We start from the raw sequence: 57,671 nt of genomic DNA, 5'->3' as shown, positions 1-57,671 counted from the left end.
AGAACAACACTTCTCCCGCATTGAACTGATAGACCGGTTGCTGCCGGTGTATATGCAGATCATTGGTAAACTGTATGATGCCGGCGCACGGACCATCCAGCTGGACGAGCCCTGCCTTTCCCTCAATCTGGCAGAAAAAGAAAGACAGGTGTTCAGCAGTGCCTATCACAACATAAAAGCGGCTTTCCCCGACCTGCATATCATATTGGCAAGCTATTTTGAATGTTATGGTGATAATCTTCCTACAGTCCTTCAACTGCCTGTTGACATCCTGCACCTGGACCTGGTGAGATGTCCGAGCCAACTGGGGGATATCCTTGCGTCCCCGTTACTGTCCGATACGATGCAGCTGTCACTGGGACTGGTAGACGGAAGGAATATCTGGATCAATGATTACCGTCATTCCCTATCACTGATATCGCAAGCCAGCAGTAAACTCGGGGCCGACAGGATATGGATCGCCCCTTCCTGTTCCCTGCTGCACTCCCCTTGTGACCTCAGCCTGGAGAGCCAGGAAAACACGCTGACGCCTGAAGTCAAACAATGGCTGGCCTTCGCCAAACAGAAAATCGAGGAAGTGGTAACATTACAGCAATTGGCCTCCGCATCACCGGCAGCAGCCGCAAAAGCCGGGCTGGAAGCAAATATCAGGGCTATAGAAAGCAGGAAAACATCTCCCCTGGTCCACGACCACAACGTAAAACAACGCACCGCTAAAATAACAGATGCCGATGCCCGCCGGCAGCACATCTTTGCAGAACGCAGGATACAGCAGCGGGCTGCGTTAAAACTGCCGCTGTTTCCCACCACCACTATCGGCTCTTTCCCACAGACCAAAGAAATACGCACCTGGCGGGCCGCACTAAAAAAACAGGAAATCACCCCGGAGCAGTACGATGCCCTGCTGAAAACAGAGACCGAGAAAGCTATCCGCTGGCAGGAAGAAATTGGCATCGATGTGCTGGTACATGGTGAATTTGAGCGCAACGATATGGTGGAATACTTCGGAGAGCAGCTGTCTGGCTTCGTTTTCACAGAGAACGGCTGGGTGCAGAGTTATGGCTCCCGCTGTGTGAAACCACCGATCATTTATGGTGACGTGCACCGCGAAACACCCATGACCGTGTACTGGTCCAGCTACGCCCAGTCACTGACCCACAAACTGGTGAAAGGCATGCTGACCGGCCCGGTGACCATTCTTCAATGGAGCTTTGTCCGCAATGACCAGCCCCGCAGTGAAACCTGCACACAGATTGCCTTAGCGATCAGGGATGAGGTGACAGACCTGGAAAAAGCCGGCATCAGGGTGATACAGATCGATGAACCGGCCATCCGCGAAGGACTGCCGTTGAGAAAAGAAAACTGGCAGGAGTATCTACAGTGGGCCGTGCGCGCGTTTCGTATAGCCGCCAGCGGTGTAAAAGACGAAACACAGGTGCATACGCATATGTGTTATTCAGAGTTCAACGATATCATTCAACATATTGCCGATATGGATGCCGACGTGATCACCATCGAGTGTTCCCGTTCGCAGATGGAGCTGCTGGACGCATTTGCCGCCTTCCGCTATCCAAACGAGATCGGGCCCGGCGTATATGACATCCACTCACCGCGGGTGCCCGCTGTAGATGAAATGACCGCGCTCATGGAAAAAGCCAGGGCTGTTATCCCGGCAGACCAGCTGTGGGTAAACCCCGACTGCGGACTAAAGACGCGTCACTGGGACGAAACGCGAAAAGCGCTGATTGCCATGGTGGCCACGGCGCACGAGCTGCGCAAAACAGTAACAGCAGCAGTGTAACTTATGTTTTCATTTACTACCAGCTAACAACAAAGGACCGCTTTAGAGTGGTCCTTTTGTTTGCGCTACACCGGACTCAGCATTCATGCAACCAGTCGGAAACAACCCGAAAAAGGTCGCAAAATACCACCCTTATGGATAACCTGATGGGCTATCTTTGAAGCTCGTTCAACAAAAAACATTTACCTTAAATCCATTAGTTATGAAACCAAAAAAAATCTGGGCCAACTTTGGCGTTCAGGATTTAGACCGTACCACAGCCTTCTATAAAGAACTTGGCTTTAAACACAATGGCGCATCAGATCAACTGACCAGCTTCTTCTTCGGCGATGACAATTTTGTGATCCATTTCTTTTTGAAGGATGTACTGGAACCTGCCATGAAGGGACCGATCATTGACACCAAAGCAGGGAATGAAATTATATTCACCATTTCCGCTGGTAGCAGAGACGAGGTAGACAGCTGGGAAAAAGAAATACGGCAGGCCGGCGGCACCATTGTCTCCCCGCCGGAAGCATTTGGCCAGGGTTATTACGGTTTCGTGTTTGCCGACCCTGATGGTCATAAATTCAATGTGTTCCTCATGTAGGCGGCTATGCTACAGTGTTTCTCCCGGATTCTTTACCCGGGAGAAACAGGATTAATTTCCTGATCGCGTAAATTATTTTTCCTGATCCGACATCAACCGGCGGCCGGCAGTTCCCAATTTTGTGAAAAATTACAAAAGTATGGAACGCCGCTATGGCATTATATCTACGATAGTCACACAAGGATTGCTGTTATTATTTGTATTGCATGCATCTGCCCATGACCCGGAAACAGAAAAGACAGGCGGAATACGCGGTAAAGTACTCACTTCCGACGCACGCCCTGCAGCGGAAGTAATGATCGTGCTGGCAGAAGCCAATATCACCACCACTACCCAGACAGACGGTTCTTTTGTATTCCGCCACGTAACACCCGGCAGCTATCACCTGCTGGTATCCGTGGCCGGCTACAGTACCATTACCAGGGAGGTGACGGTAGAACAAGGCAGGACCGCCACTGTTTCCCTTACACTGGAAGCCTCCAGCAAGGCTTTGCAGGAAGTAGTCGTTACCGGCAGTCACCATAAACTATCCCGTAGCAGCACCTACGATGTCGCTAAAATACCGCTTAAAAATATAGAGAACCCGCAGGTATATACCACTATCACGAAGGACCTGTTACAACAACAGCAGGTATTTTCCGTAGATGATGCCATGCAAAACGCCACCGGCGTTACCAAGATGTGGGACGCCACCGGCCGCGGCGGCGATGGCGGCGGTTATTACAGCATGCGTGGTTTTGTGGTACAGAGTCAGCTGCGCAACGGTATAGCCGGCAACGTTACCTCCCGCATTGACGCCTCCAACCTGGAAAGAATTGAAGTCATCAAAGGGCCTTCGGCTACCCTGTTTGGCAGCACGCTGACCAGCTATGGCGGATTGATCAACCGCGTCACTAAAAAGCCGTATGACCATTTTGGCGGAGAAGTGGGCTTTGCGGCAGGCAGCTTCGGCTTCAACCGCTTCAGCGCCGATATCAATACACCCCTCGATAAAAACCGGGACGTGCTGATGCGCGTAAACGCCGCCTATAACTACGAAGGCTCTTTCCAGGATTACGGCTTCAGCAGAAACGTGGCCATAGCCCCCAGCCTTAGTTACCGCGTGAATGACCGCCTCTCCTTCAACTTCGACGCCGAATATATGGCCGGCCAGAACACCGGCCTCAGTGCGTTCTTTTTTTCTTCCGGACAACCCATCGCCAAACTGGGCACCAACCGGGCCGACGAGCTGAACATCGACTACAAACGCGCCTATGCGATGAATGACCTGTACCAGACATCCCGCAACACCAATTTATTCGGACAGATGACTTACCGCCTCTCTTCACAATGGAGCATGCAAACGAACATTACGTCTACCAGCAGCTATTCTGACGGGCCTTCGCCCTATTTTTACCTGCTCACAGACGCAGAAGTGAAGAACGACCCCAACGCCACAGGCAACGGTTACATCTCCCGTAACGACCAGTTTACCAACAACAGCCACGATAACGTGATAGAAATACAACACAACTTCAACGGCGACTTTAACATCGGCAGCCTGAGAAACCGTTTCGTGGGCGGGATTGACTTCTTCCATCATAACTCCAACCAGTTCTTCGGCGGCAATACCTACGATACCATCTATGCAAAAGGCGATATCCCCACCTACCGGGATTTCAACCGCAGGAACCTGGACAAAGTATACGATACCAAAGGACTGGCGTTCACTTTCCCTTCACATTATATCGTGAACACTTACAGCGCCTACGTTTCCGACGTGCTGAACATTACCGACAACCTGCTGGTACAAGCCGGCCTGCGGATAGACTACTTCGACAACAAAGGAAATTACAACGACGTCAGTGGAAAATACGAGAACGGCTATACGCAAACGGCACTGTCTCCTAAGTTTGGTATCGTATATCAACCGGTAAAAGACAAGGTATCTCTCTTTGCCAACTATCAGAACGGGTTCACCAATAAGCCCACTTCCAACCCTTCCGGCAAACCATTCAAACCGGAACAGGCCAACCAGCTGGAAGGCGGCGTGAAGGTATCTCTGCTCAACGATATGATCACCGGTACCATCAGCTATTATGATATCCGGGTGAAAGACATTATCCGTCCCAGCAATGTCCCCAACGTATCTATCCAGGACGGGACACAGTACAGCAAAGGCGTGGAATTGGAAGTCATTGCACATCCCGCACGCGGACTGGACGTGGTGGCAGGTTATGCCTATAATGACGCCAAATACGAAAAGACGGAGAAAAACCTGGAGGGACTGCGTCCGGCAACTGCCGGCTCTCCTACTGTGGCCAACCTGTGGGTGAGCTACCGCATTCAGCAGGGCGCTGTAAAAGGTCTGGGCTTCGGTGTAGGCGGCAACTACGCCAGCGATAACAAAGTGGTGAACGACAGGGCACTGGGATATTTTTACCTGCCGGCATATACGGTCCTCAATGGCAGTATCTTCTACGAGAATGACCGTTTCCGCTTTGGCGTCAAATTAAATAACATCACCAACAAAGAATACTGGATCGGTTACTCTACCGTGAACCCGCAGAAGACGCGGAACTTCAGCGGCAGCATAGCTTTCAAATTCTGATGCCAGCCATTTGACCTGTATTGCCTTCAGCCGCGTTTAGCAGCTGAAGGCAAATTTATTTTCAGGCAAAAGATAAAGAACTGCCCGGATGAACGTGGGTGGCCTTCACCCCGGGGAAATGTTGTTTCATCCAGTCGGCCATAAAAATGGAACCCGGCTCTTCGCTGGCGATATGCCCCATCAGCACCAGTGACAACTTATCCCCTTTGGCGCGGGCGTCGCGCACGTATTCCGCCGTTTCCCATTCCGAGATTTCACCGCAGCAGACCACGTCAGGTTTGTATTTGCCGATAGCTTCTATCTGCGTTTTACCGCCGTAGGCTCCCGGCAGCACCAGTATTTTCTGGCAACGCTGTTGCAGGTCGCCCACATAACGGATGGCCGGCACGTTCAGCTTCTTTTTAAAGAACGCTATCAGGCTTCCCAGCGACTGCGGGGCGGACAGGTGGTACACAGGTTCCCCTTTTACGGCCAGCTGCTGCCAGCCTAAAGCATCTTCGAGCCCTTTGCTGACCCCATCGGGGCGTATGGAATGTACATAATCATGATTGCGCCATACCGCAATCCCGTGTTTGTCCAACAGGTCTTTTTTATATTGATAGACATCATCCTGTTGCAGCCAGCTGACGTCATCGAGGTGATTATAAAAGGTAGGTTCATGGGCGATGATGAAATTGGCTTTCAGATCGATTGCTTTCCTGATGACCTCGATGGTAGCGAACATGGTGGTGACTACGCCCGTCACCTTTGCATCGCGGGAGCCGGCTTTCAACGTATCCACCGTATTGGGAATAGCGCCGGAAGGTATTTGTGCAATAAAGGCATCGATGATCTGTCCTACGGTAGGAGGTTCCACTGCAAAAGTCCAGCCTTTGAGGGGACTGGCCGCCAGTACGGCTGATCCTGCGAAGACGGCGCCGGATGAAAGGAACATTCTCCGGCTGATTCCAGTTGATTTCATAACGCTGTCGTTTGGACTTAAAATAGCCAAAAAATGCCGCCCAACAAAGCTCCCCGGTGAGAATGCCCAGCCACAAGATAAAAAGGGGCGGATAAATTTTTCCCGGCAGATTATTCTTTTTTATACTAACTTGATCCCCGGTTAATTCTCCAAAAGCCAGGAAGCACCGAAAAATCACCAGAATCGCAGTAAACGTTTTGATTTTTTTATTGATCCTTAATATTCCGGTAATAAATAGTTCTGATTTTTGTAACTCATATTGTCATGAGTCAACTTGGAGTGGAATGTATATCTAAAATAAAAGATGGGGATGCTATTGCGTTTCAGGAGCTGTTCTATGCCTACAAGGACGCTCTTTTCGGATATGCCTGTAAGTTATGCCGCTCGCCCGAAATGGCCGAAGAGGCAGTACAGGAGGTATTCATGAAAGTATGGATCAACCGGCAACAGCTCGACCCGTCCCTTTCTATCCGGGCCTATCTGCATACGGCCGTCAGGCACTGTATTTTCAATATTCTGAAGAAAGCTGCGCTGGATGCAAATCTCCGTCAGTCGGTATTCCATCACCAGCCCCTTGCCGCCAATACCACCGAAGACGCCGTGTATGCCGCAGACCTTCAGCGGGTAAAAAGCAGGGTGTTGGACATGCTGCCCCCACAACGTAAGCTCATCTTCTGCCTCAGCCGGATAGAAGGCCTGTCCCACGAGGAAATAGCCCTCCGGCTGGGCATCTCCAAAAACACGGTCAAAGACCAGATTGTAAAAGCCAGCCGTTTTCTGCGCCAGCAGATAGAGCATTTGGCTATCTTTTTATTTGTTTATTTTTTTATTTGATTGACGGATTTTCAGATTTCCTGATGTTAGCGTTTCAGAAGAGGGAGCATCCAATAGCCAAATAAAAAAATAAAAAAAATTTCCCTGTCGGATCGTCCCTTCCTTTTTTTCAATTGTATCATATAATAAAGCATACCGAATGTACCCGGACCCGGCATATATAAAAGCGTTGTTTATTAAGCATGCGAATGGTTCTATTACTCCCCAGGAAACGGCCGAGCTGATCGCGTTTCTTCAGCAGGAAGATAATGAAGACCTGTTACCGCTGCCTGATGAGATAACAGATATACCGGCCCCTGCTATGGACAACGCAGCTACCGCGCGGGTGTTGCAGCAGCTTGCTGCCGTAACAGCTCCCGCAGCACAGCCGGCACGACGCCGCAACTTATTGCGAAGGGTCATTACCGTTAGCGCCGCCGCAGCTGCCGTGGCCGCGGCAGTAGTGCTGTTGTACCGTCCCGGTGGACAAAAACCTGCGCTGGCGACCGTGGCCACCGGTTACGGCAGTATGAAAAAAGTAACGCTGCCCGATGGCACGACCGTCACCCTGAACGCCAACTCCACGTTGCAATACGACAGTACCGGATGGCAACCAGGCTCCCGGGAAGTATGGATAAACGGCCAGGCTTTCTTTGAAGTAGCGCCCGATGCAGCCGGAAAATTTATGGTGCATGCAGGCGATAAACTGGCCATACAGGTACTGGGTACCCGCTTTAATGTGGCCGCCCGGACCAAAGGCGTACAGGTGGTGCTGAACAGCGGCAAAGTAAAAGTAGGCCTGCCTGATAACAACAACGAACACGCGCTGGTGCTGCAGCCGGGAGAAATGGCATATTACAATGCCGGTGACGGCCAACTGTCACGGCAACACGCAGATACCCTGCAGCTGACTTCCTGGAAAGACAATCAGAAAGTCTTCCGGGACGCCACACTGGCTGATATAGCCGCCTTTATTGAAGAACAATTTGGCGCAAAGGTCACCTTTGCCGCACCACAACTGTCGCATTTACAATTTACCGGCACCACGCCCGCCAACGATTTGGACGTGCTGCTGAATATTCTTACCAAATCACTTGATATCAGGATCGATAAACACAACAACCAGGTAACGATGATGCTGGCCAGATGATCGTTACCGCCTAAACGAACCCGGGACTTTTATTAAAACGCATTGTTATGCAACGAAAACTACTTATACATCATAAGGTAGTAGGGATCTTATTGTGCCTGATGCCCGCTGTGCCATTTACCACGCAAGCACAGGACGTCGCGGCAAAAGGAACCGTCAGACTCGCACGCGAAACCTATCTGTTGTCTGAGGTATTCCCTGTACTGGAAAATACACATAAAGTCAAATTCAGCTACAACAGCGCTATCCTCGCCGGTAAATCCGTCAGCGCGCAACAGTTCCGGAAAATGGAACAGGCGGACGTCGCCACCGGCCTGCCTGTCCTGTTGCGCCCTTACGGCCTTACCTGTGAGCCGATACAAGGCAATTACTACGCGGTAAAACCACTGCCATTTAACGGTTACGCCCAAACGCAGGTGACCGTAAAAGGTGTGGTCACCGATGCCAAAGACAACAGCCCGCTGCCCGGCGCTGTCATCTCCATAAAAGGAAAAACAAAGGGGGCCAACACCAACGCGACAGGCCACTACACCCTCGCCGGTGTGGAAGAAGGCGATATACTGCGCTTTTCCCTGGTAGGTTACAAACCACAGGAAATACCGGTGAACGGCCGCACGCAGATCGATATCGCCCTGCAACAGGACGTAGCCGGACTGAGTGAAGTGGTAGTGACCGCCCTCGGCATCCAGAAAGAAAAGAAATCGCTGGGCTATGCGGTACAAAGCGTCAAAGGCGACAACATGACAAAAGCCCGGGAACCCAACCTGATAGGCTCTCTTACCGGTCGTGTAGCCGGTCTCGTGATACGCAACTCCACCGATATGTTCCGCGATGCCAGCATACAACTGCGCGGCCAGAAACCGCTGATCGTGATCGACGGTATCCCGGACCAGACAGCCGATATGTGGAAAGTGAACCCTGATGACGTAGAAAGCATCAACGTGCTCAAAGGCACTTCCGCCTCCGCCTTGTACGGTTCCATCGGCCAGTTCGGCGCACTGATGATCACCACCAAAAGAGGCAAAGGAAAAGAACTGTCAGTTGATGTGAACTCCTCTACCATGTTCCAGCCTTCTTTTATCCGTATCCCTGACGTGCAGACCACCTATGGCAACGGCGCCAAAGGCAAATACGCCTACGTGGACGGCTCCGGTGGCGGCACCGAAGGCTCCGGCTGGATATGGGGCCCCAAGCTGGACCAGAAAGATCCTTCCACGCCAAGCGGCTACTGGGAAACACCACAGTATAACAGCCCCGTAGACCCGGCCACCGGTAAACTGGTGCCCCTCCCCTTCGTCTCCCGCGGACGCAACAACGTACACAATTTCTTTCGGACAGGTGTTATCTCCACCAATAGCCTGAGCATCACCCAATCCAGCGACAAAGGCAATTTCAGGGCTTCCGCCTCGCACATCTATCAGCTGGGCGTAGTACCCAATACACAACTCAATAACAGTTCCTTCAGCATCGCCGGTAACTACAACCTCACCGACAGGCTGAATGTAGACGCCCGTATCACCTATAACCGCCAGTACTCCGACAACTATCCGACTGTCGGTTACGGCCCTACGAACTACCTGTACAACCTCGTACTGTGGACCGGCTCCGACGTGGATATCCGCGACCTGCGCAATTACTGGGAACCGGGAAAGGAAAAACTGCAACAACGCAACTACAACACCTCCTGGTACAACAACCCCTATTTCCAGGCGTATGAACTGCTGACAGGCTATTATAAAAACAACACCTTCGGTTCCATGACGCTGGATTACAAGATCAACCGCGATTTCAGCGTAAAACTGCGGTCCGGCGTCAACGCCTTCGGACTGGTAGAGGATACAAAGGAACCGGCCAGCTACATCGGCTACAGCAGCAAGTCCCGCGGCAACTACGTGTCCCGCGCCCAAAACTACTTCGATATCGTGACAGACCTGATCGGCCGCTATGAACATTCCTTCAGCAAAAACTTTGCTGTACATGCCGAAGTGGGCGGTTCCAATTACTACCGCAACGATAAATATCAACGCAGCACCACCGACGGCCTTACCATCCCGGGCTTTTATAACCTGTCCAATTCCGCCAATCCCATCCTGGGCACCAACTTCATCGAAGAAAGAAGGACCAGCAGCATCTATGGTTTTGTGGACCTGGAGTTTATGCATGCTTTTTATCTGTCGCTTACCGGTCGCAATGACAAGATCTCTACCCTGCCTATCAACAACAATTCCTTCTTCTATCCTTCCGTATCAGGATCGGTGGTATTGTCTGAGCTGATGAAAATGCCGAAATGGGTCTCCTACCTGAAAGCCAGAGGATCTTGGTCGCAGGTGTCCAGTGGCGTGCTCGCCACTGTGGCAAACGATTATACCTACTCGCACCTGTCTACCTACGACAAGGGCATCAAATGGAATGGCGTGCCTTCGCTGAATTTCAGCGATATGCTGCGTAATCCCAATATACACCCGCAAACCACCAGCGCCTGGGAAACCGGCGTGGAGACCAAATTGTTTGATAATCGTTTAGGCCTGGATGTTACCTACTACCGCGCCCGTGACTATAACAATATCGTGAAACTGCCGGTAGCCATCAGCAGTGGTTATGGTTCCTACCTGGTGAACGGCAACCAGTTCCTTCGTACCGGCTGGGAGTTCATGCTTACCGGAACGCCTGTACGTAATACCGATTTCCGTTGGGACGTGATGGTGAACTTCAGCAAATACAAAAGAGTGTTAAAGGAGATCTATGGCGGCGCTGCCGAACTGGATAAAATCAGGGTTGGCGAACGCATGGACCGTATATTCGACAACGTGTATGAGCATGACCCGTCAGGCAATATCGTATATGAAAGCAACGGTTTCCCTAAGAGCGACCCCTACAAACGTTATATCGGCAATTCCGATCCGGACTGGACTTACGGCATGGAAAACACGTTCCGCTACAAGCAGTTTACGCTGCGCTTCCTGGTGGACGGCCGTATCGGCGGGCTGATATACTCCACTACCAATGCCAAAATGTGGTGGGGCGGCACGCATCCGGGTACCGTCAATTCCTTCCGGGATGATGCCAATGCCGGTAAAAACACCTACGTAGGCCCCGGCGTGATTGTTACCTCCGGAGACATCCAGTACGACGCGGACGGCAATATCATCTCCGACAGCCGCAAGTTCGCCCCCAATAGCAAAGCAGTGAACTATATCGACTATATGATCAACACCAGCAACAATGCCAACACCAACAACAACTACTACTCCCAGACTTTCCTGAAGCTACGTGAAGTGAACTTCACCTGGCAGCTGCCCGGAAAATGGATGAGCAGGACGTTTATCAGGGACGCCTCTGTATCGCTTGTTGGCCGCAACCTGTTGTTGTTCTCCAAATTACCCAACGTTGATCCTGACACCGGGAAAGATGATTTACAGACACCATCATCCCGCAGCATGGGCTTCAACCTGAATTTAAAGTTCTAATCACAGAATCATGCGTACATCATCAATTATCATATTTTGTTTACTGGCAACAGCTTTCAGCAGTTGCAAGAAGTTTGAGTACTTCCAGACAGACCCGAACAAACCCACGCAGGCCACACCTGAACTGCTGCTGACCAATATAGAAACCGCCGCCTTTAATGACATCAGCACCTCGGGCGCATTCGCTTCCCGTTACCTGGTGAACACCGACGGAATAGACTCGTACCAGTATTACAACTGGCAACGGTCCGGCTTTGGTGAGTTTGGCAGCCTTCGCCAGGTGGTGAAGATGGAAGAAGAAGCCACCCGGACCAACCAGCCCGTTTACCTGGCGCTCGGTAAATTTTTCCGTGCCTGGTTTTTCATGAAACTGACGCTGGCCTTCGGCGATGTGCCTTACAGCGAGGCGCTGAAAGGATCTTCAGAGATGTTCACACCGGCATACGACCGGCAGGAAGACATCTTCCTGAATATCCTCAATGACCTCAAAGCCGCCGGCGACCAACTCACATCAGCCGACGGCGATATCCGGGGCGATGTTATTTACGGCGGTAAAAAAGAACAGTGGAAACGCCTGATCAACAGCTTCTCCCTTCGGATATTAATGAGCCTGTCGCAGAAAGAAGGCAATGCCAAACTGAAAGTGAAAGAACGTTTCGCCGAGATCGTGAACAACCCGGCCAAATATCCGCTGCTGAGCGGCAGCGCCGACAACGGACAGCTGGTGTTCGCGGACCTGCAGGACAACCGCTATCCTTACTATAACAACAACAGCATGCAGACAGCTTTCTACCTGGAAGAGAATTTTGTAAACCTGCTGAAACAGTACCAAGATCCGCGGTTGTTCCGCTTTGCACAGAAAGCCACCAAATTCGCAGGGCTGCCGGACAACGACTTTAACGCTTACGGCGGGGCCAAAGGCAGCGCCACCATCGATGAGAACAACAGCCGCGTCGTAAACGGCGAAGTGTCCAAGATTGCCAAACGTTATTACAATGACCCTGTCAATGAGCCCAGCGTGGTGCTTGGATACCCTGAACTTCAGTTTGTACTGGCAGAAGCCGTGGTACGTGGCTGGATCAGCGGCGATGCCAGCAATTATTATAAAAAAGGCATACAGGCATCCATGGAATTTTGTAAAATAGCGCCGGCAGATATTACCGCGTATCTTGCACAGCCGTCCGTACAGCTGGTACCCGGAAAAGAGCTGGAAGGTATTTTCAATCAGAAATATATCAGCTTCTTTATGAACTCCGGCTGGCAGGTGTTTTATGAACAGCGCCGTACAGGACTGCCGGTATTTGATGTTTCCGGCAACGGGGTGCTGAACAATAAAAAGGTGCCCAAACGCTGGATGTATCCTGAAACAGAACTCAATCTCAACAGGCAGCACGTAAGCGATGCCATCGCCCGGCAATACCCGCAGGGTGATAACATCAACGGCGTTATGTGGTTGCTCGTAAAAGAATAAAAATGTGGCCCATGTTAAAAGCATTTATTTTTTCTATCGTTACTTTCTCCTGCACCACGCTGATGGTACAGGCACAAAAAAAGAAAGCCCTGTTTATTATCGTGGACGGTATCCCGGCGGATGTCATTGAAAAACAGCCGACGCCTAATCTGCGCGCCATCGCCAGGGTAGGTGGCTATACCCGCGCTTATGTAGGCGGTGAGAAAGACGGGTACTCCCAGACGCCCACCATCTCCGCAGTAGGCTATAACAGCCTGCTTACCGGCACCTGGGTAAACAAACACAATGTATGGGACAATGATATCGCAGCACAGAATTACAGCTACGGCAGCATCTTCCGCTTTTTCAAACAGGCATACCCGCAGAAGAAAACCGCTGTCTTCTCCTCCTGGCTCGACAACCGCACCAAACTGGTAGGTGACGGCCTGCCGCAAACCGGTAACCTGAAAATAGACTACCATGTGGACGGACTGGAGAAAGACACCGCTCGCTTCCCGCATGACAAAGACAGCTGGTACATGCACCTGATCGATGAAGCCGTAGTGGACAGCGCTGCGGACTATATCCGCAAACAGGCGCCTGACCTGTCATGGGTATACCTCGAATACACCGACGATATGGGACATCGTTATGGCGACAGTGAAAAATTCTATAACGCCATCAATATGATGGACGCCCAGGTAGGCCGCATCTGGAACGCGCTCGAATACCGCCGTAAAAACTTCGGCGAAGACTGGCAGCTGTTCATCACCACAGACCACGGCCGTACCGCCAGCAACGGCAAAGGCCACGGCGGACAGTCCGACCGCGAACGCACCACCTGGATGGTCACCAATGCCAAAGGCCTGAACGATTACTTCAGGACCGGCCAGCCAGGCATCGTGGACATTCTGCCAACCATGGCCCGTTTCCTCCAAATCAACATCCCACAGGCAGATGCCCGCGAACTGGACGGCGCGCCGCTGACAGGAAAAGTATCCCTGACACAGCCCGGCGCCACGCTGAACAATGACGCCCTGCACCTTACCTGGAAAGCCCGCGAAAAGAAAGGCAACGTGAAAGTATGGGTGACCACCACCAACAATTTCAAAACCGGCGGACAGGACACCTACAAACTGCTCGGCGAAGTGCCGCTACAGCAGGAACATGCCGAAATAAGCGTGAAAGACATGCCTTCCGGATTTTATAAAGTGGTGATGGAAGGGCCGGATAATACAGTCAACCGATGGGTAGGGAAATAGTGATGAATACTTTTTTTGCAACGGGGGACGTCTCAAAAACAAATGAGACGTCCTCTTCTGTTTTAGGTATATTGATCTGATGTTGAACCCTTTCAATCCTGTCCCGGGGACGGTCCGGACGTATTGCAACCGAAAACCTGTATACAACTTAATATTTTCCTATCTTTGTGTCTTATGACACGCCAATCAACATATAACCTCTTGTCGATCATTGTTGCCTAACGCAGGCCCACAAAGCATTCCCGCTTTAATACTCTCCGGCTACCTGCGTTAAAAGTCTTCAATTAATTTATTGAAACAGGATTGCTATGCCTATTCGCATATGCAAGACAAAATTGTTATACCATGCCGATACTACAATTGTACGGTTGGAATGAGCATTTTATGCGTCATTTTGAAACAAACACATCTCAGGACCTCGAAGCTGCGAGAGTGCTGTCCATACAAGGATTTAAACATCTGCTGATCACCGAAACAGGCAACCTGGACGCGCAACTCGCCGGCGCACTTATCAACAGCTGTGAGCCTGAAGCCTATCCCAAAGCAGGCGATTGGGTGCTGGTGAAACGTTACGACGAGGAGGGCATCATTATCGGTACGCTGCCCCGCATCAACGAGCTTAGTCGTAAAGCCCCCGGTACGCAAAGCACTCGCCAGGTGCTCGCTGCTAACATCGATGCAGCGTTTATTGTGCAGGGGCTCGACCAAAATTATAATGCTATGCGTTTGCAACGTTACCTGCAACAGGTGGTGCAATGCAATATTTCGCCTATTGTCATTCTCAATAAAGCTGATCTCGTACCTGATGCGGAAAGGTACCGGCAAGCGGTACAGGAGCTGGGATACAACTGCCCGGTGGTACTCACCAGCGCGCTGGACGAGGCACAGCAAAAAGAGTGGAGCAGTCAATACCTCATACCCCGGCACACCTACATCCTGCTGGGATCTTCAGGCGTAGGCAAAAGCACGTTGCTCAACAACCTGCTTGGCTACAGGCTACAAGAAGAAGGCGCCACCAGCAGCGCCAACAACAAAGGAAAACATACCACCACCGCCCGGCATCTTGTACTGCTTCCCAATGGCAGCATGATCATCGACTCCCCGGGAATGCGCGAGTTCGGCGTTACAGAAGAGAGCGAAGGCAAAGGCATACATCACCCGCTGATAGATGAGCTGGCACAGCAATGCCGGTTTGGCGACTGCACCCATCAACACGAGCCAGGGTGCGCCGTCATAGCAGCTGTCCACCATGGTACATTGCCGGAGCCGGTATACCGCAGCTACCTGAAACTATTGCGTGAGCAATACCATTTCAAGACCAGTGAAGCAGACAGGAGGCGAAATGAAAAGCAGTTCTCCAAAATAGCCAGGCAGGTAGGTAAGCACCGCAAAGACAGCAAATATTGACACTGTTTCCAAAAATCAAAGAAGCTGCCTCAAATCACTTTTGAGACAGCTTCTTTGTTCTTCATCAACAGTCACTGGTTCGCCAGCGTCACCATCGCAGACACCTCCGCAACGGCCGCATCGTCCCCGCCGCTGAAGCCGGTGAACCGGAAACGGATATCACCCTTTCCGTCGATCACAAACTTGGTAGGGATGCCCTGTACTTTATAGCTGTCCACCACTTTGTTAATACCGGTGGCCGGATCTTTCAGGTCCATCAACACCTGGAAAGGATAACCATTACCGGCAATGAACTTTTTGGCACTCGCCGCGGCGTTCTCCTCTTTTTCCCAGGTATGCACAAACAGGAACTTTACATTCGGATCGTTCTTATATTTCTCCATGGCCTTTTTCATGGCCGGGAAAGAGGCTTTGCAGGGGCCGCACCAGGTGGCCCAGAAATCCAGCACGACGGTCTTTCCCTTATAGTCTGACAGTGATACGGTATTGCCGTCCACATCTTTCAGAGTGAATCCCGGCGCCGGTTCCTTGATGATCTGTTTGGCGAATTCCGCTTTCATTTTGTCATCAAGACCGCCTTTCAGGGAGTCTATGTATTTCTCCAGCTGGTTGTCGCCACGCACTTTAGCATAGGTTTCTGCCAGCAAGCCTCTGCTGCCCGCATTCAGCTGGCCTTGTGCAGCCACTTCGCTGAGGCGTACAAAAGCTTGTTGGTAGTCGCCCTTGGCGATCAGCACTTTAGCGTACATCTCATTCACCTGGGGGCGGACAGGCGTCTCCGCCTGTTCGGCGCGTTTCAGGTATACCAGGGCAGAATCATATTCTTTGTCGTTAAACAACAGTTGCGCATAGGAACTGAGATAGCCGGGATACCCGGTGGCCGCGAACATGGCGCCTTCCTCATTTTTACGGGTGGTCCTGAATTCATAGGCGTCTTCGACTGCTTTTTTCAGCAGCACCTTGGCTTCCGCCGTATGACCGTGTTTGAGAATGCGTGCTGCTGTACCGGCCCATCCCTGCCCTTTCCAGAAGGGCGACATGATACTGTTGGCATATTCCAGCGCTTTAGGCAGATTATCGGCATCAGCATAGGCCGTGCCTACACTATTAGCGGCGTAGTCATACACGATCACCTCCTTGCTTCCTTTGTCAGGCGGGAATTTTTTGAGCCATGCTTTATAGAGCGCTTCTTTCTTCACCGGATCATTTTCATTATAGATGACTTCCACTGCGTTGTTGCGTGCCACAACCCCGGTGGGGAATTGCTTCGCGGCCACCTGCTGAATGGAATCGCTCACATTATTTTTTTTCAGCTGATAGAAGAAACGGGCGGCTGTAAGCCAGTCTGTTTCTTTTTTGCTTTTGGTCAATGCATACATTTTATCTGTCAGCAGTGCTTTATCTGCTTCGTCGCCTTTGGCAAGGCGGCTATAGTAGCGTATCAGCGAGTCGGCGCTGATCTTTGCCTGGCCGCTTGACTGCCCGGCGGTCAGCAGGCAGCCACCGAGCAGGAATGGAAATATTTTCTTCATATAACAGGGTTGGTTTGATGTTAATTGTTATATCCCGGATTCTGTGTCAGCGCCGGGTTAGACACGCGTTGGGCGTCCGGGATGGGATACAGCACGTCCGTGCTTGTCCAGGTAGCAGGCCGCATACCGCCAATCACTTCATCAGCGCGGGTTTTACCGCCTCCGGAAACAGCTGGCGTACGTTTCAGGTCAAACCAGCGATGCCCCCATTCTCCGAACAGTTCCGCTTTCCTTTCTTTTTCGATGGCAAGCAACAGGTTGGCCTGTGAGATACTGTTGTCCAGTGCAGGCAGACCTGCCTTGTCACGGATGGCGTTCACGTCAGCGATGGCGCCGGGGATATTGCCCAGCTGCGCGCGTGCTTCTGCTCTGATGAGGTATTGTTCCGCCAGCCGCAGCATTACGCTGTATTCATTGCCCATGGTGCTGCCGGTGGCAAGTACCCGCAGTTTGTATTTGGTGATGACTTTGTAATTCAGCCCGCCGATGTCCGTAGCGGCCACCCAGGCGGCTTTACGCTTGTCACCGGGCTCCATGGAGTTATACAGTGTATCCGTCAGCGTTACAGCCGGAACAGTACCTGCGGCAGCGGCGTAACTGCCGCCCTGCGCATCCCGGTTGGTCATGTAAATGGAAAGTCCTGTCAACGTTGCCAACTGCCAGATCACTTCATTGCTGCTGTTGCTGAAAGTAGTGTTCAGGTCTTTATTGAGGCTGTATATGCCTGAATTGATCACGGCACTGGCAGCGGCTTCTGCTTTGGCCCAGTCTCTCTGGTAGAGGTAGGCCCTTGCCAGCAGGGCGTTGGCCGTCTGCCGGTTGATCCTCGTTCTTTGTGTGGCGGGGTAAGCGTCGGTCAACAGTCCCTGTGCTTCGTTCAGATCGGTGATGAGCTGTGTCCATACCTGTGATGCCGGTGTGCGCGCCAGCGTGGCATTGCCCAACGGATCATCTTTCAGCGGCAGCGGCACATCATTGAACATACTCACGAGATAACCATAGATAAAAGCTCTCCACACTTTTGTTTCTCCCAATAACTGATTTTTGACCGCGGGAGAAAGCGCTGTACTGCGGTTAAGGCCTTCCATCATGGCATTGGCCTGCGAAATGGTACCATAGGCCCCATACCATAGGTTTGGCACCAGTGCATTCGTGACCGTGATACTGTTCGTTTTAAACTCATCATACGCCGGACTGGAAACATTGTTCTGCAGCTCGTTCGCTGAGAGGCCCGGCAACTCGCTCATGGGGAACATCCACTCCCGTATGGCCGAAGTATTATAGATGCCCACCACTGCACTGGTAGCAGTGGCTTCAGAGGCAAAAGCCTGGTCAAGTCCCACCTGCGTGGTAGGCGGACCTATCTCCACCAGTTTTTTGCAGGAAGAAAAAACACCACCTGTCAGTAACAGGGACAACAACACTTTTTTATGAATATTAAAAGACAACATAACAATCAGGTTTTAGAATGAACAGTTAACACCAAACACAATCGTTCTCAGCGGCGGCATCGCGATCATGCCGGTACCAAGGCCCGGAGGGCCGCCAGGCACACTGGTTTCAGGGTCATAGATGTATTTGTTCTTCATCCAGGTGAACAGGTTCTGCCCTTCCGCATATACTTTCAGGTTGGCGATATTGGCTTTCTTCAGCCATGCTTTCGGAAAGGAATAACTGAGGGAAGCGGAACGCAGTTTCAGGTAACTGGCATCACCCCATAAAGCGGTGGAACTGCCGTACTGCGTATAGCCGAGATAAGCCGGTGTGCCCGGTGTGGTAGTGGCGGCAGGGTAAGTGGCGATATCGCCGGGTTGCCGCCATCTGTCGAGCACGGAAGTGTTCTGGTTGCTCCTGCTGCTGCCGATAGGTGTACTGATATTGTTGGTACTGCCTTTCCGGTGGTGGAACTGTAGGAAGAAACTAAAATCCCAGTTCTTATACGAAAAGGTATTGTTCATCCCACCGAAGAAAGGATTGCCCGGAGGGATGACCTGCCGGTCGTTATTAAAATCGATCGACCCGTCACCGTTCAGGTCCGTGTATTGCGGGATGCCGGTTTTAGGGTCATAACCGGTATAGAGATATCTTCTCACCATATCTATCGGTTGACCGACCAGATAGCTGCTGGCATAGAAAGATTTTTCGATACCGGGAAAATCTATCAGCTTGTTGCGGTAGAACGTCACGTTGAAATCAGTTGTCCATCCGAAGTTCCAGGCTTTGAGGTTCAGCGTGGTAAGCTCCAGTTCCACGCCACTGTTCTGCACCAATGCAGGCATGTTCACAGTGTAACTGTTGTAGCCTGACTGCGTAGGCAATGCGGTAGACAGCAGCTGGTCAGTGGACCGGTTACGGTAATAATCTCCGGTAAATTTAATTCTGTCTTGCAGAAAGCCCAGTTCCAGCCCGAATTCCAGCTTACGGGTAGTTTCCCATTTGATACCGGGATTGGGCAGCGTAGCACGAAATAAGGCAGTCCCGCCCTGATACGGTCCGGCGGAAGATAACAGCGGCAGATACAGATAGTTGTTGATCTGATCATTACCGGTGGTGCCGAAGCTGGCGCGCAACTTACCAAAATTCAGCCAGGGCAGATTGTCCTGTACAAATGATTCTTCGGAGAACAACCACGCGGCACCTACTGCGCCGAAATTACCCATTGCGTAGTCTGGTCCGAAGCGGGAAGAGGCATCGCGGCGGAAGGTCACGTTCAACAGGTATTTCTTTTTATAGTCGTAATTAACACGACCGAACAACGACGCAAAACGATAATCGAAATACGAACTGGAATTCAGCAACAGTGTACCGGCGCCGGTGAGGGAACCCAGCAGTGCTTCACTGCTATAGCTTCTGCCATCGATGCTTTGACCGGTAGAAAGGCTGCGTTGGTAAGTGCCGCCCACCATCAGGTTGATCCGGCCCTGTTTCCCTTCCATGGTGTAGTCGAGCGTAGGTTCCACGATATAGTTCTGTGAGCGTGTATTCGCAAACGTAGCCGACGACTGCGGATTATTGACCGGGTTCTGGGTGGATGCCGGCAGCGGGTTCACCTGGTCCAGTGTGGTGTTCGTATAGCCGAGGCTCACTTTAAAATTCAGGTCTTTGATAATGGAATACCGCAGGCTGGCGTTTGTCATCAGGTTGCCGGTAGTGCTGGTATAACGGCGTTGCATCAATGCCACCGGATTGCTAAATCCGCTGGACCACACCAGTTTGCCGGTACTGTCATACAAAGGCATGTTAGGCGGCAGGTTGTACATCGATATAAGGTCTGACCCCGGCAATACCGTTTTGTCGTTGGAGTAATTGGCCGTGATGGCTGCGTAGAATTTATCGTTCGCGGAGCGGTGGTCAACAGACAGGCGGCTGGTGAAGCGCTGGCTGTTGAAGTCACCTGGGTATACCGTCGTTTCCTTGTGATAGCCGCCGCTGAACAGGAAATGCGTTTTCCCTTCGCCGCCGGACACAGAAGCCTGCGCGTCAGTAGAGCGCGCAGTGCCGCCAACGAGGAAACGTTGCCAGTCGGTATAAGCGTTCTTGTCCCATACGGTGAGCTCCGGCGCATTTACGGTAGTGGGCGTGGCGCCGTCGTTTTTGAACGCTTCCCTTCTCAGGTCGAGGTACTGCTGCGTGTTCATCATAGGGATGAAGCGGTTGACCTTGCCCCATCCCGTATATACGTTTACGTTAGCCCTTGTTTTACCTGACTTCCCTTTTTTGGTGGTGATAAGGATAACACCGTTGGCGCCTCTGGCGCCATAGATAGCCGTTGCATCAGCATCTTTGAGAATGTCCATTCTTTCGATGTCATCGGGGTTGATCATGCTGAAAGGGCTGATGCCGCCGTTGGCCCCGGTGGTACCGAGTGAATTGAGGTTATCTGTAGGCGGATAAGCGCCGCTGAAATTAGTATACGGTACACCGTCTATCACATACAGCGGGATCGTACCGGAGTTCATAGAGCCCTGGCCGCGGATCTGTACTACCGCAGCGCTGCCTGGCAAGCCGTTCTGCTGTGTGATCTGCACACCGGGAATACGGCCTGGCAGCGCCGCCAGCGGATTGGACACCGGTTGCATGTCAATATCCTTCGCCGTAATGCTGCTCACTGCACCCGTGTTCATTCTGCGGGTAGTGGTACCGTAGCCGATCACTACGGCTTCATCGAGCGATTTCAGTTGCTCTTGCAGCACTATGTTTAGCGTAGTACGGCCGTCGACCGCAATCCGTTGCGCCTCGTAGGAAAGATAAGACACTACCACTACGGCATTAGCCGGCACCCGGTTGATGGCATACTCGCCATTGTCGTTGGTCATGGCGCCGAAAGGGGTGCCCGGTACTACCACGGATACAGCCGGAAGCGGGTTTCCTTTGGCGTCCGTGACCCTGCCACGGACAGTAATTCCCCCTTCCGCTGCTCCGGATTCGTTGGCTGGCGCGCTCTTCAGCCGTATGGCAATAAATTTGCCTGACAACGAATACGTGAATGGTTGGTTATTGAAAAGCATTTTCAGCACGTCATTCAGCTCCTGGTTTTCCACAGTGATGTTGACAGGTGCAGCCTGACTAAGCTGGTTTTTTCCATAGATAAAGCTATATCCTGTTTGTTTTTCGATTTCCCGGAAGGCTTTTTCCAGCGAACCGGATTTCATGTTGATGGTCACTTTCTGTGCAAACAGCTGTGTAGTTATCAGCAGGGAGGCTGCCAGCAGGCAGGTCCTGTAGTAATTGACTCCCGAAAGGCATAGCGCTCTGATTAGCTTTCTGACAAGCATATCGTTTGGTTGATTTTTTGGTAAATAATAAAATACACTCCCACCCTGTAAGATGGCCGGTCTTACAGGACAGTACAAAAGGACTGGTGTATGATCTACTTTATTACGGTTACTTTCCGTCCTTCAATTTTGAAATGCACGAGATTAGTCATCTCCAGCAGGTTCAGTAATCGGGATACCGGAACATCCCTCGGAATTTTAGCAACAAAGGCATCTTTAACATCTGTCTGATAGACGACGTCAATATCATAATATCGTTGTAACTCTGACATGATAGCGGTGATGTCAGCGCCATTAAAATAAAACATCCCGTCTTTCCAGGCAGTGGCCTGTTGCAGGTCGGCAGGGGAAAGCTGCACGGCGCCTTTTGTATTGACGGCCGCCTGCTCACCCGGATGCAGCAGTTGCGAGGCCTTGCCGGTATTGACTTTCACTGCGCCGCTAAGAAGGGCCACCTGCATATCGCTGCCATCGCGGAAGGCGCGTACGTTAAAGGTGGTGCCCAATACATCGATGGTGGTATTATTGGTGGTGGATGTTACACTGAAAGGCTGGTTGCTGTTGCGGGCCACTTCAAAATAAGCCTGTCCGGACACAAACACTTCCCGTTTGCCGCCATAGAAGGCCGTGGGGTACGTCAATACAGCACCCGCGTCCAGCCATACTTTGGTGCCGTCTGCCAGTATCACGGCGAGGGGCCTGCTTCCCGGCGGCAGCTGTAAGGTATTAAAGCTGCCGGCGTTGTCTGTGCCAGCATATACGATCTGACCGCTGGCATTTTTAGAGACCTGTACCTGTCCCTGTACGGCGAGCGTACCGTTGCCGGCGCTGTCCAACTGTATCTGCCGGCCGTTGCCCAATGTCAGTACAGCATGGTTGGCCGCAGGCGCCGGAATATCATTCCGGAAGCGGAGAGCCTGCGGTTGTAGCGGGCCCGCTTGCCGATGTTGCAGGAAATAATACCCGCTTCCCATCAGCAAGGCCACTGCCGCAGCCGCGGCCCATTTATACCAGTATACTTTTTTCGCGGGACGACGGCTGTCAAGCACAGGCTGTAACCGCTGACGGATCAACTCCTCCAGCTGCTGCCTGTTGCCCAGCACCAACTCGTCCCAGCCGCCCTGCTCCTGAAAAGCGTTGAACAACTGGTTGTATTGCATCATCTCCGCATCTGTAGCTGTACCGGATGCAATTTTTTCCGCTAATAATATGGCTTCCTCTTTTCTCATATGTAGCCCGTCCTATACATAGGCACTTGCAAAAACACTCACCCTTAAAAACAACTCAATTTTTTTTTGAGATGGGCAAATTAATGACAGGTCACGATGGGAAGTAGTAACAAGGCGAGCAGGTGAGGGTCCACGGCTGCCCGGATGCGCTTCAGCGCGATGGTCTTTTGCGCTTCGACAGTTTTGATAGAAATATTCAATAAATCAGCTATCTGTTGATTTGTTAGCTGGCCATCCCGGCTCAGGAGAAAAATCTCCCGGCACTTTTCGGGAAGGCTGTTCACCACCTGCGTGATGATCACTTTCAGGTCATTCAGCTCCAAGAAGTCCTGCGGGCCGGGTGTTTCCGGCAGCGACAGGCCAGCCAGCGTGGTATAAAATTCGTCCCGGATTTTGCCGGAACGGATGTAGTTGGCCACTTTAAAGCGGACAGCACTCCGCAGATATGAAGGAACAGCCTGTATTTCCAGCTCTTCCCGCTTTTCCCACAGCCAGGCAAAAATATCCTGTACAATGTCCATGCAGGCATTCTGATCGCGCAGCAGGTAAAAAGCGGCCTGATACATGCCAGACCAGTGGCGGGAGTAAAGCAGATCAAAGGCCGCCACCTCTCCCCTCTTCAGCAGACTTATCAGCTCCAAATCACTATAGGCATCACTCCTTATCAAATTATTCCTTTTTCAGGCACTAAAATAAAAAAAGCCCGCTAATTATTCACGTGTCTGTCAACAACTGGCAGGACATTTCATCCCCGCAGGCGTTGCCCATGCTATCAGTTCGTGGCTAAAAGGGAGATAATTATTTAACCGATATCATGTGGATCAAGGCCTCTGCTGGTGGGAGCATTCAATACCTGTCCGTCTATATCGTAACGCGCGCCGTGACAGGGGCAGTCCCACGATTTTTCTGCCTGGTTCCAGTGGACTTCACATCCCAGGTGTGTACAAATGGGATCTACCGCATGTAAGGCGCCCTGCTCATCTTTATACAAGGCGATCTTTGACCCTTCGTAACTGACCAGCTTTCCTTCTCCCGGCGCCAGTCCTGCGAGCTGCTCCAGCTTTTCTGCCGGCAGCAGCCGGCTGGCCAGCTGTTTGATCACGTCCGCATTATGCGGCACAAAGGTGTTGAAGCCTGCAATGGGCTTGATACGGCTGGGATCAAACAGTTTGACGTGCTCACTGTGAAGCCCCAGCATCAATCTCTTTAGCAACAACGCCGCAGCGGTGCCATATACCATACCGTTGCCGCCAAAGCCGGTGGCCACATATATTTCACCGGTTTGTCCCGGCAGGCGGCCGATGTACGGCAGACCGTCTGCCGGCTCATAATATTGTGCCGACCAACGGTAACGGACATCTTCAATATTAAATGCCTCCCGCAGATGTGCTTCCAGCTTACGGAAGCAGGCCTCTGTATTTTCCTGGTGCCCCGTTTTATGATCTTCCCCTCCTGCTATCAGGTAAGGCTGTCCGTCCATCACCTGTGTTCTGTAGTAATGAAAAGGCTGTTGCATATCGTAGCTCAGGTCTTCCGGATAATTATTGTCAGCCAGGGTGGCGGCCAACACATAACTGCGGTAGGGCACGCAGCGCAAATGCAGCAGGTTTACCCCCGGCGGAATATGTGTAGCATATACGAACTGCCGGCAGCGGAATGCGCCCAGCGTGGTAACGATCAGCATGGGACCATTATCCTGGACGGCCGTTACACGGCACTGTTGCAGGATAGTACCGCCAATATGTTCAAAAGCGGCGGCCATACGCTGTATATAAGGCAACGGGCTGAATTTGGCCTGGCCCGTCACTTTAACAGCCTTCCTGAATAAAAACGGCACCGGTATTGTCGCTGCACCTGACACATCCAGTCCGGCCAGTAGCATAGCTTCGGCAGTGTCTTTTAGCGCGGCCTCTTCCTTTTCCGTTTGGGCAAACAGATACGCATCTGCGTATTCAAATCCACACCGGATATCGAACCGGTCAATATGATGTTGTATCAGCTGAATAGCTTCGGCCGTGGCTTCTTTTACCTGCCGCGCCCCTTCTTTGCCGAAATGCTGTTGTATCGTATTATATGGTACATCTACCAGTGTATTCAGGTGAGCGGTGGTGCCGCCGGTAGTACCATAACCGAGGTTGGCGGCTTCTATCAACAGGCAGTTCTTACCGGCATTCTGCAGCAAAAAAGCGGTAGTGATCCCCGTTATGCCGCCCCCTGCAATAATGACGTCATAAGTCTGCTGAGGGTCGGCCCGGTTGATTACATTATACCCTCCGGCATAATCCTGCCAGAGGCTGACAGTGTGTGCATCGCGTAGTATCATGACCTTGCTGTTTTTATTAAAGGAGACTAAATTTTATGCCACCCGGGAGAATAATGGTCATAGCTTCATCAGCTCAGGATATATTCTCACATATACTTCGCCGGCCATCGGGTTAATCCCATATAGGCGGTGCAGCGCTTTCTCATTAAAAAACACAGAACATTGCGCGCCAATGGCCAGTCGTGTATGCGCTACCCGTAGCAGGTCATAACTAACGCCAGCGGTCAGTGCATGTACGGTAAACAATTTGTCAGCACCATACTGCGCCGGATCAAGATTCAGCTCCTCTGTTGATTTTTCTACCCATTCGTACCGGGTATAAACCGCAGTACGTTTCATATTCACGGCGCCTTCCAGGAGAACGGCATTTTCTCCCGGATGGCTTTTGATTTTATTCAATCCCCACAAGCCGGTTATATTCAGATGGCTGTTTTGCGCGAAAGGCAGACTGAAAACGGCGGATGCCGTAGTGCGGTCAATATCTTCCTCCGGATGCAGCAGCTCCGGGCTCTTGATATGTCCATGTGACAACTGCAGCGCCCAGTTACGGGAAGGGTTATACGAAAAGCGGCCACTCCACGAATCAAACCGCATCTTGTCAAAGTTGTACCGGTTTTCATCCGGTTCCCTGCCGGTGAACAAGCTGCCTTCCAGCTTAAAATCGTATAACCGGAAGCCCAGGGTGGCCACGCCGAAGGTGATGTGTGTGCCATCATTCCAATGGTGACTGATGGGCGCGTCCGGGTTATTCATAGCGGAAGGCCGGTGCATAAACGCCACCGACCCCAGTGCAGGTTCACCCGGGTAACCGAAACTGGCATATATATCTGCATGTTTTGAAAGCGCATAGGCGTACCCGACAGACAGTCCGGAGAAAAGATCATGCGGATGCTGCCGGTCTACCAGCGGCTGACCTTTCCAACTCTCACCCGACTGGAACAACAGCGGATAACCAGCCCCGCCTTCAGTGAGCCGGTCCAGGGAAACCATCACTTCATAGTGGAACAGTCCTTTTTTACCAACGTTTCGTTGCGCCATGAGCATGAACCAGTTGGGCGCATCGAACTTATCGCCGCCACGGTCCCCTTTACGGCCGATATCCTGGTAGGTGTACCGCAGGAAAACATTGCCGTGTAACATATACATCCATTTACGGGAATGGAACATATAGCCATACATGGGAGATACGTCCGGCAGCCAGGAAGAACCGGAGCCATTCCTGTTCATGGGCAGATTCCTTGAAAAAGCATGGCTCATGGGCATTGACATATGCTCCATTCCATCCTTTTTCCCGGTAGTGTCCTTCATTTGCGCCATATTATGATGCTCATGCTGGGCCGTAACCGGCAAACAAAAGAAGCAAACACAGGCTGTCAACAAGAGGAAGGTTTTCATTACAGGCGCTTTTACCCGAACATCTCACAATAACAATGCCTCGCCACGGCCCTGTTACGAGCCCTGGCAGAGAAAAGCGGTCATATGCTTTTGGCTGCTATGTATTTATTGTAAGATGGTTGCGATAAGCCGCCCGCATGGTGCTATCTGTTATATTTTTATTGACTGGCGGTTTCTGCGCGGCCATTTCCTCATAAACGCGTTTAGCCCCCGCTGTTAGTTTCTGTTGATGGAGATAGTTATCAAAGGCTGCCTGCGCCAGCTCCTGTGAACCGAAGCAACAGAGAAAATCTATGGGGAGGTTCTGGTGACGGGCATCAAAATGTGCATTAAAAGCCACGCCATTGGCTACCATGTCCTGTACCGCAAGGTCCGTATCCTCAAATTTATCGAACAACGGTAACGCGTAAGTGATAATCAGCTCACATAACTGAGGGATTACATTTTCCTGGTTGCTGACAGCCATGTTCCAGTCCTGGTTCTTGTTTTTCAGTGGCGTCAGGTTCTCCAGGCGGGTGGCGAATATCATCCCGGCGGCGTCTTTGTCCTGATGCTGCTGTATTTGCCACTTCTTCAGTTCGCCGGAAGCGATGGTCAGATAAGGCCAGAGGGTAACGCCTCCGCTCCAGTTTTTAACGCTCGACTGAAAATGAATATCGAAATACACTTTTTTATTACGGGTGGTTTTTCTCAGTGTCTGCGCTTTCTGCATGGGCTTAAAGCCGTATGCGGACAGTCGCTCCGCGATCTTCGTACAGGCTGACAGAAATATTTCCCTGGTATTTGTCTCCATCGTTATTAATAAAAGTTGGTGGGGCTGTTTATATAAAAATACAGTAAAATCAACATAAAAAACTATATTGATAACATGACCATCTACACCACGCTGCTTGACCAGACATTTGCTGAAACCATCCCTTTGGAAAACGTAACGGCCGTATTCAGCCGTCTTCGCCAGAAAGACCTGCAGGAAACCAACTGTGGTTATTTTGAATACCTGATGGACGAAGGCGCTGCCATCATCCTTTTCTTTATTATGCGGACGCCTGACGAAATTTCTTTCAGGTATGACTATAATGTTCCTGATGCCCGGCAGGGCACCTGTTGGTACAGCGTTACGGACACGCATGATCGTAGCTTCACAGATGCGGGCGATGAGCAATATGTGCCACAGGCGTCATTCATAGACATGCCGGCTGCACTGGAAATTATTACACAGTTCTTTCAACGGCCGGAAGAAAAACCGGCCCGTGTCAACTGGATGCCTGCCGATTTTTTTGAATGGCCGTATTAAATATCCCGGAGAATATATTTTTTGCAACATTGTTTCATTTCTGAAATACATATCCTATATTTGCTGCATGCACCCAAAACCATTTCACATCACCCGCAGGTTACTGGCCTTCTTTCTGATGGCCCTGCTGGTTTTTGTGCAGATGGTAAAACTGCTCCATCACCATCCGGCTACCGGCCAGGGTTATACGACGTTCCATCACGGGCTGAACGACCAACATATACAGGCGTCTCATGCCTGCGACATCTGTGACTTTCAGTTGGTCAAAGATGCGACCGTTCCTGATGTCGTTTCCTCTCCACCGCTACTATCCACTCCATACATTACCTTCTCTTTCATTACAGCAAACTGGTACCCTGGCGCAGAACAAGTGCAGGCCGGCAGAGGCCCTCCTTCAGCGTGATTTTCACTGAAGACCACTTTCCGATTCTGTTTCATTGTACCCGTATCGCTGTAACTTATGCTGCAAGCTATTGCGTTGACCAAAACATTTGGCCGGCATACCGCGCTGCACGCGCTCGACCTGTCTGTAGCCAAAGGTGAAATTTTCTGCCTGCTGGGACCTAACGGTGCCGGCAAAACCACCACCATCAGTTGTTTCCTGGGGTTCCTGAAGCCCACGTCCGGAGAGGCGCTGGTAAACGGGATACCGGTATACAGCCGGCCACAGGAAGCGCGGCGGCACCTCGCTTATATACCCGAGACCGTTACCCTCTACCCTTACCTGAGCGGGCTGGAGAACCTCACTTTTTTCCATTCGCTCACGGGTGAACAGCTTCCGAAAGATGCTGCCATCAAATTATTGCTGGACGCAGGCTTGCAGGAGTCAGCCCTTCATAGGCCGGTACAAAGTTATTCCAAGGGTATGCGGCAGAAAGTAGGCATCGCCATAGCCACTGCTAAAAACGCCGGCGCCCTGCTGCTGGACGAACCCACCTCCGGGCTGGACCCCGGCGCCAGCAATGAGTTCTCCGTATTGCTGCGGCGCTTCAGCCAGGAAGGCCGTGCCGTGTTAATGGCTACCCATGATATCTACCGCGCCAAAGAAGTCGCCACCCGTATCGGTATTATGCGGGACGGCCATCTGCTGACTATCATGGAGGCTGCGGCCACAGATCACTATACGCTGGAAAACAGCTACATGGAATTTATGGAAACATCCACCTGGTAACAAACATTCCGATATGTTCAGCATAATTGCCATCAAAGAATGGCACATGGTGTCGCGTAATTACACTATGGCCATCACCCTGTTGTCTGCACTGGTGCTATCCGGCATCGCTGCCGCCGGCTCCCGCCTGCTGTACCGGCAGGAGGAGCAACAGCGTGAAGCTGCCAACCGGCAGTTCCGGCAGCAGTGGGAACAGTTGCGCGCCGATGACCCACACAGTGCCGCGCATTTCGGTACGTATATCTTCAAACCGCTCACCCCTCTGAGCCGGTTCGATAATGGACTGGAGCCGTTCACCGGCAACGCCATGCGCATTGAAGCGCATGTACAGCACAACATGGCCACGCCGCCACTGCAGCCTGCTGATCTTTACCTGCGCTTTGGCGCGCTTACACCCGCAACGGTGCTGCAACTGTTTTTTCCGTTGTTTCTTTTCTTCCTGTGTTTCAACAGTTATACACAGGAGAAAAACAGCGGCACGCTGCGGTTACAACTGGTACAGGGCGCCACTCTCCGCAGCATTATACACGGCAAGGCACTGCTATACCTAAGCGTGATGGCCGTTATGCTGTCACTCTCCATGTTGCTGTATTTCCCGATGATGGCCAGCGGCAGCGCTTGGCCGCACATATTACTATTGGTGGTTAGTTATGGCTGCTATGCCGGCATCTTTGTGTTGCTCGGCCTCTGGCTCTCTACAGTGGCCCGCCACGCCGGACAGTCGTTGTTACTGTTATGTGGCATCTGGTTATGCTGGCATATCCTGCTGCCCCGGCTGGCGGCTGCTACGGGAGAAGCCCTCTATCCGCTGCCATCCCAACCGGCAGTACAGGAAAAAATTGATCGGGCCATCAAATCGGGCATCAACGGCAACGATCCCAGAGATGCCCGTACCGCCCGCCTGGAACAGGCCACGCTGCAGCAGTACAAAGTCAGCAGCATCGATCAGCTGCCTATAAATTTTGACGCTGTCCGGCTACAGGCAGACGAAGACTATGCGCAACGGGTATACGAAAAATATGCTGCCATGACTGATAGTCTGATACGGCTACAAAACAGCGTGCAGCACTACCTGGCACTGGCAGATCCGTATCTCGCCATCCGCAGTATTTCCATGGCGCTGTGCGGCACCGACTATGAGCATCAGTATCATTTCAATCAGGCTGCAACACAGTACCGCAATATGTTCATCCGCCGGCTGAACAATGCCATGGCCCATGGCGGACAACAAGGCCGCCAGCTGTACGGGCAGATGCCGGTTTTCCAATACCAGCCCCCCGTCACTGCACAGGTATTGCGAAAGCAGTGGTTGCCCGCCTTGTCTTTACTGTTATGGTTGATGATCACTATTTCACTTTTAAACCGTTCTGCCAGACATGCACCGATTCAATAAATACCTGTCCGTAGCGCAACAGGAATGGCGCTTATTATGCCGCACCAGGCTGCTGCCGGTAGTGGCGGCCATCCTGTTGCCCGCTGCAGTGGCGGCACTGTATTATGGTCATCATGTGTCTGCAAAACAACACGCGGCAGTGGACAGCCTGCAACAATATTATCAACAACAGCTGACCATGTTGCGCGCACAACTACATGCCGACACCAGCACGCCGCAGGGCAAAGCCGCTTACATAGCCGCGAGCTGGCCTGTTGTGGCCGATCACAAGCTGCATGCCGTAGCATGGTATCCACCGGCGGCGGCAGCGGCATTATCTGTCGGCATGAGCGACCTTGCTAAATATTATTATCCCATAGCTGTGAAAAGCAGCTATGCGCCTGCGGAAGAAAAAATCAGTAACCCGTTGCAACTGGCCACCGGCAATTTTGATACTGCCTTCCTGGTGATTTACCTGATGCCGTTACTGTCAATCTGTATGAGCTGTCATCTGCTGTCACAGGAAAAAGAGCAAGGTACCTTGCCCCTGTTGATGGTGCAGCATGGCGCACTTACAGGCTTACTCCTGCTACGGTTGCTCATACGGTACCTCATCTTGTTATCAGCCATGCTATTAACCGGAACGGTCGGCATGGCATTATCTGCCGCTACACATGGTTTTCCCTGGCTGGAGTGGGCCGCCTGGATAGGCATTACCGCTACCTGGTTATCGTTCTGGATGGGCCTCATCTGGTTTGTCATTGCATGGAACCGGCAAACCACCACCAACCTGGTATTGCTTTTCAGCCTTTGGCTGTTACTGTTGATTGTATTACCCGCGGGTTTCAGGTTGATGACCACCCGGCCACAGACCAATGATACCGCCGCCAATGCTGCCGTGCAGCGACAACTGGAATGGGACACCTGGGACCTTCCCAAACGGCAGCTGTTGGACAGCTTCTACCAGGCTTATCCTCAATACCGCAATGCGCAGGCCTACGATACCGGCGTACACAGCTCCCGCCATGCGATGGCCTATTATTCGCTGGTAGACCAGCGCATGCAGCGCATTATAGCTTCACAGGAGGTCAACAGGCATAAAGCCCAACAAACGCTGGCTGCTGCTGTAAGATATAACCCGGCCGTATACACGCAATGGCTGCTCAACAGTATCGCCCGCACAGATATCGCTGACTATGATCATTTCCGGGAAGAAACCCGCCGCTTCCGCGAGCAATGGAAACAGTTCTTCTACCAACGGCATTTTCAAGATCGACAGCTCACAGATGCCGACTACCAGTCGTTGCCGGTTTATATCCCGTCATATGATCCTGAAAGCCCCGCCCACTGGAGAAACGGCATGTTGTACCTGCTGGCGCTGACAGCCGCCGGGCTGGGCTCCGGGACACTGGTACTAAAAAGAAAATTGAATGATCTCAATAAAATATGAACATGCATAAAACATTACCTGCATTGATAGGTCTGAGTGCTATTTCCCTGTACAGTTATGGCCAGCACGATACCGACAGCCTGCGTAAACAACGGTTGCGGGAAATTATCGTACTGGATAAAAAGAAAACCATGAAAGCAGACAGCATGGCGCCTACTTTGCGACTGGAAGGCCGCCTGCTGGAGACGCCCCAAAATATCACCAGTGTGACCAGTGAACTGGTCCGCGAACAAGGCGGCCTGGAAATGAAAGACATCGCGCGTAATGCCAGCGGTGTAAAAATGGGTTACAACGGCTCTGTATTCGACGCTTCCACCACCATTATGGTCAGAGGTTTCGGCGCCATCACCTATGTTAACGGCATGCCGCAACGCAGTACCATGGGCGCGCTTATAGACGATGCTGCCATGATAGAGCGGGTAGACTTTATCAAAGGCCCTGCCGGTTTCCTGCTCTCTTCCGGGGAGCCGGGCGGCAGTATTAATATCACCACTAAAACGCCCGGCCCGCAGCGCATCCGCCAGATAGAAGCCGCCGGCGGCAGCTTCGGGCTGCTGCGTGTGTCCGCCGACGTGGGTTCGGCAGTGCAGGCAAAAGGATTTTCTTACCGTATCAATGCAGCCTATCAGCAACAACAAAGCTTCCAGGATTTTATCAAAACCAGGAAATACATCGCATCACCGGCCATACAATATAATTTCAAGCCCGGCACCTTCCTGCTGGCAGAGTACAACCTCATACGCATGACCGCCGACGGCGGCAGCAGCGTCACCCAAACCGGTACCGACGCTGATGTGCTGCAACACCGCATCGGCAACAATTACGCCGGCGATCCCAACCTGCCGCAATCCTATACCATGTCGCAAAGCGTGCGGCTGATGTTCGCGCATCGCTTCAACAACCGCTGGAAATTGACCATTCAGTCCAAATACACCGCCACGCCAAGCGCTACATGGTCGTTGCTTTCAGACAACTACTCCCCCGTCAACTTTGACAATACCAATATCACCAGGCGCATGTCACAGTATAGTAACGTCAACGGACGAGTGGCCGCGGCACAGGCATATATCAACGGCACATTCAACACAGGCCGCGCTGTCAGTCATCAGCTGGTGGCGGGCATCGACTATAACTATAGTAAAGATGATTTTTCCGTTGCCTATGGCCGGTACAAATTTACATTCGACCGTAACCATCCGCAGTACGGCTTACCCAAAGACAGCGTAGCCGAGCTGGGCAAGCCAAGACTGATCGTCAGAGAAAATAACTGGTGGTCCGCCTTTGTTTACAATACCACCCGCGTACATCAAAACTGGCTGTTTAACTATGGTGGCCGCTTCACGTTTAACATGCCCGTTACCACCAACGCCAAAACACCACTGCGAAATGAAACCGCTTTCTCCCCAAGGCTGGGCATCACCCGCCTGTTCGGTGAAAACACCAGCGTATATGCCGTATATGACCAGTCGTTCATTCCACAGGCCGGTGCCGACTTTGCCGGCAATAACTTCAAGCCGTTGCGTGGCAACAGCTTCGAAGTGGGCGCTAAACGCGAATGGTTTCAGCGTAAGCTGATCACCACACTGGCAGGCTATCATATCATCAAAAACAACCTGTTGGTATCCGATCTGCAACATCCCGGTTTCAGCCGGCAGATAGGACAAGCCACCAGTACAGGTGTGGAAGCGGATATCATCGGACGGCTGTCCGACCGTCTCACAATATCTGCCAATTACGCCTATACGTATGCGATCACCAGCAAAGACACCCGCCCGGAAAATGAAGGCACCAGGCTGGCCTTTACCCCGGAACAGATGATCAACACCTGGGTGCAGTATGCCATCCCGGTAACGCCGAAAGCGCGCCTGAGCGTCAGCGCCGGACAAAGCACCGTTACCCGCACCGCCACCTATACACCGGACGTATACCTGAAAGGCTATACGAAACTGGACGCAGGCATTGCCTGGGATGCCGGCCGCTGGTATGTGCGCGTGATCGCAGATAATCTCACCAACAAAAGATATTTCTCCAGTGGCGACATCCTCATCGGCTCTATTCATGAAGGCGTAAAAAGTTACTACTACATAGAAGGAGCGCCGGTTTCATTCAAAGCCTTCGCAGGCGTGAGACTGTAGTCACTTAAGATATTGCGCAATAAGGGGATAAGCCGAAACCCTATAACAGTAGGCATCACTATCAAAAACACTATTTTTATGAAAGATCAATCCATCAATCTCCAGCTGAGCATCGACGACCTGAAAATTGACAGCTTCGTCACCAGCCTCGACAACGAAATGAACATGCGTCTTGCCGGTGGCCTTGCGGGCCAGAGCCACCCAACGCATACCCTGCAGACAGATGACGAGGGCCATCTGTGCACGACCATCATCTGCTAAGGTTATACGAACAGAAAAGTAAGAAGGCTGGACCAAAAGCAGATGCTGCTTTTGGTCAGCCTTCTTTTTTTGCCCCAAAACAGCACAATATTTGCATACTCTTTACCAATAATTGCTAGATAATTTAAGGCTTTGTAAACAAATTGTCAGAAAACAATCCAACGCAGCCTGCGTAGGGATTTAAGCCCTAATTTACTTGACAAATTGAAAGCCATTACACAACGAATGAAAGCATGAGCTATTGAAGTAAACTGAACATTGAAAAAACGTTGTAATTCTATCCTTGATTTGTTAGTCGCGGGCCGCGTGTAGTTAGCTTCTTATTTTTTATGTCAACCAAAATTTAAAATTGATTTAACCGTACTGCACACTTAACACTGATAACATATTGTTCTGAAGATCTTTTTCCGTGCCCGGAATCAAGCTGTCTTTTTCCCTGAGAAGGAAAGAAGATACGGCTGCTTCATGCACAGGACCTAACCGCTAAATAGTGAAACACAGGTTATGCACAGGTCGTGCATAATATCTTCCCATCAACCAAAAATCGATAACATGTCTACACTTCTTTTCCAGGACCACATCCGTGGCAGCTAAGCCGTATCTGCACGGCATGCAGATGTAATTTTTATGAACGATAGTTTGCTGCCCCTTGCCCTGTCACCACGGGGCCTGGCCGGTTATTGCCCGCTGCGTTCATAAAATCCTCCATCTGACAAGCCTGTTTGTATACAGGCAAAAGGCGCTGCAATAGCAGGGCCAGGCCGTGTCATGCCTATTATCAACCACTTTCATCAAAAAAACATTACAATGATCAAGCGACTTTTACATGCTTTAAGTTTGTTGTGTCTCGCGCTATCAGTGCAGGCGCAGGACCTGAAGATAACGGGTATCGTCAGGGACGAAACCGGCTCCCCGCTTCCGGGAGTTACCATCATTGAGAAAGGCCTCTCTTCCAATGGCACCACCTCCGCAAGCAATGGTATCTTTACTATCACCTTAAAGGGACCATCCAAAACACTTCAATTCTCTTTTGTTGGTTATTTGTCACGTGAAATCAATGTCAGCAATAAGAACAATGTGAACATCACCCTGTCGGCAGATTCAAAATCTCTCAAAGACGTAGTGGTGATCGGCTACCAGGAAGTATCGCGGAAGAAAAACACCGCAGCCATTTCCAGCGTAAAGGGCGATGTGATCAAAGACATACCGGCGCCCAGCTTTGATATGTTACTGCAGGGCCGCGTTGCCGGCGTAAACGTGCAGAACTTTTCCGGCGAACCGGGAGTTCGCAATACTTTTGTGGTAAGGGGCAACACTTCCGTGCTCAGAGGCTATGATGCCGCCAGGGCCGTCAGTTCACCCCTCTTCGTGATCGACGGCATCCCCACCACTACCGACGACATCAGCCAGATGACATATGGCCAGGGCACCAATACCAACCTGCTGGCCGGCCTGAACCCAAACGACATCGAATCCATTGACGTGCTGAAAGACGCCTCTGCCGCCGCCATATATGGTTCCCGGGGCTCCAATGGCGTGATTATCATTAAAACAAGAAAAGCAAATGCCGGAAAAGCACAATTCAATTTCAGCACCTACCATGGCGTGTCAGAACAACGTAAGCTCACCGAACTGGTGACCGGGGCGGAAGAACGCAGAATGAAACTGGATGTGCTCAACCAGTACAACCAGTGGGAAGACAATTACAAACTGCCGCAGATGCTCACTGACAGCCTCAATCCAACCTTCAACAACAACACCGACTGGCAGGGGCTTTTCTATCAGCGAGGCATGATCCACAATTATGATATGTCTATCTCCGGCGGCACAGAGCTGGTCAACTACCGCGTGAGCCTCGGTCACTACAACGAAGAAGGCATCCTGAAAAATACCGGGTTCAAAAGATACAGCATGATCTCCAATGTAAGCATACAGATCACGCCCAAACTCAGTAACCGCACCATCTTCAGGTTATACAGAACAGACCGGCCGCGCTCCGTCAATGAGCGTACCGGCGGCAATTTCTCCTTTAAAAGTGACGCACTGCCCTCTTCCTTCTACCAACTCACCGCTGCCGGTGAAGACTTCCTGGTGGGCAACAGCCGTAAGATGGACAAGAACATCAACAACAGCCTGCAGCTGAGCACAGTCTTTAACTATGCAGTGCTGCCATCACTGATGTTCAATACCACCGTGTCATACGAGGCCTCCAATTCCAACCGTGACTACTATTCACCAAGCGTAGTGAGGGACAACGGCTTCGGCTTTGCTTCTTCCTTTGCGGACAAATCCGAACACCTCACCGTCTTTAACACGCTCGAATACACGAAAAAGCTGGGCCAGCATACCGTAAACCTGATCGGTGGCCAGAACATGGAGTACAACGCTTACCGCAATACTTATGCAGATGCAGACTTCATTGCGAGCGACTATGTCAATACTGTCAACACGGCCAACAAAAATTTCAGCACCGCCAGTTCCGCGTTCCAGGAATACGGTCTTCAGAGCCTCTTTGCAAGGATGAACTATGACTTCAAAGGTAGATACCTGCTGTCTGCCGTTTTTAATGCCGATGCCTCTTCCAAGTTTGGCAAAAACAACCGCTGGGGCTATTTCCCTTCTGTATCGGCAGGCTGGATCATCAGTGATGAAGCATTTATGCAAAGCAGCAGCAACTGGCTCAGTTACCTGAAAATACGCGGCAGCTATGGCATTACCGGAAGTCAGCCGCAGGACAACTACCTCGGCTACAACACCTACACGGTAAATGCCGCCAAATTCGGCGATAAGGAGAAGTCACCCGCCACCACCTATAACGGAGGCTCCGTGATCATCCCTAACTATTCAAGCGGCATTGCACAGAAAAACCTTTCCTGGGAACAATCCATACAAAGCAACATCGGGCTGGAGGCCACTTTCTTCAAAGATCGTATCCGCCTCACCGTGGATGCCTATTCCCGTGGAACCAGCCGTGGTTTCTTTGACTACAAACTGCCCATCTATAGCGGCTATGACCTCGCCAAGACAAATGCCATCGGTATCCGCAATGCCGGCGTGGAACTGATGATCAACAGTAAAAACCTGTCAGAGAAAAGCGCGGTACAATGGTTCACCGACTTCAATATTTCCTACAACCAGAACGTGATCACCAGCCTGCCTAACGGCGGCAGAAGCCTCATTGTGTCGTATAACGGTGGCGCCTATGGCTTCGACTATCTGCTGGACGTAGGTAAACCCGTTAACCAGATGTTCGTGTTTGAAAACAGGGGCGTTTATTCCAAAGATTCCGATGTGCCCTTTAACCTCCTTACAGGCCAGCCGCTGAAAAATGTGGTGGGCGTGGCTTACAAGGCCGGCGACCCGATCATCGTGGACCAGGTAGGCAACTTCAATATCAAAGGCCCTATGGACCAGATCGTAGGCGGCGACCCCAACCCAAAATATACCGGTGGTATTAATAATACCATTTCCTATAAAGGGTTTTCATTTTCGTTCTTTCTCACTTTCACCCTCGGACGCCAGATATTGAATTCCTATATGATCCGCCGTTATGTCAACCTGTTCGACGGCAGTGGCGACGATGGCGAAACCAAGCTGGCCAAAGGCGCGCTCTTCGATCTGAGCAAAGTGAACTACTGGAAGAAGCCGGGAGATATCGCTGATATACCCTCCCTCTCCCTGCGTTCAGCCGACCGCGACTATCACTACGCCTGGCTGGATGGCTCCACCATGTATATCCAGAACGGCTCCTACTGCCGCCTGAAGAACATCAGCGTTAACTACTCCTTTAATCCGCGGGTACTGAAAACACTAAGGCTCAACCGGCTCCGTGTATACGGCATCATGGATAACGTGTTCACGCTGCAGCGGTCCACCATTCCGGATGCAGAAGCCGTAAACGCCTATGGCATTTATGACGGCGACGGGTACCCTATCCCGACAAAATTCACACTGGGAATTGATCTGGGCTTTTAACGTTAAAAAAAAGATATGAAACGAATACATATAATTGTCTGCCTTCTGTGCATGGCCAGCATGCTGGGGATGTCCTGTAAAAAAGTGTTGGAACTCAATCCCAGGGAAACGCCGTCCAGCGGTGTTTACTGGCAGAATGAAAACGATGCGCTGGCCGGCCTGCTTGGCGGCTACTCGCTCCTCCGTGATGCGCTCACCGATGAAAACCGCTACTACGTATACGGCGATGTTCCGTGTAATACGTTCCTCATCACCTATGGCAGTGACTACGCCATACACCAGTTGCGTGACGGCTCCTTTGACGGTTCCTACTACGGCTACCTGGAGAACCTTCAGGACTGGACACCGTTCTATAAAGCGATTGCGCAGGCCAACCTGCTGATCAAAAAAATACCGGCCATTCCTGTCAGTGCGTTTAAAGTACAGGACAGAAAAAACTATTTTCTCGGCGAAGCCTACTATCTCCGTGCATTCAACTATTTCTTCATTTCGAAGGTATGGGGAGATGTGCCGCTTGTTACTGAGGCCGTGGAAGATGTGTCTGAAGCTAAAAACTACGGCCGTGAGGCCCAGCAGAAAGTGCTGGAACAAGCCATCGCAGATCTGGAACAGGCCAAAAAATTATTGCCGGTAACGACAGAAAACACCGGCGACCGCGGCATCAGGGCCAGTCTTGCCACCGCCCTGGCATTGGAAGCACACATCTACGCCTGGATGGGCAACTATGCCAAATGTGAGGAGAACACCCGTGAGATCGTAACTAACCCCGGCAAATTTAACCTCACATTCATCACCGACTCCGCCACCTACGTGAAGATGACCCTCGGACATTCTACGGAGAGCATCTTCGAAATCAATATCAACTACAACCAGAATGAAGGCTCCAAAAAAGGTATCGCCGAAAGAACGCTGTACGACCCGTTCCTGGCTACCCGCAAACCAGTAAATACCGACGATGTTCCCTGGCTCGTGAATATGGAGACTATCGACAAAATCTATGACCGCTTCGGCAGCGACACTACCGATCTGCGTTTCAAAGTATGGTACTATGCGCTTGATGGCAGATGGCCTATGCTCAGAAAGTATTCCAGCGTCATCTATAAAGATGGCGACATCAAACGGGACCCCTGGTTTTCCAATAATATCCTGGTATCCCGTTTGTCAGATATTATACTGCTCCGCGCAGAAGCGCTCTTCAAACTGGGTGATGAACCGGGCGCACGCGCACTGGTGGACAAGATCCGGCAACGCGCCGGGGTAACGCCAACCGACCCGTCCCTCACCGGTGACGACCTATTTACTTTCATCGTATACGAAAGAGTAAGAGAGTTATATGCTGAAGGACAGACCTACTGGGACCTCTGCCGTACTAAAAAGCTGGGAGACTTCAACGACAAACTCTCCGGCTCATTCACCCAGGGAAACGCCAACTACGGCAGGACCTACTGGCCTATCAACAGGGACATCTTCAAAGACAACCCTTTGATGAAACAAACACCTTACTGGAACGGAAGACTGTAACCATCTAAAAAAAAGATCATGAAAAAGATCACCCACTATATCCTTCTTTGCTGTATACTGCTGGTGGCATTCCAGTCCTGCAAAAAGGACTATATCGTCGGCGGGAACCTTCATTCCGCCAAATTCAACGGAAGTACGTACGAATACCTACATACTAACCACCTGTTTGATACGCTTATCCTCCTGATTGACAAGACAGGATTAAAAGACGAAGTAAATGCCAACAATACCACTTTCTTTGCACCGACCAACTATTGCATTAATAATTATGTAAAAAAAGTGGTACAGACCAGGCTGCAATTGCAGACCGGCGATGAAAATCTGGTATTCAACTTCGACCAGTTGGATTTTCCCGGCCTGAAAGACTCCCTGCGGGCTTATATCTTCCAGGGAAACATTACGCGTGACTCCCTGAATAAGTACGGGACCATGTATACGGCCAAAGACGGAGAACAACGCCTCATCACCCTGGAGGAAGACCCCAGCAATACATATGTGAACGCCGGCTTCACGGAACGTCCGAAATATATTTATATCACCAAAATCTTTGGCACCAGGGACCCCGTAGATCCGGACTCGCTGGCCGCTTTGCCGGAATCACAGCGGGATGTAAAAGACATCATCCAGTCGTCTGGCATCATTACCAACAATGGGGTGGTGCATGTAATAGGCAACTCCCATATTTTCACTTTCGCCAAGCAACCAAAATAAAGTCAGACTATGAAATCAATCCAACGCATATACGAAAAAGGACTGCTGGTACTGCTGGTCATCGCAGCGTTCATGTCCTGCAAAAAAATCGTCCCCGGCTATATCAGCGATCAGATCAGATACGTGGACGACACTTTCCGTGTACCCAAAGGAACCTACTTTACCGCAGATGCACGTTCTTTCCAGGGCGATGGCACCAGCTATCCGCTAAGCGTAAAGCTGGTCGACATCCGGGACCTCGCCACCGGTAAATCCATAAAGGCCTTTACCGACTCACAGGAAATACTGGTATTCACAAAACTGTTCGATCCCAACAGGGACACTACTGTGGAGCAATTGAATGCTATCCGGACCAAACAGCGCGTTCCACCTTTGCAGATCGTGGAGAAATCGGGCCAGCTGATCATTAACAATGGCTCTATCAATATTCCCAATGGCAACTATACTTTCGATATCAGCGTGGCCAACGAAAGAGGCATCAAGATATTCAAGAATATATCCGTGATTCAATTGTACCTGCTGGAGTTCCAGGACATCAGCAAAGGCTGCGCCTGGTTCAAGAACAATACCACCACCAGCGGCGATATCGGTTCACCGGATATGACGTACAAAAAATTATCCAACGATGGTTTCCGGGTGATACTGAAAGTCACAGACAAAAACGGCACGCCGTTTAACCCGAAAGCAGGAGAGCTTATCAAACGTGGCGACAGGCCGTTATTTGAAAGCTACTCGCGCTTCCACCCGGTACAGTATACCGATTCCAGCATGATCTGTGATTTTGAGGTAACCCCTTTCCCGCTGAAGGAAGTTACGGGATACGGATACCTCATGTATTACAGGATACCAAGCGACTTTGTGAAAATAGATCCGGGCGTAGCCCCTACTACTGATCCTGTCTATAGCGTAAACCCCCGGTTTTCGTTCAGGCTGTTTGTCCCGGGCACTTACGAAGTGACCGTTAAGGTGCCAAAAGTCACCAGGAAGAGCGTCTAATAGCTGAAAAAGGCAGCCCCGGAAGTAGTTTTTACTTTCGGGGCCGCCACTTCAGCTAACCGGCTGAATGAAACCCTGCCGCTGCATGGAGAGCGTTTGTGCCACGAGCGCCGACAATGCTTGCTCCCGGTCGGCCGTATTAAAACAGCGAAGTAATATTTCTTCCAGCGTGTACCCTCCCTGAAGATGATCAAAAATGGCAGCTGTCAGTTTCCCGACAGGATAAACCGCCACACCATATTCGTAAGCCTGTAGCAGGTAATAATACTCCCCCGCCTCGCCGGGTCTTTCCTGTTGGTCCCACTGCCATTGTGTACGGCACAACAACACTTGTTCCACAACCGTCCACTTCAGCTGCAACACCTTATCTGGAGCAGCTTCCGGCAGACCTCCGACAATCTCTTTCCGCCTCGTGTAATATAACAGTCCTTTATGTTCCCGCCACAAGGAAGTAAGCTGCTGCTCAAATGCAAAACAGTCCGTCAGCCGCACATGGCTTTCTCCCGGCAGCGTACTTATAGCATGCTGTAAATGATCTTCCAGGGTATCTATGCTTTCTGTGTCCGGCAATGTCCACCCATGTGTTTTCAACAGTGCAAACGTATGAGGATAGTACTTGGCAAACAGCTGCTGTTTGACTGCGCCTGGCGCATACAAAGGGCTTGCCTGCCGGTTAATACCGATGACCGGATGCAGTACCGCATCCCCGTTATAAGGCATCAATACAGATGCCAGCATATACCCTACGCCGGCAAGGCCGGAGAACAGTCCAGGGTCCTGCATCATCGTAGGCACGTAGCAGTTATAAGTCCCTTGCGCCTTACAGTAACGTACAGCCGTTGACGCTATTGCCTCCGCTGTTTGCCGCAACGCCGGTCTTCCCAGTACTTCCGCTGCCTGCAACAGCAGCAAAACAATACCACCGTAGCCACTGCACAGCGTGAAGTCACCGCGTTGCAGCAACTGTACGTCTTTCAGTGACCGTTGCAGAGCATCCTCCACCTGTTGCAGATACTTTGGCTGGTGCGTCTGCCTGTGCGCGAACAATCGGGCAATGCCGATGCCTGCTGCGCCATGGGCCCAGGTATTCGTATCAGCGGCATCTTCCCGGAAACGCCGGATGTCCCAGTGGAAAAAGTCTTCCCGCTCCAGGCAGGTATTGGTCAGGCGCAGGTCCAGCCAGTTGCCGGCGGTGGCGTCATAGTACTGCATTTCATATTCCAGTGCCTGTTCCGCCAGATATTGCAATCCTTCGTCCCTGAAGTATGCGCCCACTTGCATCAGTGCATAGGCGATGCCGGAAGCGCCATGGGAGAAACCGGTCAGGCTGTCATAACTCATCTTCACATGGCCCCATCTCCATCCTTTCAGCGCCGGCCGTGCCTGTTGGACCAGTTTGCCGGTCAGCGACCGGATGACCGGCAGCAGTGTTTCATCCTGCGTATATGCATGTAGGTAAGTGAGCACAAACATATTGCCGGCGTGGCCGCTCAGCCAGTCGTCCTGCAATACGCCCTCTGATATGTCATGTTTGAAATGCGCTGTCAGTTCCAGCGCACGGTCCAGGTAACGCCGATACGCACTGGCTTCGTACATTTTGACACACAGGTACAACAGTCCTGTGGCACCGGTGTACAGCGTATAGTACGGTTGCTGCAATACCTTTGGATGCCAGAGCAGCGTATCCGATGCCGTTACACAAACGTCCAGGTAATGCTGTTGTTTGTAACAGTCATATAGCCGCAGGTAAAAAAGGATAACACCGGCGCTGCCGTTGAACAGGTCCGTCTTTTCGGCGATGGTTTCCTCTTGCAGGCCAGGCAGTACCAGTTGTGCAATACGGGCCAATTCCGTTTCTATGATCTTTTTATCCGGGGATTCCATAGATATGTTCCAGGCATTTACAGGTGAAATACATAATATAGGCTTCATCAAGATTGGAAACGCCGAGACGGTTATGCCCCATGTGCAGGAAACTGCCCGCCACGGCAGCCAGTTGTTCATCTCCGAAACCTTGCTGCCGGTACTGTGCAAAGACATCACGATTGCCTGCTGTAAAGGTTTGTAATGCCGGTGACGCATTTCCCTTCTCCATTCCCTGCCATAGCTCGGCTGCGGCAGGTGCCAGCACCGGGGCATAAGCCAGAAACTTTTCGTGCATTCGTTGCAGGTAATGGTCATGCTGTTGTTGCCGGTCTTGTTCCGGAAGATACAGCCGCGGCAGCCACGCGGCTATAAAACGGCGACAGACTTGCAGCGTGTGCAAGGGCGTCAGCTGCAATGCCCGCAACAGCGCCAGGTTCAGCCGGATGGCCTGCATCAGGGCGCCAGCCGGGTTGAGCGACTGTAACACACAGGCAGAAGAAAGATGAAACTGCTGTTCTGCCAGCGGCATCGTGTATACATTACCATAACGCCCTATCTCCGGCACATAGGGTATGTACTGCCAGGAATCATTCGGCAGCAGCCGTTGCGATGGGTAAGCACTATCCTGCCGGCTGGAGGGATAAGCGGCAAAATAAGCCCGGGCCTGATCTTCCAGTAACCGCTTTATTTCCGTTTGCCGTTCATCAGCTACGTATAACCGCAGGCGTATATGCGGCCCGCCCTCCCAATAACGAATAAAGAAATAGGGGCAGCCCGCCTGCTGCACTACCGGCGTGACCAGCAGTTGCAGCAGCCGGTCATGGTCACCGCCATGGAAAAAGTGTACAGACAGCCAGGTGCTTTGCATAAGTTAGTATTTATACCAGTGAAGCATATGTTCTGTTACCGTACCGCTTTGGGAAGCATCCGGGAGTACTTCTTCCAGGTAGAGGTATTCGCCTGCCCGCGAAAGCATCTTCCTAAAAACAGTCACCAACAAGGGCTGCGCGAAACTGATATATTGTGGTTTATAATCATCCCGTTGCAGTTGTCCTTTGGTGGCTGTAGCCGGTATATATGGCGATTTCAGGAAAACAAACACCTGCTGCGGCAGCTGTTGCGCTACCAGCCAGCATTGCAAACGGAGGAAATAGTCTGCTTCCGTTTCTGTATTGTCCTGGACCGGAATGACGGTTTTAGTGATCAACCAGCCTTTTCTTCTCAATACCAACCGGTCTTCGAAAACGATACGCGGCAGCAGCTGTACCGGGCCTGCTGCGCCGGACAACGAAGTATATTGCCGGTCTGCCGCCGCAATAAAACTCCGAAGCGGCACTCTTGGTTCCGGATTAAAATGCGCCAGCAGCCGGTAAAAATGTGACCGGTTGTAGAAAGATTCCAGGCATAAGTCAAATGCGTACACCGGTTTTCCGGTGATGGCATGCCTTAGTTCCAACTGTGCTGATGCAGGCTCATACCGCACAATGATATCCTTCAGGGATACACGCTTTTCTGCGGGATAATTGTTGCTGCCGCCGGGTATGGTGATTTCGTGGTGCAGCAGCGGCGGGTGTATATTGGCGTTAAAAACAGAACCATCGTTCAGTTCCAGCATCATATGCCCGGGATGTAATGCCGTATTCCATGCTTTAAAATCCGCGGTGGCAATGGGACCGAAGAGATGCAAAAAACGACCGGCCACTTTGCCCATGCCCGGTAACAAGGCATTTACCACGCCCATCAACGGGGAGGCATCATCCGGACAGAAAAATTGCACAAACATGCCACGGGCTACGGGCACAGTACTGTCTATAGTCTGGCCGGCAATGTCAATCTGTTCTTTACCTACAGAGAGCTGTATTGTTTCCGGTATATCCATGACCGTTATCCTGCCGGTATTGGGTTGCTCCTTTTTTACGTGTAGATAATAAGCCTGATAAAAGTTTGTCACCGGCACTTGTTGCGCTGTATCATACTGTTGCAGGAAAAAATCACACATGCGGTTTCTTTCTTCCTGCAGCAGGTCAAAAGGCGCCAACAACGCACATAGCCGTTCGGCCTTTGCCGTCAGTGTTTCCGCGTCGGCAGGTAAGACAGCTGTCTGCCTGGTACACGTGTCTTCATAAAAAATATCAGACGGCTGAAAACTTCTGGGCGTAAAATGATGAACAGCAAAGGCGGTAGCAGTTGAAGGCATGGTAGCTTCGCCGGGCAGTGCTGCCTCATCTTTCAACCGTTCCAGTACCGTATTGAGCATGGTGGCGGTGGTATCCAGCAATTGTGCACGGCCGGCCGCGTTGGCAGCCGCATAGCTGTGCCGGCTGGCTTGCAATGATCTTAGCAGCTCCTGTAATGCATCGACAGACGCATGTTGTTGCGGACTATTTGCCAGGAAATTAATGCATGCATGGTCCCATTCGGGATCAATACCGGAGCAACCGATGCCCAGCTCTAACAGCCCGCTGGCAGATAGCTTCAGCAGGAAATCCTTGATCTGGCCACGTGCGGTGCCGGGCATTTCCGTGGCGAGCGTGTCGATAAGGGTAGCCAGCCGACAGGGGCCTTCCAGCCGGTGAAACAGCCACAGGGCCACACTGCGGGCAGGCAGGCTTTGAAACGCCTCCACGTTAAAATAATTCACGAGGAAATGCAGGTCTGTTTCGTTCACCGTGGCAGTATCGTTCAGTTTCACCTCCATGACCTCGTTGAGCACCGGATGATGTACCAGCAGGCTGCGCAGGTAGGTGAATAAACTGTTATTGAGCCGGATGCTGCTGATCACGGTATCCGGCAAAGTGGCGGGCGACTGCTGCAACGTGGCAATGCCGGTATAGGTAAACGTACTGAAAGGAGATGTTTTAGCCGCCATGCGGGTGATATAACGGAGCAGGCTATATTCATTTTTCAGTTCCCTGGCCCTGAAGGCCGCAGGGTCGGCGGCAGCAAAATTGTTCAGCTGCGCATACAGCACCGGGCTTGAAAGTAACACGCCTTTCCTCAGCGCCTCCTCCCGAGACCAGGCCTGTAGTTGCCGCCGGTGTTGTTGCAGTTGCGCATGATAATGTACCTGCCAGTCCGCGTGCTGCTGTTGCCGCTGATGCAGTAACTGGCAATAGTGCTGCAGCGGCGCTTGTGAGTCCGCCGGCATTTCTTCCGGTGGCTTACGGCCGTTGTAGACGGCACGTTTCCATCGCAGCAGCAGTTGACGGGCATTATCATCTGCGGCAGCCTGTATGGCAGTGTACAGCAGTTCACACAGGTGTGACTGATACTGCCGGAAATCCTGCTCCAGTGTCATGGCAGCAGATAGACGTGTATTCACCTCCGTTAGTTCCATAGCTTTTAACGAGGGGAATGCAATCCCGGCATAACGGACCAGTGCGTGAGGAAAAAGTTTCAGTGTCATGTAACGTTTATTTTCCCAGCTCCAGCTGGTTTTTTACCAATTGATAATAGGCCCCGCCGCTGGCTGACAGTCCGGCGTGGGTGCCGCTTTCCACGATAGCGCCTTTGTCCATCACCAGTATCTGGTCGGCATGTTTAACGGTGCTCAGGCGATGCGCCACCACTATGACGGTCTTGCCGGCGAGGAACTGCTCCAGGTTACGGAGGATAGCACGCTCGTTGTGCGCATCGAGGGAGTTGGTGGCTTCGTCCAGGAGCACGATGGAAGGATTGCGGTAGATAAGCCGTGCCAGCAGGAGGCGTTGTGTTTGTCCTTCACTGAGGCCATAGCCGTCTTTCCCGATCATTGTTTCATAGCCAAAAGGCAGCGATGCGAAGAAGTCGTGTATGCAGGCCATGCGGCATGCTTCGTATAGCCGCTCATAGTCTTTTTTCGTATCACCCGCGAAGATGTTGCCGGCAATCGTATCGCGGAACACGTGGCCGTCCTGCATCACCACGCCGCAGTGCCTGCGCCAGGAGCGGGCGGAGAGCTCTTCCAGCGGTTCATCTCCCAGGAGTATCGCTCCTTCCTGTGGAGAATAGAATTTCAGCAGCAGTTTCAGCAGCGTGGTTTTACCACTGCCGCTCATGCCTACAATGGCGGTCACTTTACCGGCAGGGACCAACAAACTGATGTTACGCAGCACCCAGGGAGAATGCCGGTGACCATAACGGAAAGAGAGGTTATGCAGGCGTATATCCTTTCCTGTTATATCGGCGGAAGGAAGCTGTTTTAACTGCGGCGTATCTTCTTCCGCTTCGTGGTGTACTTCCGCCATCCGACGGAGGCTGAAGCGGGTGTTCTGCATGGCGCGGATAAAATCCGTAAGCTGCGATACCGGTGCGCTCAGCTGGCCACAGGTATAGGTTACCGCCAGCATGGCCCCCAGCGTCAGTTGACCGTTGACTACCAGCACAGCCGCAAAGCAGGTCACCAGTACGTTGCGTGTTTCGTTGATGAACAACGACACGCCTTGCACCAGCTGGTCCAGCCGCAGGCTTTCCAGCTTTACGGCAATGGCCTGTTCCTGGATATCCTCCCACTGCCCCGTTTTTTTGGCCTCGCTGCCGGTAAGTTTTATCTCCTGCATGGCGCCAAACATTTCCAGCAGTATGTCCTGGTTGGCCGCCAATATGCCAAAGCGTTTCTGGTCCAGCCGCCCGCGCCGCCCGCGGAAGGCATGGTTCCATAATATGCCTGCCGCGCCGCCCAGCATAAACAAGGCAAACACCTGCCAGTGATAATAGAGCAACATGCTGCCCAGCACCAGTATCGTTACCACTGACAAGGCAAAGCCCACCAGTGATACCGTCAGAAAGTCTTCCACCCGCTGGTTGTCTGTCACCCGTTGCATGTTATCTCCTGCCTGGCGGTTATCGAAAAAAGAGAGCGGCAAGCGCAGGAGCTTATGCAGGAAGTCTTTCAGCATGGCCGTGCTAACCCGGGCGCCTATCCGCAGCAGCAGCCTCGCGCGGACAAATTCCGCCAGCATACGGCCCAGGAACAGCGCCAGCTGGCCGGTACAGATCAATAGTATCAGTGATATCTGCTGATTACGGATACCCTTGTCTACGATGGCCTGTGTCAGCAGCGGCGTGAGCACAGCAAAGCCACTGGCCAGCAGTAATGTCAGCAATACCGGTAATAGGTTCTTACGGTGCAATTGCAGATAGGGCCAGAGAGAACGTAACGACGCTTTTGTTTCCTCTACCGGCGGCGCTGTATAAAATGCCGGTGTTGGTTCCAGGAAAAGCGCGCGGCCATAACCGGTGCCGGCGTCTGATTGCCAGGCCGCCATGAATTCCGGCAGCGAGTAACGGCTTTGCCGCCCCAGCGCCGGGTCTGCGATATATACAGCCGTCTCCGTGATACGGTACAGCACCACAAAATGTTGTTTGTTCCAGTGCAGGATACAGGGCAGCGGCGCTTTTTTCGCCAATACCGTAAAAGGTAACTCCGCCGGCAATGTCTTCAACCCCAGCTGCTCCGCTGCAGCCATCATGTCCGCAAAAGTGACGCCCTGCCGCGATATGCGGCAGGCATGGCGGAGGTACTGCAACGGGTATACGCGGCCGTGACGGGCCGCTATCATCTTCAGACAGGCAGGGCCGCAGTCCATGGCATCCGACTGCCGGTAAAAAGGGAAATCATCTTTCTTAAACACTTTTTGAAACATTGTTGCAAATTTAAAGATAGACAATAATTGCAACAATGTTTCAAAATAAGACAAATAAAAAACGCCGGTCGTGAGTCACAACCGGCGCATTTCAATAAAGACAAGGTTTACCGCCTGGCAGGAATGCGGTGAAATGTCTGTGTTATTTGGTAAATTCAGGGGAAGATACGCTAAACCATACCCTCAAAATACATATGAAGAACTATCCTCTACCCTGCTATAGCCGCCCGTGGGCGTTGATCTTCTGTCAATTTCTCTTTATATGCTGTTTTGCCTGGTCAGACGCCCGCTCCCAGCCAACTATTCCTGTTTACCGCGAATTTGCCGTCAGTGAAACACACCAGGTGTCAGGTATTTGCCTGGGATGCATGATAGAGGACCCGCAGGGAGCCGTGGGCAACAACACGCAGGATTATTCGGCCTTTAAAATGGGAATTGCTGTATTGGGCAGCCTGCAACAAACGCTGATATTCCAGCACCGCACCATTGACCGGTTCACTAAACTCACGGTTAAAATAGGTACCGGGCACACACGGCTTTCTGTTCGCCTGCTGGGCCAATTGTACATAGAAACCCTCTCCGGCGACACCTCCAATAATGACCTCAGGCCCGTAGATGCCCAGATGCTGAAGATATGGGAAGACTCCACACAGGGAGAGCTTGAATTTATCACCTCAAAACCCTATGACCGTGTCAGGATAACATTGAACGGCGGACTGGTTGACATCAACGATGAACTGCGGATCTACTACACCGATCAGACCTACGGTGATTTCTCTCTTTGCGACGTTCCTCACTTCGCCGGCGAAATACTGTACTACTCTTTCGACGGAAATACCAACGAACTGATTTCCGGCCAGGACCTGACAAGCACGTTAATACCGGTGTACAAAGACCATATGGTATGCGGCAGGCAGGCACTCAGTTTTTTGCCCTGTCTCGAAAATACTTTGTCACGTACACAAAATACCTGGAGCCTCGGCGACACGGCCACCGTCGGATTCTGGGCCCGTATTGACAGTCAGGCCTACTGCACCGTGCCTCCCAGGCTTCATATAGAAATACCGCCGCTGATGTTTACTGTCACCGCCGACTCCATTACCGCCTGCAAACCGGGCGTCGGTTGTAAAACCGCACCGCTCACCAACATCGGGAGGTCTAATCTGTATGTGGTCACTACCAGTACTACGGCAGGCAACCAGCTGCGCTTATTTATCAACGGAACAGAAGTGCCTGTCCCCCTGGAACCGCGTCAGGTACCACCGCCGGACGGTCATATAAAAGTTTCACTGAACCAGGTACAGCTGGATGAGATGATCGCCTATAAGAAAGTGCAGTCTTTCCGTACTATCAGAAGCTGGTATTATGATAACTGCTTAAGGTGTGTAGCATCGCTTATGTCTGTTGATAACGCCCGGTTAGGACAGCCCGCTGAAATGCAGCAGGAAAAGAAAAACCTGCGCCTTTATCCCAACCCTACCACAGGCAGAATCAGTATCGGAGAAGACATAGCCGTAAATGACATGGACGTCTCTGTAAAAAATGCTTCAGGCACGGAAGTATACCGGACACGCATCAACGTCAGGAATATTGAATTGCCGTCATCCCTGCCAAACGGGGTTTATATCATCACCCTGACCACAAGGGAACAGGCAGTCCAGACTTATAAAATAGTGCTTTCAAGATAACAACAGCGGGGGCGCCCCAAAGGCGTCCCCCGTTATTTTAACCAGCTATTTTTCTTTTTGGGTTAGCTCTATGGCGTACAACCGGCCAGTAGCCGTTACTGCATATACGATGTTATTTTCTATGACAGGCGTGGTCGCAAAAGGTTCCAGCTGATACAACTTGTCCATCACCGCCACCGTGGTGGAAAATAACGCCGGGTCAGCGCCTGCGGCCAGATGGCGGAAGCGGATACGGCCCATGCTGTCCAGGTGCTGCGCTGCCAGTTGTTTCCGGCCCGGCGTATCAAAACTATCTATCTGTTGCGGATGGTCTCTGTTTACCAGGAACAGCCGGCCTGTGAAATCGCCGTAGCACAGTGCTGTGCCTGACAACGCCGGTGCCCCGAAAACGTAACCGCCGCCTTTGTGGCGATGCAGTTCTTTTCCGGTGGCGGCATCCAGGCCCACCATCAGGTAACTGTCGGACGTGCCCACATATACGTGCCCGTTAGCTACTGCTGCTGCTCCTACTATCCAGGCGTCACCGGCGCTGTACTCCCACTGTTTGCTGCCGGTGTGAAGGTCCAGCGCATACAACCGGGCGTCCCTGGCGCCGATATATACTGTATTGCCGGCCACCACTGGCGCGGCCTGTATGCCTTCCAGCACATGATGGTACTTCCCGTCTTCCATTGTTTTGAATTTCCACAGCAGTTTGCCCGAAGCTACCTCCAATGCATATACGTAGGTATCCCAGCTGCCTGCCAGCACAATGCCCTGTGAACAGGCGGCGCCGCCATGTACCGGTCCGTTGGTACGGAATTTCCAGCGCAGCTTACCGCTATTTTTATCAAGGGCGTAGATGCAGCTGTCACTGCTGCCAAAGTAAACAGCCGTTTCGTCTGTAGCGGGGGAAGACAGATAAAGATCATACTGGTCTTCCATATACATGGTATCGGGCTTCATTTCCCACAGTCCTTTGGCGCCGATCATGCGTTCGCCACCGGTGCGGAATTTCCAGACCTGCTTTCCGTTACGGGCGTCAAAAGCGTAATAATGACCGTCATAACTGCCGGCAAAGACCGTGTTGCCGGATATGGCCAGCCCCGTAGCAATACCCTTCTTTACCGCAGCTGTCCATTTTACGGCGCCCGTCTTCTTGTTGACCGCGTACAGACGACCGTTCATACCAGCTACAAGTATCGATTCACCATAGACAGCAGGGGTGGAAAAAACCTTATCATCTACCTTAAAAAGCTGGCGGGAAGCGCCAAATTGATGCTGGGCAAGCATGGTATGACTTACCATCATCAGCAGAAAAGCTGTTAAACAATATTTCATGAGGTTGTAGGTTGTTTATAACGTTTGGCATTTAAAATAATAAAATCCGTCAATTAAAGGCTTACTGTTAAATTTGAAGATCACCAAACCATGCTTCATATGCCACATTTTGTGATAGAATGTTCCCAAAACGTACTGGACATGCAACCTGCGGAAGTTATCATGGACACCGTTTACAAAGCGGCGGAATCAACAGGTCTTTTCGCTGAAAATGATATCAAGGTACGGTTACGGCCCTACGAACTTTATCAATTGGGAACAGGCAAAGACAGCTTCCTGCACATCTTTGGCAGCATCATGGGCGGACGCACCACCGCAGAACAGGCCGGTCTTTCCAGGACGATCACCAGCCAGCTGGCCCCCTTGCTGCCGGACGTGTCGTTTCTGTCTGTCAACATAGATGAATTTGAGCGGGCCACCTACAGCAACAGATCGCTGATTGATCCGCACAACACAACCGGGGACCGGTTTTTCGGGAGATAGACAGTAACAATGCTTCGGTCTGAAATTTGTGGCCTGCAAAGCAGCGTAAGCTTATGCTGCTTATTCGCGTTGTTTATCAAATGACGGCCCCTGAAGAAATAAAAACCCCATGGGCTTCCACTGCTCCGCAGCTGCTGGCACAGCTGCGGAGCGATGCTGCCTGTGGATTGTCCACGGCAGAAGCTGCCAAACGTCTTGCCGCAAATGGATATAATACTATCGATACTGGCCGGGGCGACCATGTGTTGACGATTTTCTTTAGTCAGTTTATCAGTCCTTTTGCTTTACTGCTGGCACTGGCCACCGCTTTTTCATTTTTTTTCCGGGAATGGCTGGACGGATTTGCGATAATGCTGGTATTGCTGCTCAATGCTACGATCGGCTTCGCCATGGAGTTCCAGGCCTCAAAAGCCATGCATGCCTTGCGAAGAATGAACATAGTACATATCAGGGTGCTGAGAAACGCCCATCTCGTCTCCCTGCCTGCGGAAGAGGTCGTACTAGGCGACATCCTGTTTTTGGAAGGAGGGGATATTGTAGGTGCCGATCTGAGGCTGATCAGTTGTTTTCAGTTACAGGCCAATGAATCGTCACTCACCGGTGAGTCTATGCCGGTGGAAAAACAGACTGATATACTCCCTCCCAATACCCTGCTCGCCGAACGTACCAACATGCTTTTTAAAGGCAGCTTTGTAACACGGGGAAACGGCTATGGCCTGGTAGTACACACGGGCATGGCCACTGAACTGGGTAGCATTGCCGGTATGGTACGGCAGGCACAACCTGTTGCTTCACCCCTTGAAAAAAAATTACAGGCCTTCAGCAAAAAGCTGATCCTGGTCACCCTCGTGTTAATAACATTCATCTTTTTAACCGGATGGCTTCGCGGACAACCGCTACTTAAAATTTTACAAACAGCTATTGCCTTATCAGTGGCAGCAATCCCTGAAGGCCTCCCTGTGGTGGCTACACTGGCGCTGGCATTTGGCATGCTGCGTATGGCAAGGCATCATGTTTTGGTAAAGCGGCTTTCTGTAGTGGAAACACTGGGAAGTACCAATGTCATCTGTACTGACAAAACCGGTACGCTTACAATAAACAAACTGGAAGTCACCTGTATACAACTGCCGGGCATGCCCCCCGTCAGTATCAATCAACAAGCCCTGTTGGTAAAACATCCCGCCTACTTGCATCTCCGGCGGACAGCAGTAATTTGCAACACCGCATCCATGGATGATGAGGACGATACATCAACCGGTGATCCACTTGAAATCAGCTTACTCAGAATGGCATCTTCTTCAGGTTTTGATTTCCGGAGCAGCCGCCTTCAATATCCCAGGATCCATGAGATCCCGTTTTCTTCAGACCTCCGCGTAATGGCCACCCTTCACCAAAAAGAAGGAGGATATTATATCGCCGCCAAAGGAGCGCTGGAAACATTACTCACCCGTTGCACGCACGTTTTGGAAAATGAGACGTCAGCGGAACTTATCCCTGCGCTAAAAGACAAATGGTTAGAGGCAGCTGAAAAAATGGCTGCTTCCGGATTACGTACGCTGGCATTCGCCTTCAGGGAAAGTCACGGACCCGAAACAGATTACTTCCGGGACCTTACATTAACCGGTATCGTGGGATTCTCAGATCCAATACGGCAGGATGTGGTTCCTGCCATCAGCGAATGCCGGTCAGCAGGCATCAGGATAGTCATGGTCACCGGCGACCACCCCGCCACTGCGCGCGAAGTGGCACGGCAACTGGGACTGGCAAACGGAGAACCAGACCTCATTCATGGCAATGCAATGAAACCATATTCTGACCTTACCGACACCGAAAAAGAAAAATGGCTGAACGCTTCTATCTTCGCCCGTGTAACACCGGAACAAAAAATGGATTTAGTCCGTCTGTACCAGGATCAACAACTGATCGTCGGCATGACCGGAGACGGCGTCAACGATGCTCCTGCACTAAAAAAAGCCGATATAGGCATCGCCATGGGGCAGCGAGGCACACAAGTCGCCCAGGAAACAGCAGACATGATTTTGACAGATGATGCCTTTCCTTCCATTGTAAGCGCCGTCAGGCAGGGAAGGACCATTTTCAGCAATATCCGCCGCTTCGTTATCTATCTGTTGTCTGGTAACCTGAGTGAACTGGTGATCATCGCCACCGCTTCATTATTGGACCTTCCATTTCAACTCTTCCCGCTGCAAATACTCTTCATCAACCTGATCACAGATGTATTGCCCGCCATGGCACTTAGCCTGACGAAAGCATCCCCTCATATCATGCAACAAAGACCTTACGCTTCCCAGGTGGCTATTGTTGACAAAAAAAGATGGGTCGCCATTTTTACCTATGCAGCTATTCTCACCCTGTCAACTATCAGTGCTGTTTATATCAGCCACTATCTGTTACCCACCGGTATTCCCCGTACTCCGCAACATGCTAATAACGTACTCTTTTATACCCTGGCCTTCTCTCAGGTTTTCCATGTATTAAACATGTCATTTGACAGGCATACCGGATTTTTCAAATCACCGGTGGTGACCAACAAATACGTATGGATGGCTATTATATGCTGTCTTGCTCTCTGCCTGGCTTCCTGGCAGGTACCGATCTTCAGAAAAGCGCTGAACATATCCCTGTTAAGCTGGGCAGACTGGACAGTTATCGTGATGGCGTCACTATGTTCACTGGCGCTCATACAATGGGTAAAATGGATGCGCTGGATATTATAATTCGTATTTCCCTGATAAAAAAGGCCGGCTAAACAGCCGGCCTTGTCCATTTTTCCTTCTAGTTATTCGTATCCCACCAGACACGATCGTTGATGGTTGCCTTTTGATCTGGTTGAGGATTGGTCAGTTCTTCTACTGCCGGGTACGGCCATCTTCTGGGAATACCCTTTGAAGTGCTGCCGGTATAAGGCTTCAGCTGTGGATACCCGGTACGCCGCCAGTCGTTGTATGCTTCCGGCGACAGGAAATCAGCTATGTACTTTTCAGTGATAATCTGCTGTATCGCATTGGCGGCATCGAGCGCCGGCCTTGAAGCGATGTATGTCTGCTGCGCCGCAGGCTCTACGCCCAGCATAGACATATGCGCGGCAATGGCATCCCGGTAGACAGGTTCCGCAGCAGCAGCGCCCTGTTTGATAAACGTGGCTTCCGCTTTCAGGAACAATGCTTCGCTATATGTCATCAGAAACAGTTTCGCTGTAGCGCCGGCGTAAAAACTGTTGATAGTGGACAACGTTTTCAGGTCGGATGCCGGGGCGTCGTTTACATTACGGCCTACATACTCACCGTTGCTGTTTTTAGTGGCAATGATCGGTAACCTCGGGTCCTTGCGGATCTTCAGGGAATCCACAAATGATTGTCCCAGTACCACGCCGCCGGAAGCAGCCCTGGTAATAGCATACCATGGATTGGACGTGTTGCCGGTACCGGGATAAGGCACCGCAGCATTATCAACATTACCGCCAAAACCTTTCGCCAGCGCGGCGAGAGCGTTATCCGCCTGTTGGGCGGCGGTATGCCCCGGGGCTTTTGTCAGCCGCAGATAATAGCGGGCCTTGAGGGTGTACACCAACTTTCTCCACTGGTCCATATCACCCTGGTAAATGAAATCATCTTCACCCGGAGCGATCTTGCTCGCCGGCTGGTCCATGTAATACAAGGCGCTGTCCAGCATCTGCTGGATAACATTGTATATCGATTCCTGGCTGTCGTATTTAGGCTTGGTCACCTGTGGCATTTTGAATGCCTCGGAATACGGAATGTTATTCCATAAGTCGGTGGTGATGGCCAGATTGTAGGCAAACAGGGTTTTTCCGATAGCCACGTACTGATAACGTTTCGCGGCAGTAGCCTGGTTGTTCATCACCTGCAGGTTCTGGAAGATGGTCGTGTACAGCGTATAACTCCAGGCATTATTTACATCCACACTGGTCATAAAATAAGACTCCAGGTTGGGCGATTGCTGGTTTAATGACAGGTGCTGCATCCAGTAGGAGATGACTTCGGTGCTGGAGTTACCGGCGCCGCCCATTACCATGCTGGCGGTGGCTACTTCCACCGGTGACAACATCAACGATTCATTTACCGTCAGCGGGTTGTTCGGATCATTGTTGATATCCAGGAATTTTTTACACCCGGTGGTCAGGAGCACTGCGCAACCCATAAAGGCGAGTGTTCTAATTATTTTCATGTAGCTAGCTTTAAATATTCATTAAAAGGACACTTTCAAACCTACCACCACACTGCGGTTGGAAGGCACGTTGAAATTGGAGAAACCCTGACCGTTGCCGGCACCGTCGAGGCTCACTTCCGGGTCAGAGCCGGTATAGTTTTTATGCAGGATGAAGTTGGTGCCGGTAACAGATAACACCAGTGAACGGAAACCTTTGTTCTTCAGCAGTGAAGCTGCAAGGTCATAGCTCAGGGACACCTGGCGCAGCTTCAGGAATGAACCGTCTTCCACACTGCTTTCGCTCACTTTGGAGTATGAGTTCCTGTAGTAGGTTTCATCCAGTTTAATGGCGACGTCGTTCGGTTTGCCGTCAGATTGTTTTACACCTGGCAATACAACTGTTTCGCCGCGGTTTTCCGTCGCTTTGGCGGTGCCATAAAAATAGAGATAGGAATTGTCGAGGTTGATCACGTCACCACCATGGCGATGGTCCAGTACAAAGGAAAAAGTAAGGCCTTTGTAGTTCAGGGAGCTGGAAACGCCGCCCAGCCATTTCGGTGTGGCATTGCCAATCGGGCCGAGGTCTGTGCTGATAATAGGATATCCATTATCATCAATGATCAGCTGATGGTTTTCATTACGCAGGTAGTAGTTGCCATAAATCACACCGTAAGGCTGGTTGGCATAGGCAAATATGCCAGGGCTGGTGAAGCCGGCAAACTGAATGTAGTTCACACCGTCGGCAAGACTAAGCACCTTGTTGGTAATTTTTGTATAGTTGACGTTGATGTTCCAGGTAAGGTTAGCGGTTTTAACCGGCGTGATGCCCAGTGTTACCTCTACTCCTTTGTTCTGCATAGCGCCTGCAT

39 protein-coding genes (2 of these 39 running past the window's edge) are annotated in these 57,671 nt (G+C 51.4%); 23 read left to right on the top strand and 16 right to left on the bottom strand.

What is annotated here, in order from left to right:
* The 3 genes from metE to ACTJJS_RS08500 form a co-directional block, all read left to right on the top strand.
* Positions 1-1,801, top strand: the 3' portion of a protein-coding gene (metE, locus tag ACTJJS_RS08510; protein WP_440663338.1) for a 5-methyltetrahydropteroyltriglutamate--homocysteine S-methyltransferase. Its footprint begins 524 nt before the window's first position; 1,801 of the gene's 2,325 nt are visible here — the last part of the coding sequence; its start codon lies off the left edge, out of view; the stop codon is at positions 1,799-1,801.
* A gap of 202 nt (positions 1,802-2,003) precedes the next feature.
* On the top strand, positions 2,004-2,390 hold the full coding sequence (locus tag ACTJJS_RS08505; protein WP_168872513.1) for a VOC family protein: 387 nt from the start codon (positions 2,004-2,006) through the stop codon (positions 2,388-2,390).
* Between the two features lie 139 nt (positions 2,391-2,529).
* The gene (locus ACTJJS_RS08500) at positions 2,530-4,980 is read left to right on the top strand and encodes a TonB-dependent siderophore receptor (RefSeq protein WP_440663337.1); all 2,451 of its coding nucleotides are present in this window, start codon (positions 2,530-2,532) and stop codon (positions 4,978-4,980) included.
* A gap of 61 nt (positions 4,981-5,041) precedes the next feature.
* Here ACTJJS_RS08500 and ACTJJS_RS08495 read toward each other — a convergent pair whose 3' ends face one another.
* Positions 5,042-5,941, bottom strand: a complete 900-nt coding sequence (locus ACTJJS_RS08495) for a Nif3-like dinuclear metal center hexameric protein (protein ID WP_440663336.1) — start codon at positions 5,939-5,941, stop codon at positions 5,042-5,044.
* A 264-nt stretch (positions 5,942-6,205) separates the two neighbouring features.
* On the opposite strand from ACTJJS_RS08495, the gene ACTJJS_RS08490 reads away from it, so the two are divergent.
* The 6 genes from ACTJJS_RS08490 (at position 6,206) to rsgA (ending at position 15,490) form a co-directional block, all read left to right on the top strand.
* A complete protein-coding gene (locus ACTJJS_RS08490; RefSeq protein ID WP_440663335.1) occupies positions 6,206-6,775 on the top strand; it encodes an RNA polymerase sigma-70 factor in 570 nt (189 codons plus the stop codon).
* 139 nt (positions 6,776-6,914) lie between these two features.
* On the top strand, positions 6,915-7,904 hold the full coding sequence (locus tag ACTJJS_RS08485; protein ID WP_440663334.1) for a FecR family protein: 990 nt from the start codon (positions 6,915-6,917) through the stop codon (positions 7,902-7,904).
* A gap of 47 nt (positions 7,905-7,951) precedes the next feature.
* Positions 7,952-11,371, top strand: coding sequence for a SusC/RagA family TonB-linked outer membrane protein (locus tag ACTJJS_RS08480; protein ID WP_440663333.1), 3,420 nt, complete (start codon positions 7,952-7,954; stop codon positions 11,369-11,371).
* Positions 11,372-11,381: 10 nt separating this feature from the next.
* Complete coding sequence (locus ACTJJS_RS08475; RefSeq protein WP_440663332.1) at positions 11,382-12,842, top strand: SusD/RagB family nutrient-binding outer membrane lipoprotein; 1,461 nt, start codon at positions 11,382-11,384, stop codon at positions 12,840-12,842.
* 11 nt (positions 12,843-12,853) lie between these two features.
* Positions 12,854-14,083 (top strand): alkaline phosphatase family protein, encoded by a 1,230-nt coding sequence (locus tag ACTJJS_RS08470; protein ID WP_440663331.1) that lies wholly within the window; start codon positions 12,854-12,856, stop codon positions 14,081-14,083.
* A 345-nt stretch (positions 14,084-14,428) separates the two neighbouring features.
* Positions 14,429-15,490 (top strand): ribosome small subunit-dependent GTPase A, encoded by a 1,062-nt coding sequence (rsgA, locus tag ACTJJS_RS08465; RefSeq protein ID WP_440663330.1) that lies wholly within the window; start codon positions 14,429-14,431, stop codon positions 15,488-15,490.
* 71 nt (positions 15,491-15,561) lie between these two features.
* On the opposite strand, the gene ACTJJS_RS08460 is transcribed toward rsgA, so the two are convergent.
* The 8 genes from ACTJJS_RS08460 to ACTJJS_RS08425 all read right to left on the bottom strand — a co-directional run bounded on the left by ACTJJS_RS08460 (position 15,562) and on the right by ACTJJS_RS08425 (position 27,537).
* Positions 15,562-17,022, bottom strand: coding sequence for a redoxin domain-containing protein (locus ACTJJS_RS08460; RefSeq protein WP_440663329.1), 1,461 nt, complete (start codon positions 17,020-17,022; stop codon positions 15,562-15,564).
* Positions 17,023-17,042: 20 nt separating this feature from the next.
* A complete protein-coding gene (locus tag ACTJJS_RS08455; protein ID WP_440663328.1) occupies positions 17,043-18,473 on the bottom strand; it encodes a RagB/SusD family nutrient uptake outer membrane protein in 1,431 nt (476 codons plus the stop codon).
* A gap of 12 nt (positions 18,474-18,485) precedes the next feature.
* The gene (locus ACTJJS_RS08450; protein ID WP_440663327.1) at positions 18,486-21,797 is read right to left on the bottom strand and encodes a TonB-dependent receptor; all 3,312 of its coding nucleotides are present in this window, start codon (positions 21,795-21,797) and stop codon (positions 18,486-18,488) included.
* A gap of 95 nt (positions 21,798-21,892) precedes the next feature.
* Positions 21,893-23,026, bottom strand: a complete 1,134-nt coding sequence (locus ACTJJS_RS08445) for a FecR family protein (RefSeq protein ID WP_440663326.1) — start codon at positions 23,024-23,026, stop codon at positions 21,893-21,895.
* A gap of 80 nt (positions 23,027-23,106) precedes the next feature.
* A complete protein-coding gene (locus ACTJJS_RS08440; protein ID WP_440663325.1) occupies positions 23,107-23,694 on the bottom strand; it encodes an RNA polymerase sigma-70 factor in 588 nt (195 codons plus the stop codon).
* Between the two features lie 134 nt (positions 23,695-23,828).
* A complete protein-coding gene (locus ACTJJS_RS08435; protein WP_440663324.1) occupies positions 23,829-25,349 on the bottom strand; it encodes an FAD-dependent oxidoreductase in 1,521 nt (506 codons plus the stop codon).
* A gap of 57 nt (positions 25,350-25,406) precedes the next feature.
* Entirely contained in the window at positions 25,407-26,744 is a 1,338-nt protein-coding gene (locus ACTJJS_RS08430) for a hypothetical protein (RefSeq protein WP_440663322.1), read from the bottom strand.
* 97 nt (positions 26,745-26,841) lie between these two features.
* The gene (locus tag ACTJJS_RS08425) at positions 26,842-27,537 is read right to left on the bottom strand and encodes a DUF4304 domain-containing protein (protein ID WP_440663320.1); all 696 of its coding nucleotides are present in this window, start codon (positions 27,535-27,537) and stop codon (positions 26,842-26,844) included.
* A 75-nt stretch (positions 27,538-27,612) separates the two neighbouring features.
* On the opposite strand from ACTJJS_RS08425, the gene ACTJJS_RS08420 reads away from it, so the two are divergent.
* From ACTJJS_RS08420 to ACTJJS_RS08370, 11 genes are all read left to right on the top strand, one after another.
* Complete coding sequence (locus ACTJJS_RS08420) at positions 27,613-28,038, top strand: hypothetical protein (protein WP_440663318.1); 426 nt, start codon at positions 27,613-27,615, stop codon at positions 28,036-28,038.
* Positions 28,039-28,105: 67 nt separating this feature from the next.
* Positions 28,106-28,441, top strand: a complete 336-nt coding sequence (locus ACTJJS_RS08415) for a hypothetical protein (protein ID WP_440663316.1) — start codon at positions 28,106-28,108, stop codon at positions 28,439-28,441.
* A gap of 57 nt (positions 28,442-28,498) precedes the next feature.
* Entirely contained in the window at positions 28,499-29,209 is a 711-nt protein-coding gene (locus ACTJJS_RS08410) for an ABC transporter ATP-binding protein (protein WP_440663314.1), read from the top strand.
* 13 nt (positions 29,210-29,222) lie between these two features.
* Complete coding sequence (locus ACTJJS_RS08405; protein WP_440663312.1) at positions 29,223-30,602, top strand: DUF3526 domain-containing protein; 1,380 nt, start codon at positions 29,223-29,225, stop codon at positions 30,600-30,602.
* Positions 30,586-32,031: a DUF3526 domain-containing protein gene (locus ACTJJS_RS08400; protein ID WP_440663311.1), complete on the top strand. Its 1,446-nt coding sequence runs from the start codon at positions 30,586-30,588 to the stop codon at positions 32,029-32,031. Before ACTJJS_RS08405 ends, ACTJJS_RS08400 begins: the two co-directional genes overlap by 17 nt.
* A 2-nt stretch (positions 32,032-32,033) precedes the next feature.
* The gene (locus ACTJJS_RS08395; protein WP_440663309.1) at positions 32,034-34,166 is read left to right on the top strand and encodes a TonB-dependent siderophore receptor; all 2,133 of its coding nucleotides are present in this window, start codon (positions 32,034-32,036) and stop codon (positions 34,164-34,166) included.
* 78 nt (positions 34,167-34,244) lie between these two features.
* Positions 34,245-34,427, top strand: coding sequence for a pinensin family lanthipeptide (locus tag ACTJJS_RS08390; protein WP_168872485.1), 183 nt, complete (start codon positions 34,245-34,247; stop codon positions 34,425-34,427).
* Positions 34,428-35,234: 807 nt separating this feature from the next.
* A complete protein-coding gene (locus tag ACTJJS_RS08385; protein ID WP_440663307.1) occupies positions 35,235-38,402 on the top strand; it encodes a SusC/RagA family TonB-linked outer membrane protein in 3,168 nt (1,055 codons plus the stop codon).
* Positions 38,403-38,417: 15 nt separating this feature from the next.
* A complete protein-coding gene (locus tag ACTJJS_RS08380; RefSeq protein ID WP_440663305.1) occupies positions 38,418-39,923 on the top strand; it encodes a RagB/SusD family nutrient uptake outer membrane protein in 1,506 nt (501 codons plus the stop codon).
* A gap of 18 nt (positions 39,924-39,941) precedes the next feature.
* Entirely contained in the window at positions 39,942-40,634 is a 693-nt protein-coding gene (locus tag ACTJJS_RS08375; RefSeq protein ID WP_440663303.1) for a fasciclin domain-containing protein, read from the top strand.
* 9 nt (positions 40,635-40,643) lie between these two features.
* On the top strand, positions 40,644-41,630 hold the full coding sequence (locus tag ACTJJS_RS08370) for a DUF5007 domain-containing protein (RefSeq protein WP_440663302.1): 987 nt from the start codon (positions 40,644-40,646) through the stop codon (positions 41,628-41,630).
* A gap of 51 nt (positions 41,631-41,681) precedes the next feature.
* Here ACTJJS_RS08370 and ACTJJS_RS08365 read toward each other — a convergent pair whose 3' ends face one another.
* From ACTJJS_RS08365 to ACTJJS_RS08350, 4 genes are read right to left on the bottom strand one after another with little or no spacing between them, the layout of a single operon-like run.
* Positions 41,682-43,514, bottom strand: coding sequence for a lanthionine synthetase LanC family protein (locus tag ACTJJS_RS08365; RefSeq protein WP_440663300.1), 1,833 nt, complete (start codon positions 43,512-43,514; stop codon positions 41,682-41,684).
* A complete protein-coding gene (locus tag ACTJJS_RS08360) occupies positions 43,498-44,364 on the bottom strand; it encodes a thiopeptide-type bacteriocin biosynthesis protein (protein WP_440663298.1) in 867 nt (288 codons plus the stop codon). Before ACTJJS_RS08360 ends, ACTJJS_RS08365 begins: the two co-directional genes overlap by 17 nt.
* A gap of 3 nt (positions 44,365-44,367) precedes the next feature.
* Positions 44,368-46,902 (bottom strand): lantibiotic dehydratase, encoded by a 2,535-nt coding sequence (locus tag ACTJJS_RS08355; protein WP_440663297.1) that lies wholly within the window; start codon positions 46,900-46,902, stop codon positions 44,368-44,370.
* Between the two features lie 7 nt (positions 46,903-46,909).
* The gene (locus tag ACTJJS_RS08350; RefSeq protein ID WP_440663295.1) at positions 46,910-49,120 is read right to left on the bottom strand and encodes a peptidase domain-containing ABC transporter; all 2,211 of its coding nucleotides are present in this window, start codon (positions 49,118-49,120) and stop codon (positions 46,910-46,912) included.
* A 194-nt stretch (positions 49,121-49,314) separates the two neighbouring features.
* Here ACTJJS_RS08350 and ACTJJS_RS08345 point away from each other — a divergent pair, with 194 nt between their 5' ends.
* On the top strand, positions 49,315-50,808 hold the full coding sequence (locus tag ACTJJS_RS08345; RefSeq protein ID WP_440663293.1) for a T9SS type A sorting domain-containing protein: 1,494 nt from the start codon (positions 49,315-49,317) through the stop codon (positions 50,806-50,808).
* Positions 50,809-50,853: 45 nt separating this feature from the next.
* Here the strand turns inward: ACTJJS_RS08345 and ACTJJS_RS08340 are convergent, their stop codons facing one another.
* Positions 50,854-52,128: an outer membrane protein assembly factor BamB family protein gene (locus ACTJJS_RS08340; protein ID WP_440663292.1), complete on the bottom strand. Its 1,275-nt coding sequence runs from the start codon at positions 52,126-52,128 to the stop codon at positions 50,854-50,856.
* A gap of 99 nt (positions 52,129-52,227) precedes the next feature.
* On the opposite strand from ACTJJS_RS08340, the gene ACTJJS_RS08335 reads away from it, so the two are divergent.
* On the top strand, positions 52,228-52,611 hold the full coding sequence (locus ACTJJS_RS08335; RefSeq protein ID WP_440663291.1) for a 5-carboxymethyl-2-hydroxymuconate Delta-isomerase: 384 nt from the start codon (positions 52,228-52,230) through the stop codon (positions 52,609-52,611).
* A gap of 53 nt (positions 52,612-52,664) precedes the next feature.
* On the top strand, positions 52,665-55,349 hold the full coding sequence (locus tag ACTJJS_RS08330) for a cation-translocating P-type ATPase (protein ID WP_440663290.1): 2,685 nt from the start codon (positions 52,665-52,667) through the stop codon (positions 55,347-55,349).
* A 58-nt stretch (positions 55,350-55,407) separates the two neighbouring features.
* Here the strand turns inward: ACTJJS_RS08330 and ACTJJS_RS08325 are convergent, their stop codons facing one another.
* Together ACTJJS_RS08325 and ACTJJS_RS08320 are read right to left on the bottom strand one after the other, a co-directional pair.
* The gene (locus ACTJJS_RS08325; RefSeq protein ID WP_440663288.1) at positions 55,408-56,820 is read right to left on the bottom strand and encodes a SusD/RagB family nutrient-binding outer membrane lipoprotein; all 1,413 of its coding nucleotides are present in this window, start codon (positions 56,818-56,820) and stop codon (positions 55,408-55,410) included.
* A 21-nt stretch (positions 56,821-56,841) separates the two neighbouring features.
* Positions 56,842-57,671: the 3' portion of a SusC/RagA family TonB-linked outer membrane protein gene (locus ACTJJS_RS08320; protein WP_440663286.1), read on the bottom strand. 2,236 nt of this gene lie beyond the right edge of the window; only the last 830 of its 3,066 coding nucleotides appear in the window; its start codon lies beyond the right edge, outside the window; the stop codon is at positions 56,842-56,844.

The organism is Chitinophaga sp. 22308, from assembly GCF_052045305.1.
Classification (GTDB): domain Bacteria; phylum Bacteroidota; class Bacteroidia; order Chitinophagales; family Chitinophagaceae; genus Chitinophaga; species Chitinophaga varians_A.
Note: the sequence above shows the minus strand (reverse complement) of the source record. Positions and strands in the feature narration are given on the sequence as shown.

Bases quoted from the DNA above. Each gene is read 5' to 3' on its own strand.
- ACTJJS_RS08385 (WP_440663307.1), top strand. From the start codon at position 35,235: ATGATCAAGCGACTTTTACATGCTTTAAGTTTGTTGTGTCTCGCGCTA.
- ACTJJS_RS08365 (WP_440663300.1), bottom strand. From the start codon at position 43,514: ATGGAATCCCCGGATAAAAAGATCATAGAAACGGAATTGGCCCGTATT.
- ACTJJS_RS08495 (WP_440663336.1), bottom strand. From the start codon at position 5,941: ATGAAATCAACTGGAATCAGCCGGAGAATGTTCCTTTCATCCGGCGCC.
- ACTJJS_RS08335 (WP_440663291.1), top strand. From the start codon at position 52,228: ATGCCACATTTTGTGATAGAATGTTCCCAAAACGTACTGGACATGCAA.
- ACTJJS_RS08400 (WP_440663311.1), top strand. From the start codon at position 30,586: ATGCACCGATTCAATAAATACCTGTCCGTAGCGCAACAGGAATGGCGC.
- ACTJJS_RS08450 (WP_440663327.1), bottom strand. From the start codon at position 21,797: ATGCTTGTCAGAAAGCTAATCAGAGCGCTATGCCTTTCGGGAGTCAAT.
- ACTJJS_RS08505 (WP_168872513.1), top strand. From the start codon at position 2,004: ATGAAACCAAAAAAAATCTGGGCCAACTTTGGCGTTCAGGATTTAGAC.
- ACTJJS_RS08500 (WP_440663337.1), top strand. From the start codon at position 2,530: ATGGAACGCCGCTATGGCATTATATCTACGATAGTCACACAAGGATTG.
- ACTJJS_RS08380 (WP_440663305.1), top strand. From the start codon at position 38,418: ATGAAACGAATACATATAATTGTCTGCCTTCTGTGCATGGCCAGCATG.
- ACTJJS_RS08360 (WP_440663298.1), bottom strand. From the start codon at position 44,364: ATGCAAAGCACCTGGCTGTCTGTACACTTTTTCCATGGCGGTGACCAT.
- ACTJJS_RS08370 (WP_440663302.1), top strand. From the start codon at position 40,644: ATGAAATCAATCCAACGCATATACGAAAAAGGACTGCTGGTACTGCTG.
- ACTJJS_RS08455 (WP_440663328.1), bottom strand. From the start codon at position 18,473: ATGTTGTCTTTTAATATTCATAAAAAAGTGTTGTTGTCCCTGTTACTG.
- ACTJJS_RS08355 (WP_440663297.1), bottom strand. From the start codon at position 46,902: ATGACACTGAAACTTTTTCCTCACGCACTGGTCCGTTATGCCGGGATT.
- ACTJJS_RS08475 (WP_440663332.1), top strand. From the start codon at position 11,382: ATGCGTACATCATCAATTATCATATTTTGTTTACTGGCAACAGCTTTC.
- ACTJJS_RS08350 (WP_440663295.1), bottom strand. From the start codon at position 49,120: ATGTTTCAAAAAGTGTTTAAGAAAGATGATTTCCCTTTTTACCGGCAG.
- ACTJJS_RS08375 (WP_440663303.1), top strand. From the start codon at position 39,942: ATGAAAAAGATCACCCACTATATCCTTCTTTGCTGTATACTGCTGGTG.
- ACTJJS_RS08445 (WP_440663326.1), bottom strand. From the start codon at position 23,026: ATGAGAAAAGAGGAAGCCATATTATTAGCGGAAAAAATTGCATCCGGT.
- ACTJJS_RS08410 (WP_440663314.1), top strand. From the start codon at position 28,499: ATGCTGCAAGCTATTGCGTTGACCAAAACATTTGGCCGGCATACCGCG.
- ACTJJS_RS08485 (WP_440663334.1), top strand. From the start codon at position 6,915: ATGTACCCGGACCCGGCATATATAAAAGCGTTGTTTATTAAGCATGCG.
- ACTJJS_RS08420 (WP_440663318.1), top strand. From the start codon at position 27,613: ATGACCATCTACACCACGCTGCTTGACCAGACATTTGCTGAAACCATC.
- ACTJJS_RS08325 (WP_440663288.1), bottom strand. From the start codon at position 56,820: ATGAAAATAATTAGAACACTCGCCTTTATGGGTTGCGCAGTGCTCCTG.
- ACTJJS_RS08415 (WP_440663316.1), top strand. From the start codon at position 28,106: ATGCACCCAAAACCATTTCACATCACCCGCAGGTTACTGGCCTTCTTT.
- ACTJJS_RS08470 (WP_440663331.1), top strand. From the start codon at position 12,854: ATGTTAAAAGCATTTATTTTTTCTATCGTTACTTTCTCCTGCACCACG.
- ACTJJS_RS08395 (WP_440663309.1), top strand. From the start codon at position 32,034: ATGCATAAAACATTACCTGCATTGATAGGTCTGAGTGCTATTTCCCTG.
- ACTJJS_RS08480 (WP_440663333.1), top strand. From the start codon at position 7,952: ATGCAACGAAAACTACTTATACATCATAAGGTAGTAGGGATCTTATTG.
- ACTJJS_RS08340 (WP_440663292.1), bottom strand. From the start codon at position 52,128: ATGAAATATTGTTTAACAGCTTTTCTGCTGATGATGGTAAGTCATACC.
- ACTJJS_RS08425 (WP_440663320.1), bottom strand. From the start codon at position 27,537: ATGGAGACAAATACCAGGGAAATATTTCTGTCAGCCTGTACGAAGATC.
- ACTJJS_RS08460 (WP_440663329.1), bottom strand. From the start codon at position 17,022: ATGAAGAAAATATTTCCATTCCTGCTCGGTGGCTGCCTGCTGACCGCC.
- ACTJJS_RS08430 (WP_440663322.1), bottom strand. From the start codon at position 26,744: ATGAAAACCTTCCTCTTGTTGACAGCCTGTGTTTGCTTCTTTTGTTTG.
- ACTJJS_RS08435 (WP_440663324.1), bottom strand. From the start codon at position 25,349: ATGATACTACGCGATGCACACACTGTCAGCCTCTGGCAGGATTATGCC.
- ACTJJS_RS08345 (WP_440663293.1), top strand. From the start codon at position 49,315: ATGAAGAACTATCCTCTACCCTGCTATAGCCGCCCGTGGGCGTTGATC.
- rsgA (WP_440663330.1), top strand. From the start codon at position 14,429: ATGCCGATACTACAATTGTACGGTTGGAATGAGCATTTTATGCGTCAT.
- ACTJJS_RS08390 (WP_168872485.1), top strand. From the start codon at position 34,245: ATGAAAGATCAATCCATCAATCTCCAGCTGAGCATCGACGACCTGAAA.
- ACTJJS_RS08490 (WP_440663335.1), top strand. From the start codon at position 6,206: ATGAGTCAACTTGGAGTGGAATGTATATCTAAAATAAAAGATGGGGAT.
- ACTJJS_RS08405 (WP_440663312.1), top strand. From the start codon at position 29,223: ATGTTCAGCATAATTGCCATCAAAGAATGGCACATGGTGTCGCGTAAT.
- ACTJJS_RS08330 (WP_440663290.1), top strand. From the start codon at position 52,665: ATGCTGCTTATTCGCGTTGTTTATCAAATGACGGCCCCTGAAGAAATA.